The 57671-nt window shown below is 57.6% G+C and carries 45 protein-coding genes and 4 pseudogenes (2 of these 49 running past the window's edge); 23 read left to right on the top strand and 26 right to left on the bottom strand.

The genetic code is table 11. The features are described 5' to 3' along the window. On the bottom strand, nt 1-225 hold the start of the coding sequence (locus C8C89_RS16130) for a YoaK family protein (RefSeq protein ID WP_101481559.1). Its footprint begins 459 nt before the window's first position; only the first 225 of its 684 coding nucleotides appear in the window; it begins with the start codon at nt 223-225; its stop codon lies beyond the left edge, outside the window. A 189-nt stretch (nt 226-414) separates the two neighbouring features. Here C8C89_RS16130 and C8C89_RS16125 point away from each other — a divergent pair, with 189 nt between their 5' ends. Then, nucleotides 415-1779 carry an amino acid permease gene (locus tag C8C89_RS16125; RefSeq protein ID WP_133991003.1) on the top strand — a complete coding sequence of 455 codons (1365 nt, stop codon included), beginning with the start codon at nt 415-417 and terminating at the stop codon, nt 1777-1779. Between the two features lie 75 nt (nt 1780-1854). Here C8C89_RS16125 and C8C89_RS16120 read toward each other — a convergent pair whose 3' ends face one another. Next, complete coding sequence (locus C8C89_RS16120; protein WP_133991001.1) at nt 1855-3462, bottom strand: hypothetical protein; 1608 nt, start codon at nt 3460-3462, stop codon at nt 1855-1857. Between the two features lie 422 nt (nt 3463-3884). Between C8C89_RS16120 and C8C89_RS16115 the strand changes: the two genes are divergently transcribed. The 6 genes from C8C89_RS16115 (at nt 3885) to C8C89_RS16090 (ending at nt 9866) form a co-directional block, all read left to right on the top strand. Then, nucleotides 3885-5594 carry a methyl-accepting chemotaxis protein gene (locus C8C89_RS16115; protein ID WP_133990999.1) on the top strand — a complete coding sequence of 570 codons (1710 nt, stop codon included), beginning with the start codon at nt 3885-3887 and terminating at the stop codon, nt 5592-5594. 24 nt (nt 5595-5618) lie between these two features. Then, on the top strand, nt 5619-6245 hold the full coding sequence (cysC, locus tag C8C89_RS16110) for an adenylyl-sulfate kinase (protein WP_101484578.1): 627 nt from the start codon (nt 5619-5621) through the stop codon (nt 6243-6245). A gap of 33 nt (nt 6246-6278) precedes the next feature. Beyond that, on the top strand, nt 6279-7397 hold the full coding sequence (locus tag C8C89_RS16105; RefSeq protein WP_133990997.1) for a sulfotransferase: 1119 nt from the start codon (nt 6279-6281) through the stop codon (nt 7395-7397). A gap of 192 nt (nt 7398-7589) precedes the next feature. Then, entirely contained in the window at nt 7590-8930 is a 1341-nt protein-coding gene (locus tag C8C89_RS16100; protein WP_133990995.1) for a diguanylate cyclase, read from the top strand. Between the two features lie 48 nt (nt 8931-8978). Beyond that, the gene (locus C8C89_RS16095; RefSeq protein ID WP_133990993.1) at nt 8979-9365 is read left to right on the top strand and encodes a hypothetical protein; all 387 of its coding nucleotides are present in this window, start codon (nt 8979-8981) and stop codon (nt 9363-9365) included. Nucleotides 9366-9422: 57 nt separating this feature from the next. After that, complete coding sequence (locus tag C8C89_RS16090; RefSeq protein ID WP_133990991.1) at nt 9423-9866, top strand: DUF411 domain-containing protein; 444 nt, start codon at nt 9423-9425, stop codon at nt 9864-9866. A 93-nt stretch (nt 9867-9959) separates the two neighbouring features. On the opposite strand, the gene C8C89_RS16085 is transcribed toward C8C89_RS16090, so the two are convergent. Further along, the gene (locus tag C8C89_RS16085) at nt 9960-12191 is read right to left on the bottom strand and encodes an NADP-dependent isocitrate dehydrogenase (protein ID WP_133990989.1); all 2232 of its coding nucleotides are present in this window, start codon (nt 12189-12191) and stop codon (nt 9960-9962) included. Nucleotides 12192-12500: 309 nt separating this feature from the next. Further along, nucleotides 12501-12737, bottom strand: a complete 237-nt coding sequence (locus tag C8C89_RS16080; protein ID WP_133990987.1) for a hypothetical protein — start codon at nt 12735-12737, stop codon at nt 12501-12503. Here C8C89_RS16080 and C8C89_RS16075 point away from each other — a divergent pair. Continuing rightward, nucleotides 12736-13068: a hypothetical protein gene (locus C8C89_RS16075; protein WP_133990985.1), complete on the top strand. Its 333-nt coding sequence runs from the start codon at nt 12736-12738 to the stop codon at nt 13066-13068. The genes C8C89_RS16080 and C8C89_RS16075 overlap by 2 nt on opposite strands. On the opposite strand, the gene C8C89_RS16070 is transcribed toward C8C89_RS16075, so the two are convergent. Both C8C89_RS16070 and C8C89_RS16065 read right to left on the bottom strand, forming a co-directional pair. Next, nucleotides 12999-14657, bottom strand: a complete 1659-nt coding sequence (locus C8C89_RS16070) for a methyl-accepting chemotaxis protein (RefSeq protein WP_243858037.1) — start codon at nt 14655-14657, stop codon at nt 12999-13001. The genes C8C89_RS16075 and C8C89_RS16070 overlap by 70 nt on opposite strands. A 296-nt stretch (nt 14658-14953) precedes the next feature. Continuing rightward, entirely contained in the window at nt 14954-15403 is a 450-nt protein-coding gene (locus tag C8C89_RS16065; RefSeq protein ID WP_101484580.1) for a DUF3429 domain-containing protein, read from the bottom strand. A 308-nt stretch (nt 15404-15711) separates the two neighbouring features. Here C8C89_RS16065 and C8C89_RS16060 point away from each other — a divergent pair, with 308 nt between their 5' ends. Beyond that, on the top strand, nt 15712-16107 hold the full coding sequence (locus C8C89_RS16060) for a DUF393 domain-containing protein (protein ID WP_133990983.1): 396 nt from the start codon (nt 15712-15714) through the stop codon (nt 16105-16107). A gap of 392 nt (nt 16108-16499) precedes the next feature. Continuing rightward, nucleotides 16500-17195, top strand: a complete 696-nt coding sequence (locus C8C89_RS16055) for an SDR family NAD(P)-dependent oxidoreductase (RefSeq protein ID WP_208327782.1) — start codon at nt 16500-16502, stop codon at nt 17193-17195. A 29-nt stretch (nt 17196-17224) separates the two neighbouring features. Here C8C89_RS16055 and C8C89_RS16050 read toward each other — a convergent pair whose 3' ends face one another. The 9 genes from C8C89_RS16050 to C8C89_RS16010 all read right to left on the bottom strand — a co-directional run bounded on the left by C8C89_RS16050 (nt 17225) and on the right by C8C89_RS16010 (nt 25018). Continuing rightward, a complete protein-coding gene (locus C8C89_RS16050) occupies nt 17225-18208 on the bottom strand; it encodes an FAD-dependent oxidoreductase (protein WP_133990979.1) in 984 nt (327 codons plus the stop codon). A gap of 88 nt (nt 18209-18296) precedes the next feature. Then, nucleotides 18297-19280 carry a MerR family transcriptional regulator gene (locus tag C8C89_RS16045; protein ID WP_133990977.1) on the bottom strand — a complete coding sequence of 328 codons (984 nt, stop codon included), beginning with the start codon at nt 19278-19280 and terminating at the stop codon, nt 18297-18299. Nucleotides 19281-19512: 232 nt separating this feature from the next. After that, on the bottom strand, nt 19513-19938 hold the full coding sequence (locus C8C89_RS16040) for a BLUF domain-containing protein (protein WP_101481572.1): 426 nt from the start codon (nt 19936-19938) through the stop codon (nt 19513-19515). 22 nt (nt 19939-19960) lie between these two features. Further along, nucleotides 19961-20668, bottom strand: coding sequence for a GTP cyclohydrolase I (locus tag C8C89_RS16035; protein ID WP_101481573.1), 708 nt, complete (start codon nt 20666-20668; stop codon nt 19961-19963). A 35-nt stretch (nt 20669-20703) separates the two neighbouring features. Next, a complete protein-coding gene (locus C8C89_RS16030; protein ID WP_208327706.1) occupies nt 20704-21204 on the bottom strand; it encodes a TspO/MBR family protein in 501 nt (166 codons plus the stop codon). Further along, nucleotides 21201-21650, bottom strand: a complete 450-nt coding sequence (locus C8C89_RS16025; protein WP_133990975.1) for a nuclear transport factor 2 family protein — start codon at nt 21648-21650, stop codon at nt 21201-21203. The genes C8C89_RS16030 and C8C89_RS16025 overlap by 4 nt, the downstream gene beginning before the upstream one ends. Before the next feature lie 109 nt (nt 21651-21759). Then, complete coding sequence (locus tag C8C89_RS16020) at nt 21760-22965, bottom strand: cyclopropane-fatty-acyl-phospholipid synthase family protein (RefSeq protein ID WP_133990973.1); 1206 nt, start codon at nt 22963-22965, stop codon at nt 21760-21762. After that, nucleotides 22962-23738, bottom strand: coding sequence for a DUF1365 domain-containing protein (locus C8C89_RS16015; RefSeq protein WP_133990970.1), 777 nt, complete (start codon nt 23736-23738; stop codon nt 22962-22964). The genes C8C89_RS16020 and C8C89_RS16015 overlap by 4 nt, the downstream gene beginning before the upstream one ends. Next, nucleotides 23735-25018, bottom strand: a complete 1284-nt coding sequence (locus C8C89_RS16010; RefSeq protein ID WP_133990968.1) for an FAD-dependent oxidoreductase — start codon at nt 25016-25018, stop codon at nt 23735-23737. The genes C8C89_RS16015 and C8C89_RS16010 overlap by 4 nt, the downstream gene beginning before the upstream one ends. A gap of 97 nt (nt 25019-25115) precedes the next feature. On the opposite strand from C8C89_RS16010, the gene C8C89_RS16005 reads away from it, so the two are divergent. From C8C89_RS16005 to C8C89_RS15985, 5 genes are all read left to right on the top strand, one after another. Next, a complete protein-coding gene (locus C8C89_RS16005; protein WP_133990966.1) occupies nt 25116-25721 on the top strand; it encodes a TetR/AcrR family transcriptional regulator in 606 nt (201 codons plus the stop codon). Beyond that, nucleotides 25718-26977 carry an AMP-binding protein gene (locus tag C8C89_RS16000; protein WP_133990964.1) on the top strand — a complete coding sequence of 420 codons (1260 nt, stop codon included), beginning with the start codon at nt 25718-25720 and terminating at the stop codon, nt 26975-26977. The genes C8C89_RS16005 and C8C89_RS16000 overlap by 4 nt, the downstream gene beginning before the upstream one ends. Before the next feature lie 119 nt (nt 26978-27096). Then, nucleotides 27097-27486 carry a phosphonate transporter gene (locus C8C89_RS15995; RefSeq protein ID WP_101481580.1) on the top strand — a complete coding sequence of 130 codons (390 nt, stop codon included), beginning with the start codon at nt 27097-27099 and terminating at the stop codon, nt 27484-27486. After that, nucleotides 27483-28817 carry a sensor domain-containing diguanylate cyclase gene (locus tag C8C89_RS15990; protein ID WP_133990962.1) on the top strand — a complete coding sequence of 445 codons (1335 nt, stop codon included), beginning with the start codon at nt 27483-27485 and terminating at the stop codon, nt 28815-28817. Before C8C89_RS15995 ends, C8C89_RS15990 begins: the two co-directional genes overlap by 4 nt. Nucleotides 28818-28833: 16 nt before the next feature. Beyond that, entirely contained in the window at nt 28834-30582 is a 1749-nt protein-coding gene (locus C8C89_RS15985) for a bifunctional diguanylate cyclase/phosphodiesterase (RefSeq protein ID WP_133990960.1), read from the top strand. Nucleotides 30583-30679: 97 nt separating this feature from the next. On the opposite strand, the pseudogene C8C89_RS27380 reads toward C8C89_RS15985, so the two are convergent. Then, a pseudogene (locus C8C89_RS27380) lies at nt 30680-31192 on the bottom strand (integrase core domain-containing protein); the annotation flags it as partial. 300 nt (nt 31193-31492) lie between these two features. Here C8C89_RS27380 and C8C89_RS15975 point away from each other — a divergent pair. Genes C8C89_RS15975 through C8C89_RS15965 form a run of 3 tightly spaced genes read left to right on the top strand, consistent with a single transcriptional unit; the run spans nt 31493 to nt 34760 of the window. Beyond that, entirely contained in the window at nt 31493-31855 is a 363-nt protein-coding gene (locus C8C89_RS15975) for a PepSY domain-containing protein (RefSeq protein WP_133990956.1), read from the top strand. After that, nucleotides 31852-32322 (top strand): DUF2271 domain-containing protein, encoded by a 471-nt coding sequence (locus tag C8C89_RS15970; RefSeq protein WP_133990954.1) that lies wholly within the window; start codon nt 31852-31854, stop codon nt 32320-32322. Before C8C89_RS15975 ends, C8C89_RS15970 begins: the two co-directional genes overlap by 4 nt. Before the next feature lie 11 nt (nt 32323-32333). Beyond that, complete coding sequence (locus C8C89_RS15965) at nt 32334-34760, top strand: PepSY domain-containing protein (RefSeq protein WP_166674762.1); 2427 nt, start codon at nt 32334-32336, stop codon at nt 34758-34760. Between the two features lie 217 nt (nt 34761-34977). Here the strand turns inward: C8C89_RS15965 and C8C89_RS15960 are convergent, their stop codons facing one another. Beyond that, nucleotides 34978-36153 carry an ATP-binding protein gene (locus C8C89_RS15960; RefSeq protein WP_133990952.1) on the bottom strand — a complete coding sequence of 392 codons (1176 nt, stop codon included), beginning with the start codon at nt 36151-36153 and terminating at the stop codon, nt 34978-34980. Between the two features lie 479 nt (nt 36154-36632). Here C8C89_RS15960 and C8C89_RS15955 point away from each other — a divergent pair, with 479 nt between their 5' ends. Next, nucleotides 36633-38291: an alpha-glucosidase gene (locus C8C89_RS15955; protein ID WP_208327705.1), complete on the top strand. Its 1659-nt coding sequence runs from the start codon at nt 36633-36635 to the stop codon at nt 38289-38291. Nucleotides 38292-38516: 225 nt separating this feature from the next. Here the strand turns inward: C8C89_RS15955 and C8C89_RS15950 are convergent, their stop codons facing one another. Together C8C89_RS15950 and C8C89_RS15945 are read right to left on the bottom strand one after the other, a co-directional pair. Then, nucleotides 38517-39986 (bottom strand): hypothetical protein, encoded by a 1470-nt coding sequence (locus C8C89_RS15950; protein ID WP_133990948.1) that lies wholly within the window; start codon nt 39984-39986, stop codon nt 38517-38519. A 442-nt stretch (nt 39987-40428) separates the two neighbouring features. Continuing rightward, complete coding sequence (locus C8C89_RS15945) at nt 40429-41034, bottom strand: hypothetical protein (RefSeq protein ID WP_133990946.1); 606 nt, start codon at nt 41032-41034, stop codon at nt 40429-40431. A 615-nt stretch (nt 41035-41649) separates the two neighbouring features. Between C8C89_RS15945 and C8C89_RS15940 the strand changes: the two genes are divergently transcribed. Together C8C89_RS15940 and C8C89_RS15935 are read left to right on the top strand one after the other, a co-directional pair. Further along, the gene (locus C8C89_RS15940; protein WP_133990944.1) at nt 41650-42186 is read left to right on the top strand and encodes a hypothetical protein; all 537 of its coding nucleotides are present in this window, start codon (nt 41650-41652) and stop codon (nt 42184-42186) included. Between the two features lie 385 nt (nt 42187-42571). Then, on the top strand, nt 42572-42802 hold the full coding sequence (locus C8C89_RS15935; protein WP_133990942.1) for a hypothetical protein: 231 nt from the start codon (nt 42572-42574) through the stop codon (nt 42800-42802). 101 nt (nt 42803-42903) lie between these two features. Here the strand turns inward: C8C89_RS15935 and C8C89_RS15930 are convergent, their stop codons facing one another. The 5 genes and pseudogenes from C8C89_RS15930 to C8C89_RS15910 all read right to left on the bottom strand — a co-directional run bounded on the left by C8C89_RS15930 (nt 42904) and on the right by C8C89_RS15910 (nt 50762). Further along, nucleotides 42904-43773, bottom strand: coding sequence for a hypothetical protein (locus C8C89_RS15930; RefSeq protein ID WP_133990940.1), 870 nt, complete (start codon nt 43771-43773; stop codon nt 42904-42906). Continuing rightward, nucleotides 43770-45323 (bottom strand): AAA family ATPase, encoded by a 1554-nt coding sequence (locus C8C89_RS15925; RefSeq protein ID WP_133990938.1) that lies wholly within the window; start codon nt 45321-45323, stop codon nt 43770-43772. The genes C8C89_RS15930 and C8C89_RS15925 overlap by 4 nt, the downstream gene beginning before the upstream one ends. A 34-nt stretch (nt 45324-45357) precedes the next feature. Beyond that, nucleotides 45358-48429 carry a hypothetical protein gene (locus C8C89_RS15920; RefSeq protein ID WP_133990936.1) on the bottom strand — a complete coding sequence of 1024 codons (3072 nt, stop codon included), beginning with the start codon at nt 48427-48429 and terminating at the stop codon, nt 45358-45360. Nucleotides 48430-48985: 556 nt separating this feature from the next. Continuing rightward, a pseudogene (locus C8C89_RS15915) lies at nt 48986-49156 on the bottom strand (IS110 family transposase); the annotation flags it as partial. Nucleotides 49157-49427: 271 nt separating this feature from the next. Next, a complete protein-coding gene (locus C8C89_RS15910; RefSeq protein WP_070254254.1) occupies nt 49428-50762 on the bottom strand; it encodes a hypothetical protein in 1335 nt (444 codons plus the stop codon). A gap of 362 nt (nt 50763-51124) precedes the next feature. On the opposite strand from C8C89_RS15910, the pseudogene C8C89_RS15905 reads away from it, so the two are divergent. Continuing rightward, a pseudogene (locus C8C89_RS15905) lies at nt 51125-51247 on the top strand (IS5/IS1182 family transposase); the annotation flags it as partial. Nucleotides 51248-51389: 142 nt separating this feature from the next. On the opposite strand, the gene C8C89_RS15900 reads toward C8C89_RS15905, so the two are convergent. Next, entirely contained in the window at nt 51390-55871 is a 4482-nt protein-coding gene (locus C8C89_RS15900) for a hypothetical protein (RefSeq protein WP_133990934.1), read from the bottom strand. A gap of 249 nt (nt 55872-56120) precedes the next feature. On the opposite strand from C8C89_RS15900, the pseudogene C8C89_RS27375 reads away from it, so the two are divergent. Beyond that, nucleotides 56121-56297, top strand: a pseudogene (locus tag C8C89_RS27375) (IS481 family transposase); the annotation flags it as partial. 71 nt (nt 56298-56368) lie between these two features. Here the strand turns inward: C8C89_RS27375 and C8C89_RS15890 are convergent. Further along, a protein-coding gene (locus tag C8C89_RS15890; protein ID WP_133990932.1) for a hypothetical protein crosses the window boundary here: on the bottom strand, nt 56369-57671 show its 3' portion. 257 nt of this gene lie beyond the right edge of the window; only the last 1303 of its 1560 coding nucleotides appear in the window; the start codon falls outside the window, past its right edge — the gene reads right to left on this strand; it ends in the stop codon at nt 56369-56371.

The raw sequence follows: 57671 nt of genomic DNA, 5'->3' as shown, positions 1-57671 counted from the left end.
GAGCCGCGCCGCCGCCACGCCCAGAATAAACGCGGGAAACGCCAGCAGCTTGAGGGCGATCGAGGCATGCGTGGCGTTGGCCAGCGCCGCGCCGATCAGCACGAAGTTGCCCGTCACATGGGCAGTGAACAGGCCAAACAGGGCAACAAAGCCCAGGGTGTCGACATAGCCGGCCAAAAAGCCCAGGCTGATGCCTTGCAAACGGCTGCGCTGCGCAGGGTTCATACACGCTCCTTGAAATTTGCCATCATGATACCGTGCCGCGAGCGCAGCCTGCAGCGGTTTTACACGCCGTTCGGCGAAGTTGCGGGGCTTTTCTTGCGCCCCCGCAGTGCAACATGCATTTCGCTCCTGATTTGCACGCCCATGCTTTAGAATCAGCGACCTCAGCCCCGTAAAAACAGGATAAAACATATGACGGCAGTCGGGAATACCGAACCACAAGAGCTCAAGCGCGGCCTGAAAAGCCGTCACATCCAGCTCATCGCCCTGGGCGGCGCCATCGGCACCGGCCTGTTCCTGGGCATCGCGCAAACCATCAAGATGGCCGGCCCTTCAGTACTGCTGGGCTATGGCATCGCCGGCGTCATCGCCTTCCTGATCATGCGTCAGCTGGGCGAGATGGTGGTCGACGAACCCGTCGCCGGCTCCTTCAGCTATTTTGCCGACAAATACTGCGGCCACCTGCCCGGCTTCCTGTCGGGCTGGAATTACTGGGTACTGTATGTACTGGTCAGCATGGCCGAGCTGACGGCCGTCGGCATCTACGTGCAGTACTGGTGGCCGGGCGTGCCTACCTGGGTCTCGGCACTGATTTTCTTCTGCGCCATCAACGCCATCAGTTTGTTGAATGTCAAAGCCTTCGGCGAAATGGAATTCTGGTTCGCCATCATCAAGGTGGTCGCCATCATCGGCATGATCGTCTTCGGTGCTTACCTGCTCGCCTCCGGCGACGCGGGCCCGCAGGCTTCGGTGGCCAATCTGTGGCAGCACGGCGGCTTTTTTCCGAATGGCTGGCAAGGCCTGGTGATGGCCATGGCCGTCATCATGTTCTCGTTCGGCGGCCTGGAACTGGTGGGCATCACGGCGGCCGAGGCAGATGACCCGAGCACGACGATTCCGCGCGCCACCAACCAGGCCATCTACCGCATTTTGATTTTCTATATCGGCGCACTGGGCATTTTGCTGTCGCTGTACCCGTGGCAAAACGTCGTCACCGGCGGCAGCCCCTTCGTGCTGATCTTCCATGCGCTCGACAGCAACCTGGTGGCCACGGCCCTGAACGTGGTGGTGCTGACGGCCGCCCTCTCCGTCTACAACAGCGGCGTGTACTGCAACACGCGCATGCTGTTCGGCCTGGCCAAGCAAGGCAATGCGCCGCGCGCCCTGCTGCACCTGAACCGCCGCGGCGTGCCGCTGGCGGCGCTGGGCGTGTCGGCCCTGGCCACGGGCGCCTGCGTGGTGGTCAATTACTTCATGCCGGGCGAAGCGTTCGAAGTGCTGATGGGACTCGTGGTGTCGGCGCTGATCATCAACTGGGCCATGATCAGCTGGATCCATTTGCGCTTCCGCGCGCAGAAAAAGATCGAAGGCAAAACGACCTTGTTCCAGAGCCTGGGCTACCCGTTTACCAACTACCTGTGCCTGGTCTTCCTGGCCGGCATCCTGGTGATCATGTATCTGACGCCGGGCTTGCGCATCTCCGTCTACCTGATTCCCGTGTGGCTCGCCGCGCTGGGCGTCGGTTACTGGATCAAGCAAAGCAAGGCCAAGACGTAAGCTGTTTGCGCCGCATCAAACAAAAAGCCCGTCTTCGCAGGAAGACGGGCTTTTTGCATTGGACGCGCTCAATCGCTAAGCGGCGACGGCCTTGTCCTGCTCCGGCAGCACATCGGCTTGCCACAGGCTGATGGTCCGGCCCGCATACGACTGCAGCAACACATCATCGCTCAAGGTCAGCAACGCCTGCTTGCGCTGTTCCAGGCGCGCCTCGGACGTCATGTCCTTTTCGCCCGACTTGTACGGCCCCAGCACGGGCAGCAAGTCGCGCAGCACGGAATAATTGCCCGGCGTGGTCTTGTCCGATTCCAGCTTGCCCAGGAAATACTTCATGACGTGCTCGGACTGGTTGCCCTCCTGCCGCAAGCTCGCCTTCACCATCTTGCCATCCTTGTAAGCCACTTGCGCATCGCTGTTGGCCGTATCCTCGATCTGGTGGTAGGTGTAGTTCTGCGATTCCGTATTGTCCAGCAGGCGCAGCGGCACGCCGGGGACCAGCGTTTCATGGAAGCTGGCGCTCAGCTTCGATTGCTGCTGCTGCCTGATTGAACGCGAGTCCTGACTGGCGCCGGCCTGCTCCGTCTTTTGCGACACTTCGTAATTGAAGCCATCCTTTTCCGCGCTGCGCATGGGATTGCTGAATTTCACAGTTTGCGACACGGAGGCGCTGAAATCGGCCAGTCCCGTCAAAATGGACTTGTCCTCGGCCGCCAGGCGCCACTTGCCCGTCGCGGGATTGTCCGTGGCCACTTGCGGCGCGGCGGCATTGCTGTGCAAGGCCGTGAAGCTATCCTTGAGCATGGCCACCAGGCCCGCGTCGCCATGGCCGCGCGACGCCGCCTGGTCGAACTGCTTCATATAACTGTCCAGCGCCTTGGCTTGCCGCTCCTTGCTGCCCAAGGTATTGAGTTGGCTGGCGTCAACCTTCAGGTCCAGGCTGCCGGCCTCGCCGCTGAAGCTGACCTTGCGCTGCGCGCCGTCGGCCTGGAAATCCAGGGTTTGCACGCTTTCCGGCTCGCCGCGCACCTTCACTTCCGCATGCAGCTTCACCGACTCCAGCACTTGCTGGTCGAACTGCATCAAGCCTTCGAGCTTGATTTTCGGCGTACTTTGTCCCATGCCGTCGATGGCTTCCTGAAAACCTTTCGCCAACTCGCCCAGGGCGCTGGCTTCAGCGTCGCTGAGGTCGCCGCTCGTCGTCATCTTCACGGCCAGTCCATCGCCCTGGCTGTCGAGTGCCAGCTTGACTTCCACGCCGCTTTTCGTCGTGATGCTGAGGGTAACCCGGTCTTCGCCATTACCGTGCAGGCTACCCGGCGCGATGCTGGACGCCGCATAGACATTCGGCGTGGTGCTCGGCGGCGGCTGGCGCATCGCCTGCGAGAAATTGTAGTTGCCCAGCTTGGCCTGACCCAGCATGGCCGCGCCCAGGCCGCTGAAGCGACCGCCAAACGCATACGAAGAGAAGCTTTTCGTCATCGCCTCGCTCACCTTGTCGCGCGACGCGCTTTCCCACACCATCGGCGAAGGCACGAGAGATGACGCGGCCGGCGGGCCGCCGAAGGCGACGATGGCGGAAGGGGGCGACGCCGGGGATGAGGGCGTGTCCGCCCTGCTTGCCGTAGCGGCAGGCACGCGGGACGGGCTTGGATTCCAGCTCGGGATCGGGGAGACGGAGGTCATGGTCGTTATGCCTTGCTAAACGAGTAGTGGTGTATGGGTGAGATATTCATAACTTTCAGTTTTTGATAACAATCAACCGTCAAGCTAGCCCACTTTCAGCAAGACGTGGGATACACGCCGCTTCAGGTGCCAGGCTGACACAGCTATAACGACGTGAAAGGTGAAATCATGAGCGCAATGTGGCATGAAAATTTTTCATTCTTGATACAAATCACGTTCCGCTGCCAGGCCAGCGTTCGCATCTGTTCGCCATCTAACTCATTCTTCACTGTCGTCGCAGGTATATTTCTACTGTTGCTCAAATGCTGAAAGTGACTATGTGTGACATTCCACCAGCCCGCAATCACTATGATCGCTGAGTGCTTTGCAATAAATCCGCATTAGCTTATGCGAAACAGCAAGCACGGCCTTAAGGAGGCAGCATGAGATCTCTGAACTTGACCATCGCCAAGCGGCTCGGCCTGGGCTTTGGCCTGGTCGCCCTGTTCCTGTTGCTGGTCATCGCGCTGGGGCTGACCAGCATGCGGCAAATCCAGGACCGCATGGATGAAGCGACCAAGGTCAACGACGTCGAAACCAGGCTGGCCCAGACGATGGACTTGACTGTGACCGAGCGGGCGCTGGCGCTGCGCAATCTGATTTTGTTGAAAGAGGACAAGGAAATCCAGATCGAGGTCGCGCGCATCGAGGAGCAGGAAAAGAAGTACGCCATCGCCCAGCAAAAGCTGGGGGCGATGTTTGCCAGGCTGCGGGGAACGTCGAGCGAAGAAAAGAGCCTGCTCGAACAGATCCGCACACAAAGCGAGCTGGCGGCCCCCTTCATACAACGGGCCGCCGCGCTGGCGCTGCACCAGAAGCAGGACGATGCCTACAAACTGCTGCGTTATGAATTCCGCCCCGTGCAAAAGCGCTGGTGGGAATTGCTGCGCACCTTGATCGCCGTCGAGGAAAAGCAGAATAACGAAGCGTCAATCAATGCCGAGGCTGCCTACAGCCAGGCACGCCTGGTGATGCTGAGCATCGGCTCGCTGGCCCTCGTCACCAGCCTGCTGGCCGCTGTGCTGATCACGCGCGGCGTGACGCGCCAACTCGGTTGCGAACCCGATGAAGCGGCGGCGATTGCCGGTCAGATCGCCAGCGGCAACCTGGCCGTCCCCATTCATACCCGCGCCGGCGACACGCACAGCCTGCTGTACGCCATGCAATCGATGCGCGACAGCCTGGCGCAAATCGTCCAGCAAGTTCACGCCAGCACCGAAACCATCGCCACGGCAGCGGGACAAATCGCCATGGGCAACCTGGACTTGTCTTCGCGCACGGAACAGCAGGCCAGCACGCTGGAGCAAACCGCATCGTCCATGGAAGAACTGACCAGCACTGTGCGCATTAACACCGACCATGCGCGCCAGGCCAACGGGCTGGCCGAATCGGCCTCCGATGTCGCCACCAAGGGCGGCGCCGTGGTGGCGCAGGTGGTCGACACCATGGCGGCCATCGATGTCTCGGCGCGCAAGATCGTCGACATCATCGCCGTCATCGACGGCATCGCCTTCCAGACCAACATCCTGGCACTGAACGCGGCGGTCGAGGCGGCACGCGCCGGCGAACAGGGGCGCGGCTTTGCTGTGGTCGCCACCGAAGTACGCAACCTGGCGCAGCGCTCGGCCGCCGCAGCCAAGGAAATCAAGGATTTGATCGGCGACTCGGTCGACAAGGTCCAGGCCGGCAACCGCCTGGTGGAACAGGCAGGATCGACCATGCACGAGGTGGTCGCCAGCGTCAGGCGCGTCACCGGCATCATGTCTGAAATGATGTCCGCCAGCCAGGAACAATCGGCCGGCATCGAGCAAATCAATATGGCCGTGACGCAAATGGACAATGTGACACAGCAAAATGCGGCGCTGGTCGAGGAAGCCGCCGCCGCCGCACAAGCGATGCAGGAACAGGTCAACAGCCTGAACGAGGTGGTCAGCGTCTTCCGTTTAGGCAACATCGCCGGCGGCCGCGAAGCGCCACCACGCGTGCTCAGCCGTCCGCCACCGCCGCTGGCGGCGCGACGCCTGCCCGCCACGACGAAGCCGGCCCGGCCAGTCGCCGCCAAGCCCAGCGAAATCGAATGGGAGCAGTTTTGAGCCGGCAACGGAGGAGTGGCGCACGTGGGTAAACGAGAACAGATCGCCGCTGCGGGCGGCGGGGCGCAACACATATTCCCGCATACGGGCCATATCGGCAAGGAGCAGCGGGGTCTGCTGGCCGGCCAGCGGGCCGCGACGCTGTGGCTTACCGGCCTGAGCGGCGCAGGCAAGTCGACGCTGGCGTACGCGCTGGAAAGGCGACTGCTGGCGGAGGGCCGCCTGAGCTGCGTGCTCGACGGCGACAATATGCGGCACCACCTGAATGGCGACCTGGGCTTTTCTCCCTGCGACCGCCGGGAAAATATCCGCCGCAGCGCCGTTGTGGCCAGGCTGATGAACGATGCCGGCATGATGGTCATCTGCGCCTTCATCTCGCCGCTGCTCAGCGACCGCGAGATGGCGCGCCAGATCATCGGCAGCGACGATTTTATCGAAGCCTACATCAGCACGCCATGCGCGCTGTGCGAGGAACGCGATCCCAAGGGACTGTATCGAAAAGCGCGCGCCGGACTGATCCCGGCATTTACGGGCGTGTCGGCGCCCTACGAAGCACCGCAGGCACCGGCGCTGACGCTCGATACCGGCACGCTGTCTCTGGAACAGGCGTGCGAACGGCTGTTCCAGCAGCTGTGCCCGCGCTTCATCTGATGCCGCGCGCCCATGTTTTCGAGGAATGATGAGATGAGCAGCAGCCCCCCTCCCGGCCACGGCGCGCGCCCGCGCCCTGTCATGATGATCCCCCTGCGCCGCTGCGGCAGCCATGCGCTGCGCCTGCGCCTGAACCTGTCGCCCCAGTTTTATTCACCGTATCCGCTGCACCTGGTCGATATGATGCCGCTGCTGCCCCTGTACGGCGACTTGCGCGACGACCGCGCCTACTTTCGCCTGGTCGTCGATGTGGTGGGCCTGGCGGCAGTCAGCATGGTCAAGTGGCCGGGTGGCGTCTTCGATCCGGTGGAAGTGTTCGAGACATTGCGCGGCCAGCCGCGCAGCATCCACCGCGTGGCATGGGAGCTGCTGCTGCGCGCGGGCGAACGCCGCCAGGCACAGGTGGTGATGGACAAGTCGCTCGACAGCGTGCACTACGCCGACGACATCGTGCGGCTCTATCCGGACATGCTGTTCCTGAACGTGGTGCGCGATCCGCGCGCGCAAGTGGCGTCGATGAACCGCGCCATCATCCACGACTTCGACACGCTGCTCAATGCTAGGACCTGGCTGGCCGCCCACACGGCCGCCGACCAGGTCCTGCAACGCCATCGGCAGCGCGTGCTGACGATACGCTATGAAGATTTCCTGTCGCGGCAACAAGAGACGCTGGAAGCGGTATGTGACTTTCTCGGCATCGCCTTCCTGCCGCAGATGCTGGACGTGGCCGCGTCGGCGGAAGCGCGGCACATCGCGCAGTTGTCGTCGCTGTGGTCGGCCAATTGCTATGCGCCGATCGCGGCCAACATCGACAAATTCAGGCAGCAACTGTCGGACGATGACATCAACCTCATCGAAACGCTCACCGGCCCGTACATGGACCGCTACGGCTACACACGCCTGAGCCGGGGCGACGCCAGCATCACGCCCGCGCGCATCGAAATGGCCGGCATGCACTCGGCGCAAGGACGCGAACGCGCCTGGCGCGACCTGGAACAGGATAACTTCCGCGATTACGTGCTGCGCCGCTACCGCGCCGACTATCTGGCCCAGCTGCATGCACGGCTCAGCCAGGCCAGCGACGTACCGGGCAGTAGCAGCATCGTGACGCTGGATCACCTCGACCCGGGCGCGTTTGTCGTCAGCGATTAAAAGCCTGGCCATCGCCTGCCCCAGGCTGCGCTCCTGCGTCTGAATGCGACTTTTTGACCGGATACCTCCCCCGCCGCAACAAGCATCGGTACGCCGCCGCTGCCGGGCCGGCAAGCCGTAATCAATGCCCTTTGTTTTCTAAAAACAACAATTTCAATATCGATCGGCAATGTCCACTAGAATAGTGAACATATGAAACACATGATTAGCGCGCCGGTCGCCAGTTTCACCGATTTACTGCTCGACGCCGTGTGCATGGTCGATGCGAACGGGCGCTTTGTCTTCGTCAGCGCCGCCTGCGAACGCATCTTCGGTTACACGCAGCAGGAAATGATCGGCAAGCTCATGCTCGACCTGGTCGCTCCCGCCGACCGTGCGCGCACCCTGGCCGCCGCGCAAGCCATCATGGATGGCCATGCGCAGACGCACTTTGAAAACCGCTACCTGCGCAAAGATGGCAGCCTGGCGCACATCATGTGGACTGCCCGCTGGTCCGTCGCCGACCAGCTGCGCGTGGCGGTGGCGCGCGACATCACCTTGCTGAAACAGGCACAGGCAAAGCAGGCCGCGCTGTACGCCATTTCCGAAGCCATGCAGGCGACACAGGACTTGCCCGCCTTGCTGCACCGCATCCAGCACATCATCGGCGAACACTTGCCGACGCGCAGCCTGACCTTGCTGCTGCATGACGAACACGGCGCACAGCCTCCCATAAGCTGCCATGCCGACGACAGCGCGCCCCAGCCAACGTCGTCCCTGGCCAGCCTGCTGTGCGACGAAGTCCTGCGTAGCGGCCGCCCCCTGCTGCTGCAGGCGGGACAACTGGCCGGTCTGCCGGCAGCGCTGCAAACGGCGGCCTGCTCCCTGTCCTCTTGCTGGCTAGCCGTGCCGCTGTATTCCTCCATGGGCAGCATCGGCGCCCTGGCCTTGCAAGGATGCCAGGACGCCGTCATCGGCACGGAACAGGACCAGGATTTGCTGCAATTTGTCGCCAAGCAACTTGCCACCGCCATCGAGCGCCGGCAGTTGCAGACGCAAATGCAGTTCATGGCCATGCACGATGAGCTGACCCGCCTGCCGAACCGCCGCCTGTTTCTCGACCGCCTGCACACGGCGTTCGCGCGCGCGCACCGGCAGGAAGGCCGGCTGTCGCTGCTGTTCCTGGACCTCGACCACTTCAAGCGGGTCAACGACGAGCACGGCCATGCTTGTGGCGACCTGCTGCTGCAGACGGTGGCGAGCCGCCTGCGCGATTGCATGCGCGAAACCGACACCCTGGCCAGGATGGGTGGCGATGAATTCGTCGTGCTTCTGGAAAGCAATGCCACGCCGGTGGACGTCGGCCTGATCGAGCAGAAAATCCACGCGGCCCTGGCCACGCCGCTGCTCCTGGGCAACGGACAGCAATTGCGGATCGCCGTCAGCATCGGCGTGGCCCACTATCCGGAAGATGGCGATACCATGCAGCTGCTGCTGCGCCATGCGGACCGGGCCATGTACGCCTCGAAGGTACTCACCGCCGCCTCGCGCTAGCGGTCGCCTGCTCTTGGCGGCAGTGCCCCTATGCTATACTTTTCGGCAATGCTAAGACTCTTCAAAACATGGCTGATCCTGCTGTTGATCACGGCGGTGCCGCTGCAAGCGGCCGCTGCGGCCGCCACGCGGACGTGCGCGCCGCTCGCTGCCCTGCCTGCCGCCATGATGGCAGCGGATTGCCAGCAGCATCATGCCCAGCCATACGCCGTCCCGGACGGCGCTGGCACGCCAGAAGAAAGTACAAGCCCTGCCAAGCACCCCGCGTGCGGCGCCTGTTCGAGCTTTTGCCTGGGCGCACTGATGCCGCCCTGCCTCGCCCTTCCTGCCGCGGCCTGCACCGGCGCGCAACAAGTCGCCATCGCAACGGCCACCTTGCTGACGGGATTCATTCCCGACGGCCCGCGCCGGCCCCCGCGGCCGCTTTCTGCTTAACTACCAAGCAGGCCACCCGTGTGGCCACGATAGACCCTCTCCGTCTGAAAGCAACACATGATCCAACTTTTCCTATTGCGCGGCGCCTTCGCCGCCCTGCTGGGCCTGCCCACCTTCGCCATGGCAGCCCTGCCCGTCATTGAAGTCTACAAGAGCGCTTCCTGCGGCTGCTGTTCCGAATGGATCAAGCACCTGGAAACGAACGGCTTTACCGTGCGCGCCAAGAATGTCGAGATACCGGCGCAATACCGCAAGCTGGCCGGCATTCCCGACCAGTTCGGTTCCTGCCATACGGGCCTCGTCAACGGCTACGCCATCGAAGGCCATGTACCGGCCAGCGAGATCAAGCAGTTGCTGCGTGACAAACCCAAGGCCAGGGGCCTGGCCGTACCGGCAATGCCCGTGGGCTCGCCAGGCATGGAAGGGCCGCGCAAGGATGCGTATGACGTCTTGCTGGTCAAAAACGATGGCAGCACCAAGGTCTACAAGCACTACCGGTAAGACTGCGGGACAATGAAAAACGCCGCCGGGATTACTCCCGGCGGCGTTTTTTATCTTGCAGCAGTAAACAACTTACTGCCTGTCAGGACCGTATCAGATGCTGTCGAGCGCGGCATTCAGGCTGGCGCTTGGACGCATGACCGCTTCCGTCTTCGCCGGATCCGGCAGGTAGTAACCGCCGATATCCGTTTCCTTGCCTTGTACTGCTTTCAGCTCGGCGACGATCTTCTCTTCATTCTCGGCCAGGGCTTTCGCCAGTGGCGCGAAATGCGCTGCCAGTTCCGCGTCGTCCTTCTGCGCTACCAGCGCTTGCGCCCAGTACATGGCCAGGTAGAAATGGCTGCCGCGGTTGTCGAGCTCGCCGGTACGTGGCGACGGCGACTTGCTGTTGTCCAGCAGCTTGCCGGTGGCTTCATCCAGGGTTTTGGCGAGGATTTTGGCCTTCGCATTGCCCGTCTTGATGCCCATGTCTTCCAGCGACACGGCCAGGGCCAGGAATTCACCCAGCGAATCCCAGCGCAAATGGTTTTCTTCCACCAGTTGCTTGACGTGTTTGGGGGCGGAACCGCCCGCACCCGTTTCGTACATGCCGCCACCGGCCATCAACGGCACGATCGACAGCATCTTGGCGGACGTGCCCAGTTCCAAGATCGGGAACAGGTCGGTCAGGTAGTCGCGCAGGATGTTGCCGGTCACCGAGATAGTGTCCAGGCCGCGGAATGCGCGTTCCAGGGTGTAGCGCATGGCGCGCGTCTGCGACATGATCTGGATGTCCAGGCCCTTGGTGTCGTGTTCCTTCAGGTAAACCTGTACCTTCTTGATGACTTCATTCTCGTGCGGACGGTAGGAATCGAGCCAGAACACGGCAGGCATGCCCGAGTTGCGCGCACGGGTGACGGCCAGCTTGACCCAGTCGCGGATCGGCGCATCCTTGACCTGGCACATGCGCCAGATATCGCCCTCTTCCACCGTTTGCGTCAGCAGCACTTCGCCCGTTTCCAGGTCGGTGATGTTGGCAGTACCGCCTTCAGGCACTTCAAAGGTCTTGTCGTGCGAACCGTATTCTTCCGCTTGCTGCGCCATCAGGCCCACGTTCGGCACGGTGCCCATGGTCTTCGGATCGAAGTTGCCGTGCCATTTGCAGAAACCAATCATTTCTTGGTAGATACGCGCGAAAGTCGATTCCGGCATGACTGCCTTGACGTCTTTCGGACGGCCATCGGCACCCCACATCTTGCCGCCGATACGGATCATGGCAGGCATGGACGCGTCGACAATGATGTCGTTCGGCGAATGGAAGTTGGTGATGCCCTTGGCCGAATCGACCATGGCCAGTTCCGGACGATTCGCATGGCAGGCGTGCAAATCTTTCAACACTTCATCTTTTTGCGACGCTGGCAGGGTTTCGATCTTGTCGTACAGGTTGCTCATGCCATTGTTGACATTCACGCCCAGCTTGTCGAACAGTTCAGCGTGCTTGGCGAACGCATCCTTGTAGAAAATACGTACGCAGTGGCCGAAGACGATCGGGTGCGAGACCTTCATCATGGTAGCCTTGACGTGCAGCGAGAACATCACGCCCGTCTTGAAGGCGTCGTCGATTTCCTTCTCGTAGAATTCCAGCAGCGCTTTCTTGCTCATGAACATGCTGTCGATGATTTCGCCCGCTTGCAGGGAAACCTTCGGTTTCAGCACGATGGTCTTGCCAGAGGCGGTGACCAGTTCCATCTTGACATCGCGTGCCTTTTCCAGGGTCAGCGATTTTTCACCATGGTAGAAATCACCATGATGCATGTGCGAGACGTGGGTTTGCGACGCCTGGCTCCACTCGCCCATCGAATGCGGGTGCTTGCGTGCATACTCTTTGACAGCCTTCGGCGCGCGGCGGTCGGAATTGCCTTCACGCAAGACCGGGTTGACCGAGCTGCCGATGCACTTGCCGTAACGGGCCTTCAAGGCTTTTTCTTCTTCCGTCTTCGCGTCTTCCGGATAGTCCGGCAGCTTGTAGCCACGGCCTTGCAATTCGCGCACGCAAGCGATCAATTGACCTTGCGAGGCACTGATGTTCGGCAGTTTGATGATGTTGGTGTCCGGATTCTGGGTCAATTTGCCCAGTTCGGCCAGTGTATTCGGGACTTTTTGCGCGTCCGTCAGGAATTCGGGAAATTCGGCCAGTACACGCGAGGCCACCGAAATATCTGTGGCGACCACGTCCACGCCAGCCGGCGCGGTGAATTTTTTGATAATTGGCAGCAGGGAATACGTCGCGAGCAGCGGCGCCTCGTCAGTCAGCGTGTAGATGATTTTGGATTTTTGTGTTGCCATGTTCATTCCCTTGTATGCGGTGAGGCCTGGTGGTTAACTTTCTTCATTCCAAACACAGGACGGTTAGCCTTGCTTTGGACGGCTAGTGTGCCGGCGGTGACGCCGTGCTTGCCCACCACGTATTTTAGACTGTCCTGCCGCTGTTTGTGTATCAGATGCCGAGGAATCTTATATAAGACAGCAAATATGCCCGGTAGACAGGTGCAGTTGACGGTTTTCCGCAGTGAAATAGGTGCATTCGGTCCGGCAAGCCATGTATAAGACAAAGGAAACAAATATTTTTTTAAAAATAAATTCACTTAAACGCTGTCACGAGCGCTCGTTCTTTACGATGCCACGCACGTTCGTCAGCGCCAGGCAGGCATTCAGGATGATCAGCGCCCAGGCCCCGTCTTGCCAGCCCCAGCAGACCCACAGACCATTGCTGAACAAGAATACCCAGAAGCCCGCAAAGCGCCGCGCGGCCGCGCGCGACCCCACCAGCCAGGCCGCCAGCAGCGAGGCTGCCATGGCGGGCCACTGCAGCAATTCGATGATATCGGGCATGGCGGCTCCCGTGCGTGAAAGATTAGACAATATTGGCGTTTTTGCCGGCTTCCTGGCGCGCGCCTGCCACTTCCCCCTCACTTCCGCGCAATATCGACTTGCCACGGGCAGCCAAGATCAACCTGATCGCCTGATCCAGCGGCGTGTTTACGCATGGCCAGCCGTTCGTCAACAGGGGTGCATCAGCATTTACGGCAAGTTTTCAATCAACCTGGCCGTGAACGTCAAGTCGCATCCCTATTTTTCGCCCGCCGCGAGCGGTCAAGCGGCCAAGCGGCTCACTGCCGGCTTGAAGGTGGCCCGCGAGAGAGGCGCCTTGATGGCGACATGACTGGTATTGCGGCTACCTTCGGGATCGGCGGTGAGCTGGAAAACGCCGACCACTTCGGCTAGCATCTGCGCTTCTTTCTGCAGCGATGCGGCTGCGCTGCTGGCTTGTTCGACCATGGCGGCGTTCTGCTGGGTCGCTTCGTCCATCTCGCCTACGGCTTGGTTGACCGACTCGATGCCGGTGCTTTGCTCCTGGCTGGCCAGGCTGATCTCTGCCATGATGTCGGTGACGCGTTTTACGCTACGCACAATCTCTTCCATCGTAGTGCCGGCATCGTCAACCAGGCGCGCGCCGATATCAACCCGCTGCACGGAACTGCCGATCAGGGCCTTGATTTCGCTGGCGGCCGAAGCCGAACGCTGAGCCAGGTTACGCACCTCGGTTGCCACGACAGCAAAGCCGCGGCCCTGCTCGCCGGCGCGAGCCGCTTCCACGGCGGCATTCAGCGCCAGGATATTGGTCTGAAATGCAATCGAATCGATCACGCCGATGATGTCGACAATTTTCTTTGACGATTGGTTGATTGCAGCCATAGTCTCAACCACTTGCGCTACCACGGCACCCCCACGTACGGCAACTTCGGATGCGGACTCTGCCAGTACATTGGCCTGCCGCGCATTGTCGGCATTCTGACGCACGGTGCTAGTTAAGTCCTCCAGAGACGATGCGGTCTCTTCCAGCGTTCCTGCCTGGCGTTCGGTGCGCGATGAGAGATCAAAGTTTCCGGCTGCGATCTCGGTCGAAGCGTTGAAAATTGTTTCGGTGCCGGTCCGCACCTGCGCAACGATATCGACCAGGTTGTCGCGCATTTTTTTCATGGCGAACAGCAGGCTACTGTGGTCGTCTTTCGCTGTGTGAATCGCGACAGACAGGTCGCCAGCAGCGATGCGGGTGACGATACTGACAGCATAATCCGGTTGCCCGCCGAGCTGCTTCAGCAACCCGCGACCGATATACCACGCACTGCTTACGCCGGCGGCAATGGCTACAGAACACAGCACTAGCATCCAGGTGAAGAAGCTGCCGCTCAGCGCGCGGGCACCGGCGGTAGCGTCCTGGCTCATCTTTTCCTCCAGGTCGATCAGTTTATTCACCGACGCCAACCAGTCCACGAAGGCCGGGCCGACCTGTTGCGCCAGCAGGCTGGAAGCTTGCGCAACTTGCTCGGCACTCCGCAACTCAATCACCTTGGCGATCAACGGTTGCACGCGGCGCTCGGTGTCCTTGATATTGCTCAAGGCTGCTTTTTCATCGGCAGTCACGGCACCGGCAAATAAGGCATCGAGGGGGGCCGCCGATTGCTGGTATTTTTCATCAAGCGCCTTGATTTTGTTCACCTGCGCCTGGACGGCGGCGGCGTCAGTGGCCAACACCACGTCGCGCACGGCAATCGCACGGTCATGGACGCTGCCGCGGAAGTTGATCGCGTGGCGCTGTTTGACGTTATTGACATCGTTGACGCGGCTGAGCGTCTGATCGATACTGCCGACTCGATTCATGGCTAGGCCGGTGAGCAAGATTGTCAGCGCGAAAGTGATGCCGAAACCTATAGCCAGACGGGTGCCAACGGTTTGAGTGGAACTGTTCATACAAGTCTTTATGTAGGTTGCCGGACAGAGCGATAAGGAAGCCATTGTCCGATAAATGATGATTCTTTGCGGCAACGTCTTTGGCGAGCAGATAGCGGTTGCAAATTTAAAATTAGCAATCTTTAATTTCTTGCAATGGGCACGCAGCGCGGAAAGGCAGGATTTTTCTAAAAGGCGTGAATTTATTCAGGACGGAAACTACCCATCTGTTTCCCAGCCGTTGCTTGTGTAGCGTTTCTTGTTGTCGAGGATGAAAGTTGGGCCATCATCGGTCTGATGGGTCATCGCGCCTGGCCTCATGCATGGCTGGCGAAGCTGGTGGCAAGCAGGCTTGCAGCAGCGACGACAGACAACTGTAGCCTCAGCGGTAAATACCACCCGGGCAGCCCGGCGTGCCTGAATAGCCGCCAGTCCTGCAAGTAATGGACGCCAAAGCCGGTCGCCAGCAAGGCACTGCCGGCAAGCGGGTCAAGCGCCAAGGCCAACCAGGCCAGCAAGGCGGGAATCACACTCCAGGCAAAGCAGACGTTGCGCTTACGATCACTGACGAATGGCACGCTCATGGCAAAACCCCAATGCAGCGCGCCTACAAAACTGAGGATCACAGCGCCGTATTGAAGTGATAATTGCTGCCAGACACTGCTACGCTGCGCATCGAGCCAGCTCGCCGCCAATAAGGCAAGGAACGGTATCAGGCCAGCGTAAGCGAGGCCGGCAACGATGCGCGGCGTGCTGCCCCGGCTCATTTGAACCACCCCATGCAGCTTGTGGCGCCACCGCTGGCGCACAACTGACAGGCAACACAGCGTCTCTTTTCCTGCGCCAGACTGGTAACGGCATCGGGCGGGGCGGCCCCCTCCAGCTCGCCGGCCACCGCCGCATTCAATGCTAGCTTGTTCATGCAACCCTCTTTGTTTATCAATGTCATGCGGCGTTTATCGCTGCACTAGCAAGTATGGCGAGATTGTAGCTATAATGAACCGCATAATCCAATATAAACTGGTTCAATGTAGGTTCATCGCAACAAGTCATAACAATTTGAAGAGGCCATATCATGCCCAATCCTGACGAAAACAGTGTCACGACAACCGTTTTTTTTGATGGCTCCTGCCCTTTATGCCGATGGGAAATCAGCCTCTATCAAGGTGCTGTGCCGACGAGTCCCATCCAATGGATCGATGTCAGCGATACCAAGCAAACGGCAATCGAGGGTTGCAGTTGCAGGGAGTTGATGGCGCGATTTCATGTGCAAACGAAGGAAGGCGCCATGCTGAGCGGCGCGGCGGCGTTCGTTGCCCTCTGGCTGCTATACCCGTCGTGGCGCTGGTTAGGAAAATTGGGTTCCTTACCCGGCATGCAAGCGCTGCTGGAGTTGCTTTATCGTGGCTTCTTGCGCCTGCGCCCCGGCATCCAGTGGCTGGCCAGACAATTCGCCACTGCCAAACGGTAGTAGTGCAAGTATTGTCGGGCACGGCGTAGCTTCAACAACTGCCGATACAATGAACCGAATATGAACCGCCTTTGACACAAGAAACAGCAAAACACGCTGGACACGCACAACGCCGGCCGATAAGGTCAAGCTGGGAATCGCGAATTGCAGGTTCGTCCGACCAGATCCAGTTGCCATGGCCAAGTCGGTATGAGCGCCAGCGTGCCTTGCAACGGCAGCAACAACAAGGAAACTGAGGATGAGAAAATTATCCTGTCCACAGGCTCCGGCGCACAGTTTGTGCAGGGCCAGTACAGGCAGCGGAGTCGGCATAGCGAAGTCAGGCAACGCTCACAGGCACTTGAGGAAACAGATAGCTACACCCCCACCTTTGAATGGAGCAGCATGCCATGATGTCCAGCCTTCCTGATCAGTTTAACGCGCTAGTGCTTGGAGCGTCGGGCGCGATCGGCGCCGCATTCGTCGACCTGTTGAGCGCCATGCCACGCTGCGCATCTGTGTGCGGCCTGCATCGCCACTCGACACCACGACTCGACTTTACCGACGAAAACAGCATTGCCGAGGCCGCAAGGGAACTTGCCACCAAGCCCCGCTATCACCTGATCATCAACGCCGCAGGCATGCTGCACGACGGCAATCTCATGCCGGAGAAACGCCTGGCCGACCTGAATTATCAGCAGATGCAGGCAATTTTCCAGACCAACACCATGGGGCCGGCACTAGTCATGCGCCATTTCTTGCCCCTGCTCGATGGTGAATGCGCCATCATGGCCATGTTATCGGCGAAAGTGGGCAGCATAGGTGACAATCAGCTAGGCGGCTGGTACAGCTACCGCGCTTCGAAGGCCGCACTCAACATGCTGGTCAAGACGGCAGCCATTGAATTGGCGCGCAACCAGAAGCACAGCGTGCTGGTCGCGCTGCATCCGGGCACCGTCAACTCCCGGTTGTCGCGGCCATTTCGCGGTGAGCTTATCGGACGTCCGGCACATGACGCCGCCAGCGACATGCTCACCGTGCTAAACACCCTGAGACCGTCTGACAGCGGCACATTCCTGGCATACGACGGCACGCGCCTCCCCTGGTAGTACGCACTGCGCCGGCACGCGCGCCACGCTTAAGCGGAGCCGGCAATGATGCGTTGTGCCAGTGCATGACCGCTAAGCCAGGCAGCCTCCACTGTGCCACCGTTCAGCCAATCGCCGCAGATACCCAGACCCTGCCCTGCCTCCCAAATGCAGACATCGTTGCGCGCCTGGGGCGTACTGGCATAGCGCCAACGGTGTACGCTCCAGCGTTGCGGTACCTGCCCGCCCAAACTGATAAAGGCTGCGAGCAGCTGCGCGGCAATGCTATCGGCATCGAGCTCAATGTGCGTCTCGCTCCATTCGGCACTGGCATGCAACAGCCAGCTTTCGCGACCGCTACGGCCAGGCTTGGCGCTGTCGCGTGCCACCCAGCGCAGCGGACCGGAGTTGAGGAAAGCCGCATTGAAGTCCAATGCCAACGGCTGCGCAAACTCCAGCATCATTGCCCAGCAGCCCGCCATGCTTGTCCCGGCCGCCAGCGCGGCCTGCAATGGCGCCACCTGATTCAGCAGTGGTACCGCCTGCGGCGCCGGCACGGCAAGCACTACCATGTCATAGCGCTGCGCAAGAGGCCCCTCGTCCTGCACATGCAAGCGCCAGGCGCTGTCTTCACGTTGCAAGGCACTGATCGCAGTCTCTGTGTGCAATGCCAGATCTGCGGCCAGCCACGCGGCGATAGATGACATGCGCGGAACGCCGACGAAGCGCTCGACGGGTGCACCGCCGCTGCATCCGTCTGCATCGGGGCTGCGCAGCTGCAGCTGCCAATGCCCAGCCACGCCGGCCTGCTCCCAGCGGGTCACCTCGGCCCGGAATTCAGGGTTGCGCGCAGTAAAGTACTGTGCGCCATGGTCGCATTGCCAGTCGGCGCCGCGCCGTGTGCTCATGCGCCCTCCCGCGCCGCGGCTTTTGTCAAACAGACTCACCTGGAAGCCTGCCTGCTTCAGGGCCGTGGCACAGGCCAGACCGGCGATGCCGGCGCCAATGATGGCGATGCGAGAAGAGCTCGTCATGAGATTTTCAGCCTCTTGCGCAGTGCGCAGTGGGCTTTTGTGATGGTGTAATACGGCATAGTGCTCCTGATAAGTGATGACTTTGCGCTTACAGTCCCGCCGGCAAGGGCAGAGCCTCCGCCCGAGCAAGCCGCAACAGCGCTTCTTCCAGGACCATGCGGGCGGTTGCGGCGGCGTGCCCCAACTGCTCATGCAGCAGCGCGTCGGCCACATTGCGCGACGAACATTGTTCGCTGTAACGCTCGAAACTGTTGATCATTAACAAGATCTCCGTCAGATGGCGCGGGCATTCACAGTGGACAGTACTGCTGGCCGCCGCCAGCTCCACCAAAGCCCGGTCGTCGAAGCGGCGCGGGACAGGCGCAGTCGGGCGCTGCCGCGCAAGCTGAGCTTGCGCCAGGGGCGACGCAGCCAGCGCCGCCTGGCACAGCAACACTATTTCTGCCACATCGCTGGGTACGCGCGCAACCAGGCACCCCTGAGCACGCAACTGGCGTATGGTAGCGCTGGCGCCGAAACGGTACAACACCACCACCGCCATTCCCAGTGTTTGACGCAGCGCGCAAATCGCCGGCACCACGTGCTCATCGAGTTCCGATATTTCCATCAACAGCAGTTGCGCACCGGTGCCAGCCCATGCTGCGGCCGCATCGTCCAGATTCTGAAAGTTGGCGACGATATCGAGCGCCAGCAACTCTCGCCCGCCGACAGCCAGGCGTCGCGCCAGAGCCGCACCCATCAGCGCAAGACGCAAAGGCTGCAAAGGCTGCAAAGGCGCGCCAGGCTCCGGTACCAACGCAAACTGGCCCAGCTGCTCCAACTGCAGCTTCGCCAGCGCGCCAATTGGATGACCCTGGTCGACCAGTTGCTTCATAAGCCGCAGCCGACGAACCTGATCCTCGGAATACAAGCGCTGGCCATGCGCGCTACGGCCGGTGTCGGAGATGCCGTAGCGACGCTCCCACACCCGCAACGTTTCAACCGGCAAGCCAGCAAGTCTGGCGGCGACCCCGCTGCGATATTGAACAGCCTGGCTGTTGTCGACCTGAGGAGGGAGTAAAGATTGCACCATAGCTAGAACCGATAATGAACCTATAATTTCTGATTATATCGCGTAATCGGCAGACAAAAGACGAAAAATACCGAAGACACCGGTGCAAATCCAGTTCATCGCCACAGCAACTCCTGGTGAGACGGGGACAGACCCCTCTTTTTTGAGTTAAACGCAACAAAATTGAACATGAACCCGCCGCAAACGGCTGATTCCTCGACAGATTCCGTGCAGATGAGATGGCGCGTCGCCCTTATGCCCGGCCAAGGACCGCAGCGCCAGCCATCAGCTCGTCGACCAGCGAGAGCGAACTGTCTCCGCCAAGTGCGAACGGATCGAACTCGGGAAGCATCGAGTAGCGCAGCAGCGTGCCCGGGTTGAGCTTGTCGAGGTTGGTCTGCCCCATCGTCCAGCCAGCGTAGCGACGCTCGCTCATTTCTTCATAGTGCAGCAGTGTTACTCCCGTGTGTCGTGCATCGGCGAGAATGCGGGCATACAGGATATTGACCTGTTCGCGTCCGCCTTCGATCAGCTGCAGGTAAAACCGTTCGCTGTGGCATAGGACGCCGGTGATGCCGCTGGGTGGATTGTGGCGGCGGGACTGCTGGAGTATGGCGCCGATGGTAGCGACATCGATAGTGCCCGTGGTGCGGCTGGCATACAGTAAACGGACGAGCATAGGAACTCCTTTGGATGGTGTATCAGCGTTTGATCAGTGAGAGGAACTCCCGCCGCAGCGCGGGGTCCTTGAGGAATGAACCGTGCATGACGCTGTTGATCATACGCGCGTCATTGTCTTTAACGCCACGCCACTGCATGCAGAAGTGATCGGCCTCCATGATCACGGCCAAACCGTCCGGCTTGACCTTTTCCTGCAGCAGTTCTGCCAGCTGGACCACGGCTTCTTCCTGGATCTGCGGGCGGCTCATGATCCATCCCGCCAGCCGCGCATACTTGGACAGGCCAATCAGGTTGGAGTGCTGGTTGGGCATCACACCTATCCACACCTTGCCCATGACGGGGCACAAGTGGTGCGAACAGGCGCTGCGTACGGTGATGGGACCGATGATCATCAGCTCGTTCAGGTTGGCGGCGTTGGGAAATTCTGTCACGGGCGGCGGGGCGATGTAACGCCCGCCGAACACTTCCAGCAAATACATCTTGGCCACGCGGCGCGCCGTATCCTGCGAGTTATGGTCGTTGGCGGTGTCGATCACCAGACTCTCCAGCACGCCCTGCATGCGCAGGCTGACCTCGTCCAGCAGTTCATCCATTTCGCCGCTTTCGATGTAGTCGGCGATATTGTCGTTGGCGTGGAAACGGACACCGCTCGCCATCAAGCGGGCGCGTATGCGTGCGGAGGCAGGCGTGCCGGCGACACGGTAGTTAAGCTGCTTTTCATTCGTCATGGGAATTCCTTGTTGTTGGTAGTGCGATGTATCGTTTATCCGAGCAGTACAGGGTTGCGCTGCCAGATGCTGAAGCACAGTACCCCGGCAAAGCTGACCCATGCCAGGTAGGGCCATAGCAGCATGGCGGCGAGGCGTTCGCGGCGACCGAACAGCACGATGGCAGCCGCGATCATCAGCCACAACACGACGATGCACACAAACGCCGCCGCGCCCCGATGCCAGGAAAAAAATAGCCAGCTCCATAGTGCGTTGACCGCCAGCTGCGCCAGATAGAGCAGTAGCGCCGGGTACGCGCGCGGTGCAGCCGTGCGACCGATGCGCCAGGCGGCGATGGCCATCATCAGATACAGCAAGCTCCACACGGGACCAAACAGCCAGGCGGGCGGTGCCCAGCCGGGGCGGTCCAGCTGCGCATAAAACACGGCCGCGTGAACGGAGGCGAACGCGCCCAGCGCCGCAAAAGCGGCGGTCAGCGCGATCCAGCCGGCCAGCTGAAGGAATGCGCCCGGCTTCATGGACTTGGCCGCGCTCATGCCCTCCTCCCCTTTGTTGCTGCATCGGGCACCGGCACGCGGAAGCGGCCGCGCAGCCATCGGATCGGGGCGCCGACCAGTGGCAGCTTTTCCAGCAGCTCTTCGGCGGCATCCCAGTAATCGCGGTGCATCACGACCAGGCCGTCCGCATTGAAGCGCAAATGGCTGCCGCCGGAGATCTGATACGGCACGCCGCGCAAGTGGAACGCGAATAGCCAGGTGACGAAGGCCTGGTCGCCCTGCACCACGCGCTCGCCGATGATGAAGCGCGGCTGCTCGGTGTGGACAAACATATGGCGGAAGATCGCCTCAATCGCTGCAACGCCGCACACATCGTTGAACGGATCGCGAAACTGCGCGTCCGCCGCGTAGAATTCGCCCGCCCGTCCAACGGTGTCCGGGGTCAGCGAGGCATACCATGCCAAGAGTGGTTCAGTATCGTTCATTTTGCCAGCAAAAAGTAAGTGATGGCGATGGGCCGGTTGAAGGGGCGCATGCGCGCCCGCAGAACATCAGCGCGACCTGGCCCAGGCGCCACAGCAACGTCATGGCCGACTAGGCCTTCTGGAGCAGGAATTGAAAAACATCGGTTCGCCCCTCGTCAAAGGCAGCCTCGCAATAGGCAAAGTACATATGCCAGATCCGCATGAAGTGTTCATCGAAGCCCAGGCCCGCAATCTGCGGATGGTGCAGGCGGCAGCGAGCATCCCAGCGACGCAGCGTTTCGGCGTAGTCGCGGCCGAAGGCGTGGCGTTCGACCGGGCGCAGGCCGCAACGGGCCGCCTGGCGTTCGAAACGTTCGACGCTGGGCAGCATCCCGCCGGGGAAAATATACTGCTGGATGAAATCGGTGCTGCTGCGGTAGCGCGGAAAATGCTGTTCGCCGATGGTGATTGACTGTACCAGCGCCTGTGCACCGGGCTTGAGCCGCGCTGCGACGGTGCGGAAATACTGCGGCCAGTACTGCTCGCCCACGGCCTCGAACATTTCAATCGACACCACGGCGTCGTACTCGCCGCCCAGGTCACGGTAATCACACAGCGCCAGCTGCACGCGGTCGGTCAGCCCCAGCGCCTGCACGCGGCGCTGCGCCACCTCCAGCTGCGACGGCGAAATCGTCACGCCATGCACGTGGATACCTTGCTGCGCGGCATGCTCGGCAAAGCCGCCCCAGCCGCAGCCGATTTCCAGCACGCACTGGCCGGGCCGTAGCTCTAGCGTGTCGATGATGCGCTGGTATTTGCGCCGCTGCGCGTCCTGCAGCGTCAACTGGTAGTCACCGTCGAACAGCGCGCTGGAATACGTCCAGCTGGGATCGAGCCAGAGCTGGTAGAAGTTGTTGCCGATGTCGTAGTGCGCGTGGATATTGCGCTGACTGCCCTTGCGCGTATTGGGGCGCAGCCAGTGCCGCAGCCGGTACCAGCAGCGCGCCAGCGCGCCGCCGAACACCAGCTGGTCCAGCGACGCTTCGTTGCGCAGTGCCAGGCGCAGCAGCGCGGTCAGATCGGGCGTGCTGGCCCAGCCAGCCGCGTAGGCCTCGGCAAAGCCGATGTCACCCGCGCGCAGTATGCGCTGGCAGGCGCGCCAGTCGTGCAGCTTGAGCGTCGCGCCGGAAGACGCATGGGCGTCGCCGAACACCATGCGCGTATCGCAGGGCGTGATCAGTTCCAGGTGCCCGTGACGGATATTGTTCAGTAGCCTGAGGAATAGCCGCGCGCCAGCGGGGGCGGACAGCGTGGCGGTGGACAAGGTGCGATTCATCGGACAGTCTCCTGGTGCACGGTGGTTTGATGGGCGGGGGCAGGCGGCTTGCTGAAGAACGGAACGTGTTTCAGCCAGAGCCTGAACGCCTGCCAGTGAATGCGGAACACAATGCCGAGCCCCAGAAGCGGATAGCGCAGCAGGGCAACAGCCAATGCGCTGTCGGTCATCGGCACGGGGCGGCCGCTGAGCGCGGTGCGCAGTAGCACGCCGTCGCCGTCGTGATAATCAAGCCCGGTGCAGTGGCTGGCACCGTCCAGGCGAAAGCGAAAGCGATAGTGTCCCTGCACCTCGCAGAACGGCGACACGTGCAACTGCTTGACAGCAGTGGCCCTGGACGCGCCACCCGCCGTGTGGCCGATGCGCATCAGGTAGCGGTGGCTTTCGCCGAAGGTGTTGTTGACCTCGGCCAGCACAGCGCGCAGCTGCCCAGCCGCGTCGTGGCAATGCCAGAAGCTCACGGGATTAAACACATAGCCAGCCACGCGGGGAAAGGTTTGCAACCAGATTTCGCCGTCGGCGTCGATGTCGTGGTCGCGCAGTAGAGCGCGCATCCATTGTTCCAGACTGGAGCCATCGCGCGGGCCATAGTCGCGCCGCCATATCGACAAGGGCCGCCAGCGGTCCACGCCGAACCAGCGAGAATGACATTCGTCCAGCCGGGCCAGGTTCAAGCGCACATAAAATAGCGGATAGACGAAACGGTGCGGCACCGGACGCAGGCGCACATGCGTCACCTGGCCGTGCAACAGTTGGGCGGCAGGCTGCTTCATGGCAGCACACTCCAAAGTGGCGCCGTATCGAATGCCGCGGCGATGCGCAGTGCCGATTTGAGGCCGTCTTCGTGGAAGCCGTAGCCGGTCCAGGCGCCGGCGAACCAGACACCGCCCTTGCCCTGGATCTGCGCAAGCTGCTGCTGCGCGCGTACGGTGGCCAGGTCCATCACCGGGTGGGCGTAGTCGAACTTGGCCAGCATTTTGCTGTCGGCCGGCAGGGTGTGCGGATTGAGCGTCACGATCACTGGTGTTTCGAACGGCAATGCCTGCAGCTGGTTCAGCCAGTAGCTCACGCACACGGGACGCTGTCCGTCCGACTGCGCGCCCGCCAGGTAGTTCCAGGCAGACCAGACCTTGCGCCGCCGTGGCATAAGATTCGCGTCCGTGTGCAGGTAGGCCGTGTTGGGCTGGTAGCGCACGCCGCCGAGGATAGCGCGCTCTGTCTGGCTGGCGTCGTGCAACATGGCCAGCGTTGTCGGCGCGTGGGTAGCGAACACGACGGCGTCGAACTCGTCGGCGCCCGCGCTATTGCTCCACACCTGCATCCTGCCTGCGCTGCGCCGAACGGAATACACCGGCGTGTTCAGACGAATGTCAGGCAGCGTGGCGGCGATCTTGTGGACATAGTGGCGGGCTCCGCCTGCGACCGTGCGCCACTGCGGACGGTCGTTGACCTGCAACAGACCGTGGTTCAGACAGAAACGCAAAAAGGTCACTGCGGGAAACTGCAAGATATCGCTTGGCGAACTGGACCATATTGCTGCCGCCATCGGCAGCAGATAGGCGTCGCGGAAGCGCGCGCCATAGCCCTCCTGCTGCAGAAGCTGTCCCAGCGTCAGCGCTGTCTGGTTCGACCATTGCAGAAAGCGCTCCGCGTTGCGGTTGAAATGCAGGATGTCCCACAGCATGCGCAGGAAGGAAGGCGAGCCGGCGTTGAGGCGCTGCGCGAACACGGTATCGAGGCTGGAGCCTGCCCATTCCAGCGCTCCGCCGTCCATGGACACGCCGAACGACATGTCGCTGGCGATGCTGTCGACGCCCAGCTCGTCGAACAGCGCCACAAGGTTGGGATAGGTGCGCTCGTTATAGACCAGAAAGCCCGTATCGACGCCATGGCAGCGCCCTTCCAGCGTCACATCCACGGTGTTGGTGTGGCCGCCAAGATAGCCGCCGGCCTCGAACAGCACGACGTCGTGCTTGCGGTTGAGGAAATAGGCGCTGGCCAGGCCTGAGATGCCGGAGCCGATGATGGCGATACGTTTACGTGGCGGGTTCATATAGTTTTGTTGTTTATGCTGACCATTTTTTTACTGGCATGCTAATATTACTACCATCGAACAACAAAAGCTACTGATTAGTATCGGAAATTTACCAATGAGTATCATCCCAAGACTAAGCTTTAAAAATCAAGCATTTAAGCTGCGCGAGAACGCTATCCTGGATGCCGCGACGGCGGTACTGAGCCAAAAAGGCTATGACTTGATGACCATGGATGACGTCGCCGGCATGGTGGGCATCTCCAAACCCAGCCTTTACAAGCACTTCAAATCAAAGGAAGAGCTAGTCGGTGAGGCGCTGATACGACTGCTCGACGGCGCTCTCGATTATGTCGCCGCGCTAGACACCTCACTCAGTCCGCTGCAGAAATTGTCATCCCTGCTGGAGTGGGCGCTGCGGGTACGCCTGGACGGCGGACTGCCGTTTCTGCCATCGACCAGCCCGCACGTGCGCGACATGTTGATCCGCAATGTGAAGTACATGCTGCGCGTCATGAAACTGAACCGGCAGCTGGAGGCCTTGGTCAAGCTGGCGCAGCAGCAGGGGCAGTTGAACCGCGAACTGCCCACAGACGTTGTACTATTCAGCTACTACGCTCGGACCTGTGACCCTGCGGTCGAGTATTTACAGAAATACAGCAAGATGGAATCTGACGATATCATCCGCCATATGCTCAAAGTATCGTTTGAAGGCTTGAAGTGAAACAGACTCAAGCGCCCTACCCGCGCTGCGCCAACTGGTGGCACGACTGGGCGCTGCTGCGCCGTTTTGTATCGGACCTCATGCATGCTGAATTGCTCATGATGCGGCGCGGGAGCGCCGGTTTGCCGTCGTTGCCGTGGCCTGAAGGCCTGCAACTGGAAGCTGACTTGGGTATCGATTCACTGGAGCGCTACACCCTTGCGACGGCGCTGTCCGCTTGCCTGCATCTGCACGAGAGTGGCGCCGACCAGGCGTTGCTGGGGTGCACGACGCTCGAGCAGTGGATCGCCTGCGCCAGTAACGGCCTGGACCAGTACAGCGCCGCGCTGCGCTTTACAAGCTCCGGCAGCAGCGGCGTGCCCAAGTCCTGCCCCCACAACCTCGACATGCTATGGCAAGAGGCGTGCTTTTTCGCAGCACAACTGGCGCCTGCGCGGCGCGTCTTATATACCGTTCCTGCGCATCACATTTACGGCTTCCTGTTCAGCGTGCTACTCCCGCTGGCATGCGGCCCGGTGCGCGCCTCGCTGGTCGATGCGAGAAATATGCTCCCAATGGAGTTGATCGCGCAGGCCACGGACGGGGACGTGATCATCGGCTACCCGGAACTTTGGTCCGCCGTTGCCCGACACGCCCCCATTTGGCCTAGTGGTGTTACGGGCGTGACGTCGACCGCACCCTGCCCGCCCGACCTGGCGCTGCAACTGACGGCGTCCGGCTTGTCTATGGTAGAAGTATACGGTAGCAGCGAAAGCGCAGGTGTGGGCTGGCGCACCGATGCGCGCCGGCCCTATGTCTTGCTGCCGCACTGGCGGCGCTCCGCGTCCGGCGACACTTTGGTGCGCCAGGCGCCGGACGGCACCGAGCTGCGCTGCGACTGCCCGGACCAGATCGACTGGCAGGGCGAGAATGCTTTCGTACCCGTGGGCCGGCGCGACCAGGCAGTGCAGGTCGGTGGCACGAACGTTTATCCGGCGCAGGTGGCAGAGGTGCTCAAGCGCCATCCTGGCGTCAGCGAGGCCCACGTGCGGCTGATGCGTGCAGACGAAGGGCAGCGGCTGAAGGCGTTCGTGGTGGCCGCGCACTTCGGCGGAAGCGAGCGCCTGCCGGACCAGTTGGCGTCCTGGGTCAGGGAGCGCTTGCCACCTGCGGCGCGCCCTGTGTCGTTCACCGTCGGCGCCGCTCTGCCGGTGAACCGGCAAGGCAAACCAAGCGACTGGATCATCAGCGATGGCCCCTGGGCAGACGAAGCGTAATATAGATGACCAAGCGACGCTCGTATGGACGCGCTACTGAGTGAGGCGTGGATACCCGATACAGCGTGATTAACACGACAACAGAGATCCACTTGCGATACGTACAGGAGCAGCCAACAATGAACATGCAAGCAGAAATACAGTTTGACCAGCCTGGCATCTCCATGCTCCTGGAGACGATGGATGAAGCCGCGCTGAATGCGCTCGACTTTGGTGTCATCGGCTTCGGAAGGGACGGTCGGGTTCAGCGCTACAACACCTTCGAATCGAAGGCGGCGGGCCTCGGCGTCGAGCGCGTGCTGCAGCAGGAGCTGTTCACGGTGATCGCGCCGTGCATGAACAATTTCCTCGTCGCGCAGCGATTTGCGGACGCGTATGAAAGCGGGCAAGCCCTGGACGACACGATCAGCTATGTGCTGACACTACGCATGCGGCCGACAAGGGTCAAGCTGCGTTTGCTGTCGGATCCGGCGGCCGAACTATCCTACGTCCTGGTGCACCGTTTATGAGCAACCTCAGCCATTCTACGGAATCTCAGGAATACGAAGCATTGCTTCAGTTTCTGTACATGGCGCCGGTCGGCCTGGTTCAACTCTCGTCGGACGGTACCATCATCATGCTCAATCCGCTTTCGGCCCAACTGCTGATGCCGCTGAGCCGAGATGGCGAACTGACCAACCTGTTCGATGCGCTCGCGCCGGTTGCACCAGACCTGCAACTGCAGTGCAGCAAGTTTAGTGCAAGCTATGGCCAAATCTGCGATGCAACTCGGCTGTACCTGCACGCGGACGGCGCGGCCAGCGGCCCGCAGGTGCTCTCGTTGAGTATGCTGAAGCTGGATGCGGAGCGGATGATGGCGGTACTGAACGATATCACCATGCAGGACAGGCGCGAACGACAGCTGCGCAAGACCGACGCCTGGCTTAACGCGATCATGACCAATATTGCCGACTACGCCTTGGTTAGCTTGGACAAGCGAGGTCGCATCGAATCCTGGAATGAAAGCATTGGCCGGGTAACTGGCCATACACCGAGCATCAAGGGGCAGCCATATGCCATTTTTTACCCCTCCGAGGCTACTATCCCAGAACAACAACTGGACCGTTTGCGGGAGGCAGACGAGAACGGCTGGGCTTTGGATGAGGGGGCGAGGCTACGCGCCGACGGCAGCGAATTCTGGGGCAGTTCAATGATTTCGCCACTGCCCATCCGTATCGATGAGAGCTCTCAGCCCATTCAGTTCAACGATGAAGAAGCTGCCTATTGCATGATCCTTCGGGACATTTCAGATAAGCGTGATGCCAGCGAGAATCTTCGCAAGGCAGCATATTGCGACCACCTCACCGGCCTGTCAAACCGCCGTGCTTTTTTCGAGGCTGCCGATCTGGAGCTACTGCGCCGCAAAAACGCCTTGCGGCCGGTGTCGCTGATCATGCTCGATGCCGACCACTTCAAGGCGATCAACGACCAGTACGGTCATCCGGCAGGCGATGCAGTGTTGTGCCATCTGGCTGCCACAATGAAGAGCGTATGTCGACAGGTTGACGTACTGGCGCGTATCGGAGGCGAAGAATTTGCGGTGATTTTACCCTCTGTGGATCTGGCCGATGCAATGGCGGTGGCGGAGCGCTTAAGGGCCCAGGTGCAACGCATTCCCGCCATATATGAACAGCATGTCATCGCATACACTATTAGCATAGGCGTTGCGGCAATGGACGATAGCCTGACGGGATTCGACGGGCTGATGAAACGCGCCGATCAAGCCCTGTATGCAGCGAAACGCGGAGGCCGAAACCAAGTCGCATTCTTTGACACTGATGCAGCTGATTTTCCTACATAACATTTAGGAGTAGGCCATGAGCAGTGAAAATGACAGTGCCTATGAGGCCTTGATACAGTTTCTGTATCGTGCTCCTGTTGCCCTCATACAGCTGCAAAAAGACGGCAGTATAGAGATGCTCAACCCTATGGCCTCACAATTGCTGATGCCGCTCTCTCTGGACGGGGATCTTGTCAATTTTTTTCAGGTGCTACAGCCGTATGCACCGGGTCTGCTGCGCCTGTGCACTAACTTCACCCCTGAGCAAGGACTGATCTGCGAAAGCATGCGGGTCGCGGTCAATGAGAATCACCGACATCATCCTGAAAGTCCCGCAGTACTGTCATTAGGCCTGCTCAAGATTGATGGCAATCGCTTAATGGCAATATTGCTGGACGCGACCCATGAGGTAGTCCGGGAGCAAAGCATACTGGCTAGTCGCCTCGCGAGTGCAGCAAAGCTGGATGCGTTGACACAGTTGCCCAATCGCGCGGGCGCACTCGAATTGTTACAAGCGATGACGCAGCGCGCACGTGCCCGCAGCGGCGATTATTGCGCGGTGCTGTTCGTCAACTTTGATCGCTTCAAGCAGATTAATGACACTTTAGGCAATGAGGTCGGAGATCAGGTCATTGTTCTTGTGGCGGAACGCCTGCGCAAGACGCTGAGATCGCTTGGCCAGCTACCAGGAAGGCGCACTTCGACTGCGCTGACAGCAAGAGTGGGTGGTGACGAGTTCGCAGTGCTATTGGATGGACTCGCTGATCCTGGCGTCGTATCAGGCATTGCTGCGCGCTTGCTCGACCGCCTGAGCAAACCCTACATCATTGTGAATCATGAGCTCACATGCACGTTCAGCGCCGGTGTAGTGGTGCTGAACTCTGAAGCCTGTGATGCTGATGATCTGCTTCGCGACGCTGCGATAGCCATGGCCATTGCCAAGGCCGAAGGAGGAGACCGTTTTGAGGTATTTCGCCAGCAGATGCGCGAAGATGCACTGCGGCGTGGAGGCATGGAAACCGATCTCCGATATGCAATAGAGCGAGGCGAATTATATAATTTATACCAACCTGTGGTCGGACTCCTGGAGGGCGGGAAATTTGACCCGGCAGCCGGCGTCGAAGCATTGGTAAGGTGGCAACATCCGGTACGAGGAGTCGTCGGTCCCGTGGAGTTCATCGGCATCGCCGAGGACTGTGGCCTGATCGGTGCAATCGGTGAAAAAGTGTTGGAAATGGCATGCCGCGATTTTGTACGCTGGAAGCAACGATTGGGAGCGCGAGCGCCGCGGCTGCTCGCAGTCAACTTATCACGCGCACAACTGAGCCAAGACGATTTATGCGACAAGGTGAATGTCATTCTTTCCGCCAGTGGAATGGAGCCAGACAAATTGCAGTTGGAGATTACCGAAAGTTTGGCGGCCCAGGGGAAAGATATCCAAGAACAGTTACTCCGCCTGAAAGCGCTTGGGGTCAAGCTTGCCCTGGATGATTTTGGAACCGGTTATTCCTCGCTATCGAGCCTGCACCTATTGCCCGTCGATACCGTCAAGATTGACCGTTCCTTTGTTACCTTGGTCGGTACCAGCCTCCATCACGAAGTTTTGATAGAGGCAACTGTGAAAGTCGCGCGTAGCTTGGGCATGAATACTGTCGCGGAAGGAATAGAGACTGAACAGCAAGCAGCCGTGGTTTACTCCCAGGGATGCGACAAGGGCCAGGGCTATCTATATAGTCGGCCTATCTCCGGAGACGCAATTGAGGAATGGTTAAGTGAAATGGCTTAGTTTAAACAGTACAGCGTATACCACTGCCCTTCCCCCGCCATGACGAACGGTACTCCCCCCCATTTTTAGAGCACGCTAACAGTCGAAATTGAATGACCAAGGCGAGTTTCTGTTTCGGCGCGATGCCGCCAAATTCCGTGTTGGGCCGGTCGTGATTGTGAGTCCACAGCCAGCGGCTTGCAAAATCCTGGATCTCATCGAGCGTTTCAAACTGGTGATGGGCCAAGCAATCGTAGAGCGCCGTGCGCTTATAGCGTGCAACAGTGGCATTCTGTTGCGGCTGGGCAGGCTGGATAAAGTTGATGCGTATGCCACGCTTGGCCGCCCAGGCTAAGGTCACGGAGCTGCTGTACTCCGAGCGGCAACGGTACTTCCCGCACCAGCCGACGACGTGGCTTGATGCGCAGGTTCAGGTCCAGTTCGCGATAGATCCGATAGACGCGCCGTGCTTCCATGTAACCCCCTTCACGTTGCGCAAATACAGGAAGCAGAGGCCAAAACTCCAGTTGCTCTGCTTGTTGCTCAGGCGTACCAGCCAGTCAGCCGCGCCAGCGTTTTCCGCGTCGAGCTTGGCGCGATAGCGATAGCAGGTCTGGCAAATGCCAAACGTCTATTTGTAGAACGTGGAATGTCCACCCCGCATACGCCACTGCCGCGGCACATGGCGGGTTCGAATGCCTGAATGGTTATCATTTTATAACTCTCCTGTCGTGCCTGTTACCGGACAATAGGCCCGATATGGCCAGGAAAATAGCGCGGCGGCACAATGTGCCACATGTATTTGCAAAAACATTGATCTCGCGATGGCTGACTCGCAAATACCCGGATTTTTCATCGCGCGATGACCTTCGGGTAAGTATGATGTCAGCATGAACTGCCATGCTCAGGTGGTTATCAAGGAGAGCGAGCGATGTTCTTAGCGCGCACATGCATGGTGCTGTCTGCCCTGGTTTTCAGCAATGCGGTCCATGCGGATGTCCACTGCACGGATCCGATTGCCGACTGGAAACCTCGCGAGCAATTGCAGCGGCAAGCCGAACAGCGCGGCTGGACGGTCCAGCGCATCAAGATCGATGATGGCTGCTACGAGCTCAGAGCCATTGATCGCAACGGCAATAAAATCAAGGCCAAATACTCCCCGGCGTCGCTGCGCATGCGCAGCCTGGCGGTGGACTTCGGCAGTGACGGCGACGCCGCCGACTACCTTGCCCCCGTGCCGCAGGGGCCAGTCAGGCGGCGTGCTGGCCCAACATCCCATGGGGAAAAGCAATGAAAAACATGACAGTCTGCGCCTGCCTTGCAGGTGCATTGGCGCTGCCCGGTCTCGTCCAGGCACGCCCGGTCACACTCACCGCGCAACTGAAGAACTACGCCGGCAACGGCGCCTACCTGGCGGTGTATGTCACGGATGCCGCCGGCAAGTACAAGAAAACGTTGTGGATAGCTGGAAAGAAGACGAAGTATTACAAGCACCTGAGCGACTGGGCACGCGGCAGCGGCCTGAAGGCGAGCGAATTTGACGGGGTCAGCGGAGCGAGCGTCGGCAGCGGCAAGACCCTCAAGGTGACGGTCGAACTGGCCGACACCCTGATTGATGCAGGCTACGAGATCCGGGTCGACAGCGCGGCAGAGGACGGGCGCGATAATCCGGCAGACGTGCGCACGCCACTGAGCAAACAGGGTGCCGGCAAACCCGTCGGTGGACGCGGCTACGTCAAGTCCTTCACTTACGACATGTAGCCACTGCCCGCATGTTGCGACAGATACATTCGCTCGCTGGCCTGATCAGCGCACTGCTGGTCATGCTCATCGGCTTGACGGGCGCCGTGCTGTCGATCACCCCCGCGCTCGAGCGGCTGGCGACCAGCGTGCCGGCGGGCGTGAGCGTTGCCGAACTTGCGGGCCGGGTGGCGCGACACTATCCGGGAGCCGAGCAGATCCAGCGCACGGCCTCGGGAACCATCATCGTCTATTACAGCGCCGGCGACATCTCGGGCGTGGACCGGGTCGACCCGTCCAGCGGCAAGGCGATCGCGCCCTATGCGCCGCCAGCATACGCGCGCTGGTTCAAGGAGTTGCACAGGTCATTATTCCTCGACACGCCCGGCAGCGCCGCAGTCGGCATCACCGCCCTGCTGATGCTGTTGGTATCAGTCTCCGGGCTATTCCTGCTGGTCAAGCGGGTGGGCGGTTGGCGCCAGCTGGCACGTCCACTGCATGGCAATCGCAGCCAGCGCTGGCACGCCGCGGTGGCCCGTTTTGCTGTCGCCGGCCTGCTGCTGTCCGCAGTGACCGGCAGCTATATGTCGGCGGCGACCTTCACCCTCATTGCCGATGGCAGCCAGGACGAACCCGATATCCCCGCCACCACGTCCGGCGGCTCGCCGCTGCCCGCTGCCCGCTTGCCAGCCTTGCTGGCAACCAGGCTGGTCGATCTGCGCGAGCTTTCCTTTCCTCTTGCCGGTGACAGCAGCGCCGTCTATACCTTGCGCACTCGGCAAGGCGACGCCTATGTCGACCAGTCCAGCGGCGCGCTGCTTGCCTTCCGCGCGCACAGCAATGTCCGGGAAGCCTTTGAACCGATTGAAAACGCCGTCATGCCTGAGCGCACCGTGATTCAATGGGATAAAGATGACATCGATGAACTGGGCCTTTTAAAAATCGACATTCTGGCGCTGGGCATGCTGTCGTGTATTGCCCGCACCCTCGCCTTGATCTCGGAGCAGCGTGGCGAACGTTTTGAACTGGGAGATATTCCCCATGAGGATGCCGCCACTTACCAGATGATCTCTAAAGCGGACACCGTCGGCGTGTTTCAGATCGAATCGCGGGCGCAGATGTCCATGCTGCCGCGCATGCAGCCACGCGAATTCTATGATCTGGTCATCGAGGTGGCCATCATCCGGCCAGGCCCCATCCAGGGCGGCATGATCAATCCGTATTTGCGCCGGCGCCAGGGACTGGAAGCGGTGACCTATCCGAGCCCGGAGATCGAGGCGGTGCTGCGGCGCACGCTGGGGGTGCCGATTTTCCAGGAGCAGGTCATGTCGATCGCCATGACGGCAGCGGGTTTTACGGCCGGTGAAGCGGACCGCCTGCGCCGCGCCATGGCTGCATGGAAAAGAAAAGGTGGCCTGGAACAGTTCGAAGACCAGCTCATGAGTGGCATGGCCGAGCGCGGCTACAGCATCGAGTTTGCTACGTCCATTGTTGGCCAGATACGCGGTTTTGCCGAATATGGTTTTCCGGAATCCCATGCGCACAGCTTTGCCCTGCTGGCCTATGCCAGTAGCTGGCTCAAGTGCCATCATCCCGCCGAGTTCCTCGCCGCCCTGCTCAACAGCCAGCCCATGGGCTTTTATAGCCGCTCCTCTCTGGTGCAGGACGCGCGCCGGCATGACGTCGAGGTAAGACCCGTCGATGTCTGCGCGAGCGGATGGGAAGCATCCCTGGAGCCGATGGCAAACGGCAGACTGGCAGTACGCCTTGGTTTAAATAATATCAATGGAATGATGAGAGAGGCCGCCTGGCGCATTGAAGAAGCCCGCGCTGCAGCCCCCTTCAAAAACACACGCGATGCCGCCATGCGCGCGCAACTCGATGCAGGGGATATGAAGGCGCTGGCGTCAGCCAACGCCCTGGTAGCGCTGACGGGCAACCGGCGCATGGCCATGTGGGATGCCGCGGCGAGCGTGCCGGAGCGGGATTTGATGCGCACGACGACCATTGCCGAACCCGTGCTGGAGCTGGCGCCGCCCACGGAAGCCGATGACATCGTGGCGGACTACCGGCATGTCGGCCTGACACTGGGCCGCCATCCACTCGCTCTTTTGCGTGAACGGCTCAACAAAATGCGCTTTGTGCCGTCGGATATCCTGAACACCTTCAGCGATGGCCAGCTGGCCAGGGGCTGCGGCATAGTCACTGTAAGGCAACGGCCGGAGACGGCCAAGGGGGTGATCTTCCTCACCCTGGAAGATGAATTTGGCACCATCAACATCATTGTCTGGCCCACGCTGGTGGAAAAGCAACGCGCCGAACTGATGAATGCCTCCCTCTTGGGGGTGTACGGCATCTGGCAATCAAAGAGTGGCGTGCGCAACTTGATCGCAAAGCGGCTGGTCGATTGCTCGCATCTGCTCGGCCAGCTTGATACGATGAGCAGGAACTTTCACTAACGAGTGTCCTTGCGCAATTAATTATGGCAACAAAGTGCCTACAGCAATCGTAGCGATTCAATCCGCATCCTCTGCCTGCGACAGTGAGCAGCCAATTCAAAGCATATTTCCCGGCCACGGACACGTGCAGTTTGCCAACCGGTATCCCTGGCTGTCACATCTTGGACTGTGAAGCATGCGTGCAGGGATCTGGGCAGGCATGAGGACAAGGCTCCGGTCAGCCAAGATTGGCCAAATTGCGAGTGAGATAGTCATTAAACATCGGAACAGTGAATGCGATGTCTCCGTGAGATGGGCTGTAGATCATTCCTTTGCTTATTATCTGGGCACGGCGCGGCCCTAGGCTTTGCGAGGATTCACCGAGCGCGTCGGCCACATCTGAAGAGCGGTATGGCCCGTTCCCTAACCTTGCCATAGCGATGACATACTCGCGCTCTTTCGGCGTTAATCGATCGAAACGCACCTTAAAAAAGCCTTCATCCAGACGCTTCAGGGTGGTTGCTTCTGCCTGTCTTGCGTCATGAAGGGTGATCGTATCCCCGACGGCAAGGTTCCAGGATTGGTGGCCCCATTCCTGTAAAAAGTAAGGGTAGCCTTTGGTTTTAAGGAATATTTCGGTTAGAGCCCCCTCATCAATCACTGCACCTTCTTCATTTACAGGTTGTCGGATGGCTGCCTTGGCATCGACTTCAGACAGGGCACCGACCTCTGGGAAGTGGAATAATCTCTCTGCATAGGATTTGGCTTCGCCAGATAATGCTGCTACTTGGGGTAATCCGGCACCGAAAAACAAGATGGGGAGCTCACTCTGATTGATCTTGTGGAGCGAAACGATGAGAGCTGCCAGATCCTTCTGGCTAAGGTACTGGAGCTCGTCAATGAGGAGCGTCCAAGCCTTTCCTGCGGCTTTTGCAGCTTCGCCAATACGTACGAACAACTCAGGAAGATCGTTCTCCAGGTCGCCACTGTCTGCTACTCCTACTTCGGGATCGACGGAGATTGACATGTCTCCGTATTCAAAATTGAACACAGCGGCAAAGGATCGTAGCGCACGCAGTGCCTCGTATGCTTTGCCTTTAGCATTGTCGATAAGAGAGAGCTTGCGTAGCACCTGATGTACGCGCGGCAAAAGCAATTCTCCTAGCGGCTTACTTTCCGGCGCTTCGATGCTGGAAGTTAGATGGCCGCGCTCGTTGGCCATGGCCTCAACAGCATTCAGAAGTACGGTTTTACCTACGCCACGAAGGCCCAGGAACACTTGAGATCGGCTAGGTCTTCCAAGCAGGGCTCGATCGATAGCCACGCGCGCATCATTGATAATCGCCTGTCGCCCTGCGAGTTCCGGTGGGCGGCTACCTGCGCCGGGTGCGAAAGGGTTTTTTACGGGGTCCATGCAACCTCCATTGATAGGAAATTCTAGTAAAGTATAAGGTCTTCACGTTATACATGCTTATACTTTAGTAGATTTTGTTAGACTTCTATCCTTGTAGAAAGTTCCAGCGGGCTTCTTTTTTTCATCGGTACGGATTAGCCTTATTCGGCTATAAGCGATGGCGAAGATGTCATATCCGACTGATGCAGCCGCAGCCGCAGCGAGCTTGTGTTGCAGGTTCACGTTTTGGAGGTTGATAACGATGACGTCGTCAACGTCTACATGGTGAATCGACACCGCTAGTTTAGCCAGTCCTGATCCATAGTTCTTGAAAGATGAAAAGCCGATGGGTCGTGTTGGGCCTGGGTGTCCTGCCAGGGTCGTGGTGTGCGATCTCGTCGCTGCCTAATCCAACGACGAGATCGGATCTCCCCTCCCCCTGGCGATCCCTTGGCACGTTGCAAGACAGTGCCGCCAATCCATAAGCGAGAAAGATAATCATGTTGGATAAGAAATGGTGGCATAACGCCGTCGTGTATCAGATCTACCCACGTAGTTTTCAAGACAGCAATCACGATGGGGTCGGTGATCTGGCCGGCATCATCGGCAGACTGGACTACCTGCAACATCTGGGAATCAACCTGATCTGGCTGTCGCCGGTGTACCGGTCGCCGATGGACGATAACGGCTATGACATCTCCGACTATCAGGATATCGCCGCTGAATTCGGCACATTGGCCGAGATGGAGCAGTTGATCGCAGAGGCGGCCAAGCGCGACATCCGTATCCTGATGGATCTTGTGGTCAACCACACCTCTGACGAGCATGCTTGGTTCGTCGAGGCGAAGAAATCCAAGGATAGCCCCTACCGTGACTACTACATCTGGCGCAATGCAGGCGCCGATGGCTCCCCGCCCGACCAGCAACGTTCGTTTTTTGGCGGGAGTGCATGGGAATACGATGCCGCCAGCGGTGAATATTACTTCCATCTGTTCTCGAAACGACAGCCGGACCTGAACTGGGAAAATCCCCAGGTGCAGGAAGAGGTGCATCGCATGATGAACTGGTGGTTGGACAAGGGCATCGGCGGCTTCCGCATGGATGTGATCGATCTCATCGGCAAACAGGTCGACCAGCAGATTATCGCCAACGGCGCCCAACTGCACCCGCTGCTGCAGCAAATGCACCAAGCGACCTTGGCCGCACGCGATGTATTGTCGGTGGGCGAGACTTGGAGCGCCACCCCGGAGACCGCCAAGCTGTATTCCGACCCGGCGCGTCAGGAGCTGTCGATGGTCTTCCAGTTTGAGCACATCACCATGACCCACGATACCAAGGAAGGGAAATGGAAGCTGCGGCCGTTCGATCTGATCGAATTCAAGCAGATCATCAGTAAGTGGCAGACCGAGCTGGCCGATGCCGGCTGGAATTCGCTGTTCTGGAATAACCACGACCTGCCGCGCGCCGTATCCAAATACGGCGACCCCGGCCGTTACCGGGTCGAGTCGGCCAAGATGCTGGCCACCGCGCTACATTTTCTCAAGGGCACCCCCTACGTCTATCAAGGCGAGGAAATAGGCATGACCAATGTACGTTTCGATTCCATCGACGACTATCGCGACATCGAATCGCTCAACCTCTACCACGAACGCACGGCCGCCGGCGTGTCACCGGAGACGATGATGGCCGACATCCACGCCAACGGGCGGGACAATGCACGCACCCCCATGCAGTGGAACAGCACACACAACGCCGGCTTCAGTACTGGCACGCCATGGCTAAAGCTGAATCTAAACTACCCCGAGATCAACGTCGTGGCCGCGCTGGATCAACCCGATTCGGTCTTCTTCCACTACCAGAAGCTGATCGAACTGCGCAAGCACTGGGATGTCATGGTTTACGGAAAATACCTGCCGTTGCTGGAGCAGCACCCGCAGGTATTCGCCTACCAGCGCAGCTTGGGGAGCCAACAGCTGGTTGTCGTCAACAACTTCTCCGGCGAACACGTCGAATTGGATCTGCCGGCAATGCTGCATGGCATTGCCGGGCATGGCTTGATCAGCAACTATGCCCAGCGTGACAGCTGGACCGACCACCTCAGTCTGCAGCCATACGAATCGTTTGCTATCGCGTATGAGTGTGAGGCGGGGCGCGGGTAAAGCGCTGTTGTGCAATCAGCCAATATGCTTCGCGTGCCCATCTGGCCTGGTTGCGCAGCCGTGGCATCGCTCCACGCATAGCCCGCTACGGCATCGAGTCGCACGATCGCCTGGGTAAATGGCAAAGGGTGAAACTGCTGAACTTCCCCTGATCGATGATTCGCGTCCATCATAATGTGGACGCCAATTTGCAATCAACTCGCTATTCCTAGGTCCTCGCTATTCCTAGATCGGGCGATACCGTTTGGTGTGAGGAACTATCAAATCCAGCCGTTTCAACATCTCCATCGTAAATGGGTGCGGCACGCCTTGAGCGACAAGTTGATGTCCAAATTCATCCGGTGTTTCTGGGCGGTCTAAGGGCCCGAGCGCATCAACCGCTTCAGACAGGGCCTCTTGGTGCTCGGATCCTTGCAGTTGGGTGTGGATCTCTTCATAGAGTACCGCGCGGCGAGGCCATTTTTCGTTCCATTGCCATCTATGTTCAGCACTCTGTACCATCGCCCTTCCACCAGCGCCTACGCTTTTGATTTCAGCGGCCTTGGCGCGGACCACTGCCGAAATCTTCGTCTGTGGATCAGCTGGAACGATGTAACGCACTGTGCTTTCATTTGGTCTAAAAGGGCTTTTGGCCAAATAGTTGCGCGCTTCCAGAAATGCCACATATCTCCGCAATACACCGATAGGATCTCTGCCAGGTGCCCTCTTCACGCCAATCCATTCACGGGCCCAGGTAACGACGTGGTCAATTGTGAATCCTTCCTTGATGCCTTTACGTCGATCGACGAAATTTTGGAAAAGCAGTGCTTGCCACAAGCGTGTTGGTGTTTCTAGCCCGGGAGTATCAAAGGTCGATGGCGCGATGTAGTCTGGCCAACCATCGCCAATCTGCAGTGTTTTTCGCCATTGGCGTTCTTTCTCTTCGTCAGGTAAAGCGCGATACGCGCTGTGGTTCGCAATTCGTATACGTTCAAGCTCCGATGTACGACGCCGGCTGGCCTCTTCCTCCCGCAGGATTTTCTTGTTCTTCGCGTCAATCTCAGTCTTTAACTGCTGCTCCAGTTCAATGCGGGCCGCCTGCTCGCCAGGAAACACCAGCCAATTTTTATGACTGTTTCCATCAATAACGCGTTTGCGTACCTCCTCCAGAACGAGGCCGGCCCCCATGCGCGGCATGTCTGAGAGGTCAATCTCTAATGCTGGGGCCCCTAGTTCTTGTAGTTTGCGCAGCTTGTCCGCGTCAACGCGATGCGTCACAAAGATCTCCAATAACAGACGACGTTGGCCTTTATATCCGACTACATCAATTCGTAACCCGCCTTCAGACACCTCGCCGATAGCATGATCGAATCGTATGCGGCGAGCAACGCCCAGCACGCGATGACTATAGTGTATCTCTCCATCTACTGTGGGGCCGGAAGCTTCGATGATATAGGCTGGAACTACCAGGGCGTTGGCATCAAGGATGACCTGTTTACCGACTGCATGGATGGCGCTTTCTGAGCAGCTCTCCGAGCCAGTCTTGGCATGATGGGCGAAGCACCAAGCAATGGATCCTTTCCGCGCCACCAGCGCTGCGCCGCATCCTGGGCATACGCAGCCACATGCCAGGCCGCTCACTACTTCTGCCGGCGAAACCATCCGCCCACCAAGTAAGCCAAAAGGAATTCGCACCGAGGTAATCGGCCCCCTCATGGTCGAGACCTTGTGGCATACGCGACGTACAAGGAGGCTGGAAATAGTAAACTGCTCATAATTATCTTGATTCTGCCATGCGGGTGCGCGATATTTTCTGCCAATAGAAGCAAGACCGTAGAGCGCCTAAGTTATAGGAGGAGGCATGCTTCATCATCTCAGGTTCCTCTGGGCAGGTTTGGGCCGCATCGTGCTTAGTCAGGCTGTAGATGCATGCTTGTTAATGGGGCAAGATGTGAACGTGTAAAGGCAAATGTTGATGCCCTTCGAACAGGCGCTGCGTTGGCTCTGCTGTTCCCGTCGGTAGCGTGTCCGCTACGAGCACGGGGCCGATCGCTTCGCTCGCTTGCAGGTATCCTCATTTGCCAGCATTACATTCAGCCGTTTTGTTAGTCGCTCTTAATCTGGATGAGCATAACTTGGGAGAGGTCGTAGGCCAGGCTCAAGATCTTGCTGCTTTCGGGATCGGATTTGCCCATTCAATCCTGCCGATCTCGGCGTTGTACATCAACGTGATCGGATTAATCTGGCGGCTGGAAGTGTCGAGCCCTGCGTCTGAAAGGATGTTGTCGCCTTCTTCATGGCAGCGTAAAACGAAATCCAGAAACGCATCGGTTCCAGCTGCGTAGTCTACGTTCTCAGTTTTCTTGGGAATAAGAAGTTTGAGAGTATATCCATTCGGAAGTTGTGCCCATATGGAGAACCCCATGGAAATCGGATCGCCGTTGTCTAACTTTCCAGCTGTGCCGAATAGGACAGGCTCTATTCTTGGCTCGTCCATGGTGCTTTTTGTAAGCTTGGCCAGTTCCCTCTTGAGTACCTCATAGTGGTCTTTTCCCAATTCTTTCAGCATTCCACCAAAATAGGAGCTGGCAATGAAAAGTGCTGATGCGGTGAGCATCGTCCACATTAATCCTGCCATAGGTCCGGGCGGTTCACGTTCCTCCAAATGAACTGTTAATGTTTCATCTTTTAATGCATCGGCAAATTGGTGGAATGACGCATTGGGAAAACCAGATGCATAGATGATGGCCAGCGTTGGTTTCATGATGATAATCTCGTCCAGATTTTGGTAGGTTTGATTGTAGATCTAGAATATGTCTACAAGGTTTGTGATTTTGTCACTTTTCAATCATGTTACATTGGCGTGATGACTATTTGGAATATATCTTGGTTTTTAGTCGCAATCCCAAGACGTTGTAGTGATTCAACTTCCTCTTCATGCGGCGTCTAGTTTTCGCCATACCTCATGGATGAATCGCCACCAGTAGCTCAGACTCGCCTGATCCGCAGTTCTTGGACGATGATAAACCGATGGATCTTGTTGAGGCCTGGCTGTCCTGTCAGACGCCAGGTATGCGATCTCGTAGCTGCCTGATCCAACGACGAGATCGGGTCTGGCCTGTCTATCCTGCCTGCCCTGCAGTAACTCTTGCAGCGCTGAAGCCATAGTTGCTCGAGCTTCGGTGGATTCCACCATGAACGCTTGCGTGGCTAAACCTCTTGCAACGTTAACCCCGGCTTTCGCGGGGTGCGGAGCAATCGATTCGAGTTCCGTTTCGCATGATTTCTGTTCTGCAACGATGCATTTAAGTTAAAGTGTTGCATTGATCGATTGAGTCCGCAGCCAGAAACGGTCACTCGACGTATCCCTTGGAAACAAATGCAGATGGAAGTTAAATTTCTTAGTCTTGGCGAGCAAAGTGAACATGGTCGCGTCCTTGTTGCTCGCGGCCCAACCTCAGAATCCAACATTGTTGCCAGTGTCTTGATCGCTCACCATAGTGCGCCGGTGACTCGCGTAAACATTCTTGCCAGCGCAGGGTACTCATGCTTTCAGAGCACACGTTTCGCTGAGGGCATCGTTTACATCGGCTTTGGGCAGTTCGTGTTCGTCGTTTATCTTTACCTTGGCGAAGTTCGTCGCCATCAGCTGGACGGTTACTTTGGCCATTTGTACGATTCGCGCGACCTTGAGAACCTAAATAGCCGCATCGCAGTGCTTGTAACTTCGGCATCTGAAGTTCTTGCTTTTGACCATACAGGAGGTCTGATCTGGGAGCAGTCGCCGCTTGGGATCGACGGTGTAGTCCTTCACGATGCGAGCGCGGGTCAGATTCGTGGTGATGGTGAATGGGACCCACCAGGCGGCTGGCGCCCATTTAGCCTAGTTCCAGAGTCAGGAGCAATACTTCAATGACCGGTATGGGGCGAAAGCGGACGGTGCCATTGAATCGCCACCAGTAGCTTAGGCTTTCCTGGTCCATGGTTCTTGAAAGATGAAAACCGATAGATCGTGTTGGAGGCTCGGTGTCCTGCCAGGCACCTGGTGTGCGATCGCGTAGCAGCCTAATCCACCGACGAGATCGGGTCTGAGTCTATCTCCCCTGCCCTGCAGAGACTCGTACCGCGCGCTAGCAAAAGCAGGCCTTCCCTAGCCATAACTGTCGGCGAAGGATGGTTTATCCGATCGAGGCAGCAGCAGTGCGCCTGCTTCTGCGCGCGATAGCGGCACAGTTGGCTACGATAAACTAGCCCGTCTTCTGCTTGCTCTCTTGCGCGAGCGCCTCAACAAAATGCGCTTTGTGCCGGCGGATATCCCGAACACCTTCAGCGATCGCAAGCTGGCCAGGGGCTGCGGCGTCTGGCCCGTGCTGGTGGAAAAGCAGCGCGCCGAACTGATGAATGCCTCACTCTTGGGCGTGTACGGCATCTGGCAATCGAAGAGCGGCGTGCGCAACCTGATTGCCAAGCGACTAGTCGATTGCTCGCATTTGCTTGGACAGCTCGACACGAAGAGCAGGAACTTTCACTAGCGAGTGTCCTTTCGTAACTAATTATGGTAACAAAGTGCCTACGGCAATCGTGGCGATTTCAGTGCAATTGAAAGACGGGATTACCGTTCACAAAGCACAAGTCATGTCTGAGGGGGTATTAGAGGGCTGTGTGCGACATTCTTGTAGCCGCCCTGACAAAACCAATCGGACTTTGCTAGTCCCTCATAGACCGCAGCTTGCCATGAATTTTTAACCATCCTTCGGCGATTTCCTGCCTGTTCCAGCAAATGGGCTTTAAGTGTTTCCTGAGTCCAAGGTTTGGATTCAATATCAAAGTAGATATTAATCAATTCACCAGCTGCGTGTATTGTATAGAGCTCACCCAAGCCGAAAACCTTAAAATTATTTTTTACTATTGCCTGCAGGTCGTCCGTCCAGTGAACTGGTGGAGTCGCCGAGAATATCAACGATGGTGGTGTGCCAGGAATTAAGCTGGCCGTAAGCCACACTTCGCCATCTACAGAATCAAAATAAGGATGTAAAGTATGTTCGCTTTTGACTGTGGGTTTTCTGGCTCCGGAGTCTGTATTGCAGTCCTTACATGAAGGTACTAAATTGATGGGAGTAACAGCAAAGTTTGCATGTTCAGCCTTTGCCAAATGGTGGTCCAACGTCGAAACAGGGCGTTGATTGCACAGTGGACAAAGTCCGCCTGGCGAACTCGCCCGAATCGTGTCGTAAATATAGCGACTTGGACCGCCTTTTCGCGCGAATGTCTGGGTGTAGAGTGTTTCCATCTCGCCTCTACTTACCCATTTATCTACTGCATCCGTCGCTGCAATTGTGTATAGATCGTTGGACTTCCCTAGCTCTCTATATACTGTCTCTGCTGCCGAAAGGGTTTCTATAGCACCTAGAAGACGCAATGATAATCCTTTATCTTGAACGCTGTCTGCACATAGTTCGAGGATCGCTTTAAGGCTATAGGTTGGCGGATTTATTTTCCTCATTGAGTACGTTTTATGTCACGGTTAGTTACAAGTGCTCGGGCAATGGCACGCCCTTCTGCTCCGAGTTTCTCATCAAAATGTTTTAAGACCCGCTCGTAATTGAGGGGAGGCGTACTGTAGACTGCTGTTTGAATCAAACCATAAAATCCAGCAGTAGTCACTTCGAATCCAAACACCTCCCTCGTTAAGACGCCAAGGTTTTCACCGAAGGTTTCAATTGTTGGACGTTCCGCAACAGAGCTATGTCCCGCCCTTTGTAGAATCCAAGCACATGATTGAGGTACTTCTTGCAACACCACAGGCGAATGCGTAGCCAAAATAGCGACCCCATTACGGCGGACTAAAAGATCAGATAGGCTTCGAATAAATGCCGACAGCAAAGGGGGATGAAGGTGCCCCTCGGGTTCATCCATCAATACCAAGGTTCTTTCATCGACTAGTTCAACCAATCTGGTAATTGTGAGTAGTACGATTTTATGACCTGAGCTTAGGCGCCGATGGAAAAAATCAAAGGCTTCGGCTTGCCACAGTTCGTCCGGTAAACTAAGTAAATCTGAGACATTCGCATCAGCAAATACTGGATCATTTGCTAGTGTCACTACTGCTTGGCGCCAGCGATCAGCACGTAGCCCTTTTCGGCAGATCGCGAAACTGTTCGTAAAATCGTGCGCCAAATCAGAGGGACTCTTTACACGAACCACTTGCGTCTCCGCATTCTTAATTCGCAGCCCCACGGCATGCGCTGTGATTTCCGACGTCTCTAAAATCGGTAGGTCAAAGTCATCAAATGCGCTGAACGATACAACGATAAGGCCAGAAAACGTCCAATCATCGGAGTTGTGGCCGAGCGGAGACAGTGTGCCAGCAGATTTATCAGGTCCTCCAGAATTAAGCAGCGCCTTTGCCAAGTGTTGCATGAAGTGTGTCTTGCCTACGCCGTTGCGACCGATTAGTGCATGTACGTTTGTCGGAGGTGTGGAGTTTGGTGTGACCACGAAATCCATTGGCGGAGGTGGAGGTAATCCCAGCTGTGGAGCCGGCCGCAAGTAACAAAATTGAAATGGTGTGAGCGTTGCATCGCCACGCGCTAGTCTATGCCATCGATTTCTGACGTTAGCTGAAGGAAGATCTCTTAGTAGAGATTCACCAACCACATATTCATTGTTGACCTTGTCAAAAATCTTAAGGTCATATGCAATATCCCTCAAGCCCCTCAGTACAGTCAATCCCAAATCGTCTGGCAATTTAAGTAATGCTTCATAGTACGTTTCACCTCGTGCTAATGAGAAATAACTTGGCGGGAGTATCGCAAACTGATCCTGCAACACGGGAGCTCGAGTGTTTTCAGCCGTAGTCGCACCAGGTAACAACCCTTGATGGCCGATTTTTACGTTGCCAATGTCGTGGAGAATTCCGCTTAAGTCAGCAATTCGGAGATAGAACTGAGTGCGGTATTTCCCCCAGTCATCCCACTGATCCTCAATCAGAAACGCAGCATTTGTCCTGCCAACTGGCATAGACTGCCCTATACGCACCACATTAAATTTCATCCATGTATCCTATTTGGGAAGGTCGCACTGTCGTCTAGCTTCGCTCTAAAGATTGAGTGCGGCAGGTACGTTTACGCTTTTTTCGGTTACTGTAGTCTTCCAGTTGTCTCGCACACGCTCCTACTCCATCATTGCGGTCACGTGCGGCCTTAATTAGTAGCAGAGCAGATTTTTTACTTCCTCCTCCCGCCTCCAGTGCCGCAGTCCATCCGACTTGTGCCTTTTCCGGAGCCATTTGATCAAACGCCTGTTGTAAAGCTTCCGGTATATATTTAAGCACGCATTCTACTAAAATGGAGCTATCTTTATACCAGCTAGGGTGCTCTTCAGATAAGCTCTTCGCAACCGTCGGGATGCATTGTTTCACAACTGCTGCTACCAGTTCAGGTGCTTCCTTAGAAAAAAGATCGATCAAGTACGCACCTAGAATCCATTGGACATGAGCTGTGTTGGCAATGGAAATTTCTTTCCCTGAACGAACAAATTCAATTGCGCTAGTAGGCGCGATATAGGCCAGCCTTGGCGGCATCGACTCCATCCGCCAAAGGTTTTTTTTGATAAGATCTGCTATTTTCTGCTTAGTCTTGGTACTTGAAGATGCCACTCCGAGCAAAATTTCAGCATCATGAGGTAAATGTTTCCAATGTTCACCTATAGTTGATGCTAGACGCTCCCAGTCCATATACTGAACTAGTGCCTGGAACATCGACGGGGAGACGCGCCGGACACAGGCAAGCAGATAGTAGACTTGCTGGAACATACGTAAAGGAGCTTGACAAAGCTTGGCTCCAATAATCTTTAGATCTACATTAACAAAGATCGAACGTGCAATTTGAAGGCGCCTTTTGGAAGGTGCCATTTTTCCTTTACAAGTGCCCAGCGGATCTAGGACACGCAGCACATGCCATGCGAGGTCGCTAATCTCCCTAAAATGCATAACGGGATCGGTCATGAGCCGTTTGCATATTTCAGGAACAAGTGCCTCGACCATGCTAAGCGTAAGGTCTTCGTGCAAGTAAATAAGTGCTTCCAGCAGTTCGATAATCTTGTGCAGCGGTTCACCCTCGGGCCATGATGCTGATAATGCAAGTAGTGGCTCAGACTTTAAACTGCTCGATACCTCCTTCGTCCACGAGTCCCCTGACCATAGTCGAAGGCTTTTTGCTACCGATCCAATATGCCAGATATTGGTTGCATCCACGTTGGAAATAAGGTGGGCCACGACGTATGGTGATGCCTTGCGAATGAGAAAGATGGTGTTCTGTTCATCTCTGGAAAGTAAGCCATTTAATAGCCGGGAAAGACCATGCCCCATGGGAGATTGCGCGGTTTCCAGCCATTCGATGAGTTTTGACTCATTACCTTGAAGAATTAAATTTACTGACCCACCGGGCCAATGTAGCATCTCATGAATAACATAGCATGCAGCCGAAATTTCATTTGCTTCACTAGCTTTCCAGCATCTCTCTAGGACTGGTTTGAGATCTATCCAAGTTATGAGAAATTGCCAACGGCTATCATCCGAAAACCAGAGTTCATGCAATAGTGCCCCTATCCCCCCCAATGGAAGCTGCTCGTCAGCCAGCGTAGATTTCAACATGGCCCCAACAAGTGAGATCGTTGATTCTGATTGTGTACGAAGAAGCCTGGGTAACAGAACTGCCGCTAATCGTTGATGTGGGCATCGCAAATCATTCTTTGCCAATACTATCCGCTCTTCTATGAGCGCATCCAACTGTAGTTCTAACCCGTCTGTATCTGCGCCTATTGAACTGAGAAGCCCAAATAACTCTCCCAGCTTCAATCGAGCATCGCGCGAAGCAATCTGACGAACAGCAATGACAGCTAAAGGCAAAGATGCGCCAAGTACTTTAGCTATATTTGCTGCCTCATCTGCCCGCCGCCAGCCGCCTCCCAGAACAAAACAAAATTGCCATGGAGCGGAGGCGTATTTTGCCGCATGCTCAATTCGATCCTCGAGAGCCACGTCCATCATTGAGTCGCCAACATGGTTATCGGCGCGCCGCACAGCGTTGAGAGTCGCTTGGCGGTCCTTTAGCAACCCTCTCCAAATAGCTTCAATGCCAGCCTGGGGATCCATTCTGATAGCTCCACGTTGCGAGGTGTGGCCATTGATCGCGTTGTGTGTGCATAAAATGAGGTATTCTGGTCTGGCATAATCGGCGAGTGATCGTAGTTCTGCTGGTGCAAGTAGATGTGCATCGTCTATAAGCAGCAGTACCTGCCCGTTTTCTTTTTTCGGCAAAGCAGCAGGCAGCCCGTCTGACCCTGACGATGTGAATACCTGCCAGCCTTGTTGTGCAAATGAATACGCGACTTGAAAAGCACATACAGACTTACCTGACCCGGGTTCACCAACCAAATGGGCAGAAAATGCCATCTCCAGTTGCTTTATTGTGGAGGAAACCTCGGGTAGTTTTGGACATGCGAGGGCATCCGATGGCCCGAGCGCTCTCCCAAGTAAAGCAGGACCGATATCTCTTGACTGGTAAAATGCAACTTGTTGCCAGGTTGGATCTATGGTTTCACCCCGGCTTCGCGAGTTCCTGATCAAAGATGGCTTATCGCACGTTAAAGCTATTTGTGTAAATTTTCTCGTCAGAGTTGTGAAAGAAGTACCAAGCTCGGGATAGTGCGCTTCCAACACATTTGGGTGATCGCAAAGTAAGCTTTCTAAGTCCCCCCAACCAAATATCTGAACGGAGAATTTACCTTGTCGTTCGCGTTCTACCGAAAGTTCTCGTGCAATGCGTTGTAATTCAACGTCTGAAGGAGCGGTAGTCGCCAGTATCCATTGCTCTAGCGGAGGACTGAATTTTTCCGCTTTAGCAATTTCTTCATTTAGCTCGCTCAGGGTTAGCTTAGCGCTAAGAGAATCATCTTTCCCTTTGCACTGGACACCTTGCAGACAGGTTTGTTTGCCCCCTACAACTCCCCAAATATCAACACCATTTTGCGGCTGGCCAACACGACCATTTTTCTGAGCTAGGGGATTTTTCCATATAGACTTAAAAAGCGATAAACACAGGTCTTCCAATTCCTGCCAATGGCGTGGTTTAGGTATCTGTTTGTTGCGTATGTCCATTGCCTTAGGATAATGCACTAGGGCAGTTGGAGCAACCATATAAACATTGTATGGCTTGTGCTAGGTACTTTTAGATATTTGCTTGCGCAAAGTGAGTCGCCATCATCCACCTGAGCATTCCTGATTCAGAACTGCTGGAAATTTGAGGTTGAGATGCAATCTTAATCGTTTGGCAATCCTGTCAAGCTGATGGTGAACATAAATACCATTTCCTTGGGCTGCGAGAAAATCGCGCACGTTTTGCCTTAACTGTACTGACGACCAAAACTACCCCCATAGTTAAGTAAAAACTGCTTGAGCTTCGATTGGTTTTTGCATGAACGCTGCCATGGCTAAACACCTTGCGACGTTGCGGCTGAGGTATTGCGGAGCGCCGGCTCTGACTTGATGCGTTGCCGGTGCCAGCGGTTTGGGGCTCGCCGCCACGGCCGGTCCAGGCGTTTGGACGTCGATCGGTACTGCAGCGGATTGTTCTGGTCGCGTTGCCTTGGTACGTGCGTTCGTACTACTCGTTTTCGCGGATTAGGACACGTCGATTTGGATCGGTTATATGTCACGCCGTGCCGCACGCCTCCATGCCGATCAAGCATGGCGACAGATTGATGAAGTTTTCCGTCATCGTCGATCGATATAGCTTTTTGCGCAGCACTGCTTTACCCTGAGCATCTACGCCATGAACCTGAAAAACGTTCTTTGCAAGATCAATGCCTGCGGCAATCATCTTCATGGGGACGCTCCTTTCTGTTAAGGGGATATCACCCCTATTTGGGCACCTCGATGCCGTTTCAAAGAGGGCATCCATTCCATTAGAGCCGTTGCCATTCCCTGACTTTACTCAACGCTGTACACAGTACACAGGTCGGACGGCTGGCCGCTTATCAACGAGGAGCGGTAGAATCAAGTGACTATGTGAGCGCGATTTGCTCGATACTGTGTTGGGCTAGCCGCGTGGCAGTTCACGAACAGCCGCTGACCGGAGCCATCACCGACGCAGTTGTTTAAAGTAAGAGGACTGCTTTGATCTCGTCCATGGTTTCGTCGCACAGCTCGACAAATTTCGCAGCTTTGTGTTCGTCACGGGACTCATCGGTCGGATGCTTGTAATGCCGGTGTGTCCCGGCCGAGAAGAAAGCATGCGCATTAGGAGAGTGCGCAGTTACCACGTTATTCGCACTTTCCTTGTCGCCGTGATGAGGGACTATCACGGCCTTGTATCGTTGCTTGTGCAGGTCTTTGATGCGCGGGGACGAATCGGACGCGAAACGGCTGTAAACGTAGTCACCTGGTGCGAGCACACGTTGCCCGTCGCGCACGAACACCGCAACGATGCAATTGCCGTTAGAATCAAGGGTGCTCGGATTTGCCCTGATGAGCTCTAGGGATGTGTTGGCGGCCAATGTTATTGTCGTTGACGAAGTGTCGACGCACTTGCTGATGACTTCCTTGTCTTTGAACAGGAGGTGGCTCACACCGGCGGGTACCAAAATTGCGCTAACTTTTTTGCGAAGGCCAGCGTCCCAGGCAAGCAGCTTCCAATGGTCGTAGTCCGTGTGGGATGCCACCATCACGAGATCTGTCAGCGGTTGGACTTTAGCGGTGAGGTCGTTGCTCATTATGTTGGACTTATCAAGGTAGCGTTTGCGCGTGACTGGCTTGCCGGCACCAGCGTCGAGCAACCACCCTTTCCGTCCGTTGTCGATCAACGAGCACATACCTTGCCCAACATGAAACGCGTGAAACGTGTAGGGAGCGGAGCGGTTCACCGTACCTGCGGAACCATGCTGATATCGCGTGCCGGTGAAAGCCTTGACGGAAGTCAACGGCTGCGAAACGAACGCTCCCATCTTCGAGGTACACGGGCGCGCTTGTAACTGAATGCCACCGCTTGGAAGCCGTGCGTCGTCCGCGCTTACCGGTTCGACTCTGATGATATCTATATAAGTGGGCCCATCCATGGAGAAGGTTGGATAGTAGTAATCTGCAGACGACTTTCTAACCTCGATATCGACACGAAACCACTGTCGGCTTCGAAGATACTGCGTTTCGAGATCTTTGATCTTCGCAAGTTGTCCCATAACCTCCCACCAACGAGTAAGGCCTAGCTGTTGCCGGAAATAGCGCCAAAAGTCCAGGTCGATCACATATGTGGTAACACCGTCTTTCCCGTCGTTTATCAAGCTGTGGAAATCACTCTCGTCGATCCCAATGAGGCGAACGCAGCGACCGTGTCTAGCATATTCTTTTGTACCGAAATACGTCTCCACCTGACAGAAGAATGCCTTCTCTTCTCTTCGCCGGCGTCGGCGAAATTTAGACGAATCTGCTGCCATCATCTTTCTCCATGGTAGGGGCTATTCGAAGGAACGTTTGCCGGTAGGTATCCGACGTTCATTTCACAAACTCAATGAACTGCCTGATCTTAGCAGTTCATTTTCGTGCGGTCATATTCCTCGTCGCAGGATGGCCCTATTCCGTGCCAGAGCCGTGCTTGACGAGTTGATCGGCGGTTTGCCACCGCGATCGTCCCACCGGTTGCAGCACATCGCGTAAACTTCTGTCCATGAACTCACGCATTCATCCCCAAGCCCGCACCACTCCGAAGATCCGGCAGGAGATCAAGGACTCAGGCCTGTCCGACCGTTAGGCCGCCAAGGAAGCCGACAAGGCCTATGCTTCGCGCGCCCATCGGGCCCGGTTGCGCAGCCGTGGCATCGTTCCACGCATAGCCCGCTACGGCATTGAGTCGCGCGAACGCCTGGGTAAATGGCGCTGGGTGGTCGAACGCACACTGGGCTGGCAGCACCGCTTCCGCCGCCTGCGTACATGCGGAAACCAAGAAGTTAGCTGACGGTCTCGATGTGCCATCCCTTTGAAACTAGAGCGTTACGTACCTTTTGCGACACCATGCTCTCATTGGCGGCAACGCATAGATGTCGAGGTCCGATGTAGCTGATAGCCCATCAGGCCTTCAGCTTTTCAAGTTGATCTGCGCTGGGTGCATGAAAATCAGTCCGCGTGCCAAATGACGTCAAGGTACCGGCATCCATCGCGAAGGCCGTGGTGTGATACAGGCTCCCTCCGAATCCACCTCTAGAGACGCCAAAATCTTGACCTGCATACACGTTCTTCTCGCCGGCCAGCACCCATACGGGTTCTAGACCAGCACTCGCAAGCTTCGTCAGGAAGTAGTCGCTGGATACGACGCCGGCTCCTGAACCGCGCGAACGCAGTGAGGGGCCCTGCCAACGAAGAATGCCGCCGGCGTCGACGTACTCCGGAGCCTTGCCGCTGCGCAGGTGCAGATCCAGCACATTAATGACGCCTGACGAGGGCAGGTAGAGCGAGAACCCGTCGTCGACCGAGTTGTCGTTGCCGCTGCCTTCAACGTTCAGTGATTCCACGATGCTGGCATACGGAATTGTGATGCCAGCCCTGATGTTCTGTTCCAGCTCGATTTGCCGGGTGTCGCGCCACCCATGCTCTCCTAGGAAGGGGCTCAGGGAGTCGCTTTCCCGCAGACGAGACGCGTCGCCCCGATGCCTGCCAAGCAGTTCCTTTGCTAGCTGGGGACCGTTGCCTAGAGCGGTGACAAGGCAGCTGATGCGCGACCAGGCATCCGCGTGCGTGCGCCGCCCCTGGCCCGGCACTATCCAGCGACGAAAGCCGAAAACCGTTAGCCAACCTTCGCCGTCGGGGCTGGTAACCTCGATTTGACCGACTTCATTGCACAGGTCGCTTTCTACGTGCAACCATGCCAGGAGTAGGTCGGTATCGCCAGATGGTAGTCGGGGGGCAGATGGAGTCCACCATGTGACCGGTGCAGATTGCCAGCCTGTTTCGAGGGTGCTTCGAACGAGCAGCGACGGGTCCAGGTCCCTCTTCATGTCGCGGCCTCGAGGGCCCGGCTCGAATGCCCTGAGCCTACCTTCGTCTTCCCAAGAACACATCGCAAGGTTGTCAGTCATACGGGTTGCTGCCTCTGCGAGCGCGATGTACTGGTACTTCTTGCCGATGCGCTCCACTCGATGCTTACCCATACGGTCGTGGCTGATACTCCCGCCCCTCTCAAACTGCTCGAAGAGCTCCTCGGTCCACCCGAGCTGATGCGCTCGCTCGCAAATCCATCGCCGTACAGGGCCATAGTCAGGCCCCGACGGGCGCCTGTTGTCATCGCTCATTCGCGTTGATTCAAGAAGGAAGTACTCGGCGAATTCGGCGTATTCGGTGCGCAACGCCTCCGACAGAGTCTCCTTGAAGACCTCGTTGGCTCTCCCGACTTCGGCCAATAGGCGCTCGGACTCCCGCCTGCTCGCTGCGCTGAAGGAGCCGCGCATGGGCCGCAGCCGGTAATCGACCGTCAGCCGGCGCAGCGCAAGGTAGGCTTCTGCCTGCTCGGTGGTCACCTTGTCCATGAGCGCTTCCTGCCAGTGCTCGAAAAGTTCCTTCGTGGTGCTGCCAGCACGAGTGCGCGGGGCGTCCACGATGTCGTGCAGCCAGTGGCGCAAGGTGTAGTTGCCGAAGTCACCGTGTTGGTCCGTGGAAGAGCAAATCGAATCGCCGTAGCCGCGGTCTCGGTACTTATTAAGGTCCTCGTCCGTCACCGGTTCCAGCGGCCAGGCTGACTTGAACTTGGCCCTGCATGCATCGAGGTTGATCTGCGTGGGCAGCTCCCCGGCAGCTTGGGCGTAGAGCAGGATACCAAAGGCGTAGTCGCGAGTCATGATGTTAAGCGGCGGCTGCTTACCTTCAGCAAAATAGTTTTTCCAGACAGATGCGGCGAGCACCCTGCAACGTGCTCGGTCCATGCCCTGCATTACCGCGCCGTAGCAGGCAGCGAGAAGGCGTTCTGTGATGTATGGGTCGTCGACGGCGGCAAATTGGTCGACGAGCGCAGCAGCGTGACTGAGCTTACAGGACAGGAGGTTCACGAGGGCCTTGGTGGCGCGGTCACGAACGGCCCGGTTGCTGGTAGACAAGAACCAGGTCAGCGTGACCGTCGCGAGCCGGAGACGTTTCTCGTCGACTTCGCTGGCGTCGGCCTCCCAAGCCCAGTCGATGAGCGAGGCGACGGCACCGCCCTCGTCCAGGTCATCTACGGCCAGGAACACCGACCACACAGCGTCCCTCTGCGGCATTGGACCCGGCCACAGTTTGTTGTGTAGCCAGTTGGCATTGAACAAATTCTCAGGCTCGGTGCTTACGAGCAGCATCAAGCCGTAGGCCGAGCGGCCAGTGACCTCGCAGAGCTTGTCTACCCATCCGGCCGTCCGGCTTGTGAACGCCGTCGGGCTTCGCCACGCCAGCGAACTCTCAAAGGCGTCGAGGAGAGACGGGTCGTCGATGGCCTCCGCGGACAAGACATCGAAGATTTCTAGGTTGAACTCCTCCGGCAGTTGCACTGCCAGGGCCTCGATGACCCCGGCAAACCGCCAGCTTTCATACGGCTCGAAGTAAGCGGCCAGCGGCGCGCGCCGGAACGAGCCATCTACGTCTGTGCGGTCGATCTGGCTGATGAGCCGTTTGGCACGTAGGTGGTCCGACAGTCGTTCGAACGTGAATCGGGTGATTTCTTTTTGGGAGCCGCTTGGCCGCCACTCGACGTCCTGCGTGAGCACGCCTTCAGACATAAAGGCTGAAAAGAGGCTACGCTCCGTATAGCCGCCCGAGCTGTGAACGCTTTCCAGCAGCGTGATGGTGTCTTCCATGGACAGGCTTCCGCCGTCGCCCTGGACCGCGCACGCTTCCAGGAACTGCTCCAACGCCTTGCGCGGAATCGTAAGCTCGGGGATGAGCTTCAGCTCCCTCTGGACTTTGTTCGCCACTGCGGTTAGGTAGAAGTCGAAGATGGCGGTGACGCCGTCCATACCCTTGGGTAGTTGCTTCAGGCCCTCGGCGTCAAGATACTCGCAGCAGGTTCGAAGGAACAGTGGGTTCTCGAACTCCCTGGCCAGGTTCGGAGAGCTGGGTCGCGCGATGCCACGTCGGTCGAGGTAGGCCTTTGCTGCGGCGCCGGCGTGTCCTGCGAAACCGGGGTGCACGACGCGCGCGAGCTCCTTAAGCGGGAGGAAGCGGAAGTACGTGCTGCGAATGGTCAACACCAGTGCCAGCCGAGGGAACTTCTGTACCAACCGGATGAACCCGGACAAGCGCGTCTCCCAAAGCGCGATGCCATGCCGCTCATTGAGGGCATCTATGGCCAGTACTGCCCGGCAGTCAGCGGCTTCAGCTGCGGCGTCGAGAGCGCCGAGGAAGTTGGCGTTGGTGACTTGGGCCAAATCAAGCTGACCACGGATTTGCTCCCAGGGGTCACCATCGGTGAGGCTTCCGCTGAGGATCAGGATGAAGGGACGAGCTGCCTCAAGCTGCTTGTGTCCGAAGTCAGCGACGAGGTGGGATTTGCCGATGCCGCCTGGGCCCGAGATGACCAGTTCCCGCTTGTTCATGAGCTGCCAGCGCTCGCTCGCAATCTCATCGCGGACACGGTCGACCGCCGAGTAGAGGTCGAAGAGGTCCTTGCGAAGGGGGTAACGGCTCTTGTCGGAAACCTTGTCTTGGACCTCGGCCAGTGCTTCGGAGATGCTGTCGATGGCTGCGACCGCTAAGGCCGCCCAGCTCGCCAGCGGCACCGATGCATCCAACGCTGCGGGAGGTGCACCAAGGCTTTGCAGAAGCAGTTCGCAGGTGTGTCGCACTCGGTCGGCAATCGTCAACAGCTTTTCGCGCGACAAGCTACCGGCCGCTCCGTCCATCTTGTACGTAATCTCGGCAGCCCAGGTTGCAGGCACCTCGAGTAGTTCTGGATCGCGAGCCACCGCTTGCAAGGCCTGCTGGATGGGCAGCTCGACGTGACTTTCGGGGCTGTAGCGTTCACCCAGGTTGTGGCGCTGTACGTCGAGCTTGTCGCGGAACCAAGCCGAGCTGAACTTGACCGAATCGAACCAGTAGCGTGCCCGTCCAGAGTACATGGGGTCGTCGCGCCCAAGGCGCTCGCCGACGATGGACGCGCTCCAGAGTTCGATTTCGATGGTGCGCCCGCTGGCTGCTGCGTCGTTGACGCCTTTCTTGCGCCACCTCTCATAGCGCTGAACTTCGCTGGCCTTCCTGCCCGACCGGTTGTCACGCAGGTCGACGGGCAGGCACACGACGAATTTCGTCAGCTGTGGATGGGCGCTAAGGGCTCGCTTCAACGAATCGGCCAGGTCGCCTACTTGTCCGTCCTCGAAACCGCCGATGAAGTACTTCGCTTGCCAGCCAACTTCGTGACCGTCCGCATAGGCTCGGTAGCACTCGAGCCCTTGGTCGGCCCCTGAGCCCTTGCGGATGAACCGAGAGCCCGCCGCCGGGTCTTCCAAGGCTGCCAGCTGACAGCAGAGTTCTTCGAAGCCGCCGTTCTGAGTTCCTCGATGTTCCCGAATACGTCTAAAGTCCAAGTTCAACGCCAACACTGCCTCCATTTATTTTTCGGCGCTATCCAAACTCAGCTATGACCGCCGTTCCAGCGATCGCTTACGCTGCAAAGTAGAAGCTAGAATTAACCTACGTAAAGTCCGCTCTTGGCCGTTAACCGCCCAAGAGCATAACAAGTTGCCAATCAGAAAAACTCACGCATTGTCACATGCTTGTGCGAAAGTCCGCTTGGGGCGAAAGCCATCTGTCAGAATCAAGTCGCTGCAGCCATCAACTCTGGTGGCGATAGCCCGGCCGATCTGGAGCCGACCTTGCTCAACTATTTAAAGCTTTACAAACACCGCATTCCGCACCGGGCCATCGGTGCCAAAACACCCATCCAGGCGCTTAAAGAATGGCAGCAAAAGAAGCCGGAGCTATTCGTTAAGCGCGTTTATGATCAAACGGGACTGGACCCCTAGTCATATGCACAGTCCTATTCCTATCAGTAAGAATAACGCATAGGCTGTGTCTGGTGAATCAGGGGGCTATTTCAGGTCCGAATCAACGTATTTTCGAAAACCAACATATTTCCACGATACCGAAATACAATTCCATGCTGTGGGCCGATCATGATAAGCGGTTCTGTACGCCAGGTTAAAGGATTAGTACGGTCAAATAAAGGGGCATTAATCAAAGCTTCGTAGGCATAATAGATTAGGTCGCGATCGATATAGTCTGCAAAGAGAAACAAGTCATTGAAATGAAAACGGGTCGATTGCGATCCAACTTTCCCCCAGTATTCTGTCCACTTAGCAGCGACGTCTAAGGCGGTGTCAACCTTGTCGCAGTCACGTTCAAGCTTTGCGAGCTCGGCAGGATCGATAGTGAGGTTGAGTTCGAATGGATGGGGATGTAGAGCTAGTTGGTCTTCAAGTCCATGGTCGTGTGGAAGGAGGCTAACGAGAGCCAGAGGTTTCCATCCTGCAGCAATTTTGGCAAGCAGATTACGATAGCGGCCGAATTCGATGTATTCCTCTGGATAAAGTAGATAAGGAGCGGATAGTTTTTTTTTTCGGAAAGAGCTTTCGAGATCGCATTTGCCCGATTTTAGTTCGATCCGTAAAGTGCAAATGAACGCACTAACTTGATCGCCGTGACTCTTGACTGACAACATCATCTCATCAGCAACACCTACCGAATGGCTTAGAACGCCATAGAGCCAGGCTGTTTGCCAGATACCATCATCGTACCGAGCGCCTGTAACCGGATCGGCTGCAGTAAGGAACACGCTACCATCCATGGCAAAACCGGGGCTGTCCGGCGCTACGCATGGGTACGTTTTACGTAAGGACGTGATTATATCTAAGGCGCTTGCCCGTTCACGGGCGAACCCAACGGCTTCTATAGTGCCGCTATTTTTGATAAGCATGGACGTGTCGGCAGTTTGCTCTACAGGGCGCAGTCGGGCCACCACTGCAGCCGCAACGGGTTTAACGGCAAAAGAGGCAGGCAGTTTGGGGGGGGACGTTGCATTTTCACGGTCGAACGCTGCCAATCTTTTGTACGCTAGCGATCTGAAGGCATTAATCATGACGATTGGGTCTACATCCGGGATCTCTGACACAAGTCTAGGTGCGGTGTGACTCCATACGCAGTCGTTCCACGGTTCTAGGCCCACGAGCTTTACGAACATCGCAACATAGTCGTTGCTTCGCTCGAGTTCATGCGCTAGCTCCCGCACTGCCTTCATACGTAGCAGGTCGTCAGCCGGGTATTTTTCCTGAAAGTCGTCGACTTCGCGACCGTGAAAAGCGCACATCCACAAGCCGTTTGAAGCACTCCGCACCTGTTCT

This window comes from Janthinobacterium sp. 75 (assembly GCF_004365495.1).
Classification (GTDB): Bacteria; Pseudomonadota; Gammaproteobacteria; order Burkholderiales; family Burkholderiaceae_D; genus Janthinobacterium.
This window is presented reverse-complemented; position numbering and strand designations above follow the sequence as displayed.

What these genes read in the sequence shown, in the direction of transcription:
- C8C89_RS16125 (WP_133991003.1), top strand. Translation starts at nt 415, where the DNA reads ATGACGGCAGTCGGGAATACCGAACCACAAGAGCTCAAGCGCGGCCTG.
- C8C89_RS16120 (WP_133991001.1), bottom strand. Translation starts at nt 3,462, where the DNA reads ATGACCTCCGTCTCCCCGATCCCGAGCTGGAATCCAAGCCCGTCCCGC.
- C8C89_RS16115 (WP_133990999.1), top strand. Translation starts at nt 3,885, where the DNA reads ATGAGATCTCTGAACTTGACCATCGCCAAGCGGCTCGGCCTGGGCTTT.
- C8C89_RS16105 (WP_133990997.1), top strand. Translation starts at nt 6,279, where the DNA reads ATGAGCAGCAGCCCCCCTCCCGGCCACGGCGCGCGCCCGCGCCCTGTC.
- C8C89_RS16100 (WP_133990995.1), top strand. Translation starts at nt 7,590, where the DNA reads ATGAAACACATGATTAGCGCGCCGGTCGCCAGTTTCACCGATTTACTG.
- C8C89_RS16095 (WP_133990993.1), top strand. Translation starts at nt 8,979, where the DNA reads ATGCTAAGACTCTTCAAAACATGGCTGATCCTGCTGTTGATCACGGCG.
- C8C89_RS16090 (WP_133990991.1), top strand. Translation starts at nt 9,423, where the DNA reads ATGATCCAACTTTTCCTATTGCGCGGCGCCTTCGCCGCCCTGCTGGGC.
- C8C89_RS16085 (WP_133990989.1), bottom strand. Translation starts at nt 12,191, where the DNA reads ATGGCAACACAAAAATCCAAAATCATCTACACGCTGACTGACGAGGCG.
- C8C89_RS16075 (WP_133990985.1), top strand. Translation starts at nt 12,736, where the DNA reads ATGGCGGCTCCCGTGCGTGAAAGATTAGACAATATTGGCGTTTTTGCC.
- C8C89_RS16080 (WP_133990987.1), bottom strand. Translation starts at nt 12,737, where the DNA reads ATGCCCGATATCATCGAATTGCTGCAGTGGCCCGCCATGGCAGCCTCG.
- C8C89_RS16070 (WP_243858037.1), bottom strand. Translation starts at nt 14,657, where the DNA reads ATGAACAGTTCCACTCAAACCGTTGGCACCCGTCTGGCTATAGGTTTC.
- C8C89_RS16065 (WP_101484580.1), bottom strand. Translation starts at nt 15,403, where the DNA reads ATGAGCCGGGGCAGCACGCCGCGCATCGTTGCCGGCCTCGCTTACGCT.
- C8C89_RS16060 (WP_133990983.1), top strand. Translation starts at nt 15,712, where the DNA reads ATGCCCAATCCTGACGAAAACAGTGTCACGACAACCGTTTTTTTTGAT.
- C8C89_RS16055 (WP_208327782.1), top strand. Translation starts at nt 16,500, where the DNA reads ATGTCCAGCCTTCCTGATCAGTTTAACGCGCTAGTGCTTGGAGCGTCG.
- C8C89_RS16050 (WP_133990979.1), bottom strand. Translation starts at nt 18,208, where the DNA reads ATGACGAGCTCTTCTCGCATCGCCATCATTGGCGCCGGCATCGCCGGT.
- C8C89_RS16045 (WP_133990977.1), bottom strand. Translation starts at nt 19,280, where the DNA reads ATGGTGCAATCTTTACTCCCTCCTCAGGTCGACAACAGCCAGGCTGTT.
- C8C89_RS16040 (WP_101481572.1), bottom strand. Translation starts at nt 19,938, where the DNA reads ATGCTCGTCCGTTTACTGTATGCCAGCCGCACCACGGGCACTATCGAT.
- C8C89_RS16035 (WP_101481573.1), bottom strand. Translation starts at nt 20,668, where the DNA reads ATGACGAATGAAAAGCAGCTTAACTACCGTGTCGCCGGCACGCCTGCC.
- C8C89_RS16030 (WP_208327706.1), bottom strand. Translation starts at nt 21,204, where the DNA reads ATGAGCGCGGCCAAGTCCATGAAGCCGGGCGCATTCCTTCAGCTGGCC.
- C8C89_RS16025 (WP_133990975.1), bottom strand. Translation starts at nt 21,650, where the DNA reads ATGAACGATACTGAACCACTCTTGGCATGGTATGCCTCGCTGACCCCG.
- C8C89_RS16020 (WP_133990973.1), bottom strand. Translation starts at nt 22,965, where the DNA reads ATGAATCGCACCTTGTCCACCGCCACGCTGTCCGCCCCCGCTGGCGCG.
- C8C89_RS16015 (WP_133990970.1), bottom strand. Translation starts at nt 23,738, where the DNA reads ATGAAGCAGCCTGCCGCCCAACTGTTGCACGGCCAGGTGACGCATGTG.
- C8C89_RS16010 (WP_133990968.1), bottom strand. Translation starts at nt 25,018, where the DNA reads ATGAACCCGCCACGTAAACGTATCGCCATCATCGGCTCCGGCATCTCA.
- C8C89_RS16005 (WP_133990966.1), top strand. Translation starts at nt 25,116, where the DNA reads ATGAGTATCATCCCAAGACTAAGCTTTAAAAATCAAGCATTTAAGCTG.
- C8C89_RS15995 (WP_101481580.1), top strand. Translation starts at nt 27,097, where the DNA reads ATGAACATGCAAGCAGAAATACAGTTTGACCAGCCTGGCATCTCCATG.
- C8C89_RS15990 (WP_133990962.1), top strand. Translation starts at nt 27,483, where the DNA reads ATGAGCAACCTCAGCCATTCTACGGAATCTCAGGAATACGAAGCATTG.
- C8C89_RS15985 (WP_133990960.1), top strand. Translation starts at nt 28,834, where the DNA reads ATGAGCAGTGAAAATGACAGTGCCTATGAGGCCTTGATACAGTTTCTG.
- C8C89_RS15975 (WP_133990956.1), top strand. Translation starts at nt 31,493, where the DNA reads ATGTTCTTAGCGCGCACATGCATGGTGCTGTCTGCCCTGGTTTTCAGC.
- C8C89_RS15970 (WP_133990954.1), top strand. Translation starts at nt 31,852, where the DNA reads ATGAAAAACATGACAGTCTGCGCCTGCCTTGCAGGTGCATTGGCGCTG.
- C8C89_RS15965 (WP_166674762.1), top strand. Translation starts at nt 32,334, where the DNA reads ATGTTGCGACAGATACATTCGCTCGCTGGCCTGATCAGCGCACTGCTG.
- C8C89_RS15960 (WP_133990952.1), bottom strand. Translation starts at nt 36,153, where the DNA reads ATGGACCCCGTAAAAAACCCTTTCGCACCCGGCGCAGGTAGCCGCCCA.
- C8C89_RS15955 (WP_208327705.1), top strand. Translation starts at nt 36,633, where the DNA reads ATGTTGGATAAGAAATGGTGGCATAACGCCGTCGTGTATCAGATCTAC.
- C8C89_RS15950 (WP_133990948.1), bottom strand. Translation starts at nt 39,986, where the DNA reads ATGAGGGGGCCGATTACCTCGGTGCGAATTCCTTTTGGCTTACTTGGT.
- C8C89_RS15945 (WP_133990946.1), bottom strand. Translation starts at nt 41,034, where the DNA reads ATGAAACCAACGCTGGCCATCATCTATGCATCTGGTTTTCCCAATGCG.
- C8C89_RS15940 (WP_133990944.1), top strand. Translation starts at nt 41,650, where the DNA reads ATGCAGATGGAAGTTAAATTTCTTAGTCTTGGCGAGCAAAGTGAACAT.
- C8C89_RS15930 (WP_133990940.1), bottom strand. Translation starts at nt 43,773, where the DNA reads ATGAGGAAAATAAATCCGCCAACCTATAGCCTTAAAGCGATCCTCGAA.
- C8C89_RS15925 (WP_133990938.1), bottom strand. Translation starts at nt 45,323, where the DNA reads ATGAAATTTAATGTGGTGCGTATAGGGCAGTCTATGCCAGTTGGCAGG.
- C8C89_RS15920 (WP_133990936.1), bottom strand. Translation starts at nt 48,429, where the DNA reads ATGGACATACGCAACAAACAGATACCTAAACCACGCCATTGGCAGGAA.
- C8C89_RS15910 (WP_070254254.1), bottom strand. Translation starts at nt 50,762, where the DNA reads ATGATGGCAGCAGATTCGTCTAAATTTCGCCGACGCCGGCGAAGAGAA.